Below are 57,671 nucleotides of genomic sequence, written 5' to 3' on the forward strand. Positions count from 1 at the left end.
GTATTATTTGAATTGTATCCTGACATTCAAAAAGCCTATGATTTAGCGCAGGATTTGAGAAACATCTTTGAAAAAACAACCGATAAAATTATAGCGGGTCAATCCTAAAACGTGTGGAGCGACTATAATTAAGTATAGATGTTTGTAATCTTGATGTCAATAATTATACCTTGCTAAGGCTTTTAAATTAGGTTTAAATGGCATTCTGGCGGTAAGTTGGAGCTAGGGTTAACTTTAAGTGGTTCTGGATCAGCTTGAGGTCTTTGCTACTTTAATAGTTCAATATTTCTAGATAATTGTTATTGATTTGTTTTTAATGTCAATTATCGAATTTTGAAAATGCAGTTACGTGAAGAAGTTATAAATTAAGTAAAGGAAAGTCTTGTTTTTATTTAATTGTCGAATACAAAATTTTGTTTTTTTTTGTGATTAGTTGATTTAAATTGAAAGAAAATACATATATCTGTTTTGTATTCAATTCGTTGGGTTTCATTAAGTTTTAAAACTAAAGTATTTCATCGATTTTTGAGGTTAGTTGTCGGATATATTATTTTTAGGTGAAAAGGCTTCTTATATTTGGAGAACCATAAAATTAGTAGGTTAAGTTTATGGTAGATTTGGGGCAAAAAAGATGGAAGAGATTCCATCTTTTTTATTGGAATAAAGTCAAATAAAAAAAGAATAGTGAAAAGACGAATAGCCTAAGGGTTTATGCGTTTTTTTGATTTAGGGGAGTTATTTAAAATTCTGAAGTGATTACGCGTAAAAAAAATAGACAAACCAACTTTTCAGTCAATTTGTCTATTCTCTATGTTTTTTAATCTATGTTTTTATGAAAAAACTATTTCTCAGAAGCATATCTTCTTGAAACTTCAGTCCAATTAATTACGTTGAAAAAAGCTTCAATATAATCAGGTCTTCTATTTTGATAATGCAAATAATATGCATGTTCCCAAACATCCATACCTAAAATTGGAGTTCCTCCACAACCGATTCCCGGCATTAATGGATTGTCCTGATTTGCTGTTCCACAAACATCTAGTTTTCCTCCTGGATGAACACAAAGCCAAGCCCATCCTGAACCAAATTGCGTAGCACCTGCTTTACTGAATTTAGCTTTAAACTCTTCAAAAGATCCAAAAGCAGTTTCAATGGCTGTTAGTAAATCTCCAGTAGGAAGTCCACCACCATCAGGAGTCATAACAGTCCAGAAAAGATTATGATTATAAAATCCACCACCGTTGTTTCTAACAGCAGTATTTTTCATATCTAGGTTAAGTAGAATATTATCTATCGTTTTACCTTCCATGTCAGTACCAGCGATAGCAGCATTAAGGTTAGTAGTATATGCATTATGATGCTTTGTGTGATGAATTTCCATCGTACGTGCATCAATATGAGGTTCTAATGCGTCATACGCATAAGGTAATTGAGGTAATTCAAAAGCCATGATATATTTGTTTAATGATTTATAAAAATTTATTCAAATTTAAACATTTAACTTTGTAATTGGAAATTGTATTTAGTTATAATTTCATTAATTAAATTTATAATGTGATTATTTTTGACGTTGATTTCTTTTTTATGCTGATAAAATTAGTTTAATTTTTGTAAAAAAGACAATATAACTGAACGATCCGGTACTTTGAGTCGGTTGATTAATTATATTATTATGTTAAAGGCAGGAGGAATACGAAGTGAATTTTCATAGAAATTGCCTAGAGTGCTCAATGTATAGATTGAGGTTAGGATTGCGCCATTGCCATGCATACAATGCTAATCGTTGCGCCAGGAATTTTCAGCAAAGCTCGTGAGCAAGCTTCAAGTGTTGCGCCAGTAGTAATTACGTCATCGATAAGTAGAAAATGTTTGCCGTAATCTTTTTCGGCAAAGGAAACATCAAAAACAGATTCAATACCTTCAGTTCTGCCTAAAAGGTTTTTTTTAGATTGTGTTTTTGAATATACTTTTCTTTGCAATATTGAGTCATTATATTTGATGTTCAAATCAATGGATAGTGCTTTTCCAAAAGTAGTTACTTGATTGTAGCCTCTTTCTCTATATTTTCTGTCGTGCAAAGGAACTGGGACGATAAAGTCTACTGTTTTTAGGGTGGCTATTTCTTTTAAATCTTGAGCGTACCAATGTCCTAGAACCATACCTATTTCTTCGTGTCCTTTGTATTTTAATTTGTGAATTAGTTCTTGTGCAATTCCCTTTTTATGGAAATATAGGAGTGCCGATGCATATTCTACAGGAATTCTGCCGTAGAACTTTTTGAAAGCTTCGTTATCTGGATTGATATGTTGATTTGTCAGCGGAATATTGTGTCTACAATGTGTACAAATCACCTTTTCATTCGATGATAATAAGGAGTTACATCCGGCGCAAACTGGAGGGAAAAATAGATTTATTATGTATTTAAACATATAATTGATAATTTATTTATAAAAATATGAAATTCAATGCTTCAAACTTCGGTGATTCTTCTTTTTTTAAGTTCACTTTTTATATTTTTGCAGTATGGCAAAACAAGAAGATATATTTAAGAATGTAATTTCGCATGCAAAAGAGTACGGATTTATTTTTCCGTCAAGCGAAATATACGATGGTTTGAGTGCAGTTTATGATTATGCACAAAACGGTGTGGAGTTAAAAAAGAACATACGTGAATATTGGTGGAAATCAATGGTTCAGTTAAATGATAATATTGTGGGTCTGGACGCATCGATATTGATGCACCCAACGACTTGGAAAGCATCAGGACACGTAGATGCTTTTAATGATCCTTTAATTGATAATAAAGATTCAAAAAGAAGATACAGAGCTGACGTTTTGATTGAAGATTATGCTGAAAAGTTAAATGTTAAAGCAATCAAAGAAGTCGAGAAAGCGAGAATTCGTTTCGGAGACGCTTTTAACGAAGCTGAGTTTGTAAGTACAAATACAAGAGTTGTAGAATATAAAGCGAAAGAAAGAGAAATTCTTGAGCGATTAGGTCGTTCTCTTGGTAATGAAGATTTAGAAGATGTAAAAGCACTGATTGAAGAGTTGGAAATAGCTTGTCCTGAGTCAGGTTCTAGAAACTGGACTGAAGTGCGACAGTTTAACCTAATGTTCGGAACTAAATTAGGAGCCTCTGCAGATACTGCAATGGATCTATATTTACGTCCGGAAACTGCACAAGGTATTTTTGTGAATTTCACGAATGTTCAAAAATCTGGGAGAATGAAAGTTCCTTTTGGAATAGCACAAACAGGAAAAGCATTTAGAAATGAGATTGTCGCTAGACAATTTATTTTCCGTATGCGTGAGTTTGAACAAATGGAAATGCAATTTTTTGTACGTCCAGGTGATGAAATGAAGCATTATGAATTCTGGAAAGAAACAAGACTTAAATGGCATTTGTCATTAGGATTGGGTAAAGAAAATTATCGTTTTCATGATCATGAAAAATTAGCCCATTATGCAAATGCAGCGGCTGATATTGAGTTTGATTTTCCTTTTGGATTCAAAGAATTGGAAGGGATTCACTCTCGTACTGATTTTGATTTAAAAGCACACGAGAAATTCTCAGGAAGAAAATTACAGTATTTTGATGCTGAATTGAATCAAAACTATGTTCCTTATGTAGTGGAGACATCTGTAGGTTTAGATAGAATGTTCTTGGCAGTTTTTGCAACTTCTTTGAAAGAAGAAACGTTAGAAGATGGTTCAACTAGAACGGTTCTTAAGCTGCCTTCGGTCCTTGCTCCTACAAAGGCGGCAGTTTTACCATTGGTTAAGAAGGACGGTCTGCCTGATATTGCACATAAAATCATTGAAGATTTAAAATGGGATTTCAATGTCGCTTATGATGAAAAAGATGCAGTTGGTCGTCGTTATAGAAGACAGGATGCGTTAGGGACTCCATTTTGTATTACTGTAGATCATCAAACAATAGAAGATCAAACGGTAACAATTCGTCATAGAGATACAATGAAGCAAGACCGTGTTAAAATATCGGAATTGAAAGCTATTATTGACAATGAAGTTTCGATGAAAAACTGGTTAATGAAAATGTAATCACACTATTATATTATAAATAAAAAATGCTTCTCGACGAGAAGCATTTTTTATTTAAAATCGATATCCAAGTGTTATTCCACCTCGACCTACAACTTCAGGGCTATTGCTGTTGAATAAATTCCTTCCAATACCAGCGTTTATTTCAAAAACGAATCCTCTTTTTTGTGTCCATTTTGCACCTAAGCCAAAACCTAGAGCAATATCTGTGAAGTTTTTTCCTTCTACAGTATAATAGCCTTGATTTACTGAATCGTATTCTGAATAGCTTCCTGTGTTTCCCGAATTGATCATTCCGAAGCCTTCAACAAAAAAACCAGCTGCTGTTTTTTTGCCAAAATAAGATCGGTAGTATGGCGTTAAACTAAATTCAGTGTCAAAATCGTCCTCCTTAACAAAAAACAATGAAACTCCTAATCCAGAATCTTCGTTTATCAATCGTTCGTATGTAATTTCTCCAGCACCTAATACTAAGAAAAGTACATTCCCTTTTAATTCATTTCTTTTGAAATCGATTGTTTCTTTTTCTTGGCTAAATCCAGATATAAAAGAAGATAAGCAAATTAGAATAAATAATTTTTTCATAGAATTAGTTTTTTGTATAAAAGTAAGATAAATTTGTAAAAATAGTACTTTTCAAATTTAATTTAATATTGGCCAATTTGGAAGACTATTAGTTAGTGTGTCCTGCCTTCTCCTTAAGTAATCCCTGTGCGAAAAGGATTGTTGGTACGACACGAAAAGTTTTTAATGAATGATTTACGAAATGAATTTAATTTGGGCTTTCTTTTGTGACAGCTGCGCATGCATTTTATCGGATTTATTTGCATTTCATCTTAATGTATCAACATTTGTTAAAAACATATTAACATCTTCTGTAAAGAATACTCTAATCGTGTACTTTTAATTTGTTAAGTAAGGATAAACGATTGGTTTTTAAAACAATAATCGGGTGTTTTTATGCGATTAGTTTCCCAAAACTACCTTGAACTTTTAATTTTTTGATGTAAACCTGCTTCAAGAATATGATAATATGCCTAACAATTAGGAGAGCCATTGATGAACTATTCGTACATTATTATTGACGACGATCAAGAAAGTGTTTTGAAAACAAAGGCCATGGCTGATAGTTTTTCGGAGCTGGAGTTCGTAGCTTCGGCTACCAATTATCAAGATGGTTTGAATCTTATATTAGAGCACACTCCTCAATTAGTTTTTCTCGAAATTGATCCCGCCGATAAAAAAAGCAAATTATCATTAGCACTTATTAATGAGCTGTATCGCTATCTGAAAGTTGTGCCAAAGATTATTGTTACTACTAATAAAAAAGATCTGGCTTTTGAAGCAATACAATATGAGGTTACGGATTATATACTGAAGCCGTTAGCTAGAATTGATTTTGTGAAATTGGTTTTAAAATTGAACAAATCAAATAGTGAGCATGAAATTAATTCAGCGAAGCAATCATTTGTTTCTAACGAAATTTCAAAAAAGGCAGAGCCTCAGGAAATAGTCAATAAGGATAAACCGTTAATATTATGTATAAAATCCTATGGTGACTATAGGTATATTGATGCAAAAGACATTTCCTACTTACAAGCGGATAATAACTCCACCGACATTCATTTAAGCAACGGAGAGATGATCACTGCGTTTAAGACATTGAAACACTTTGAAAGCGTATTGACCTATCCTTTTATTAGAATTCACAATAGCTATATTGTGAATCGTACATACATTTCTAGAATTCACAACGGTAACTCTGTGTGTTATATTAAAAATACCACAACAAAACTTCCCTTTTCCAAAACATATAAGGTAAATATAGACCTTATTATTAGTGAGTTTTCAAACGAAAATTACCTGGAAATCTAAAATCCATCCATTCACATTGATTTGGTAGTCATTCACTATCAGACGATTACATTCTACCATTTAAGCTTTATTTTGTAAGAAAAATAGAAGGATGCTATGTAGTTTTACATCGTGGTACTGCAATAACAGCAAGATCATTAATTAATGTAAAACAAAAAAATTAACATAAAAATCCCCTATTATGAAAAAAGCAATCTACACAATCAGTTTATTCTCTTTAATGATGATCTTAACTTCATTTACTACTACTACAGAAACAAATAACGATACTAATTTAAACATTGTAGGGCAAAATGCTGCAGGTGGAAATGTAAAAGTAGATATCGTTGGGCAAAATGCTGCAGGAGGTAATGTGAAAGTAGATATTGTGGGACAAAATGCTGCAGGAGGAAATGTCAAAGTGGATATCGTAGGACAAAATGCCGCAGGAGGAAATGTCAAAGTGGACTAAAAAGAAACTCTTATAATAAAATATATTTAGGCTGTCAATTTATTTGATAGCCTTTTTTTATGTCAATAGTTTTATTTTACTATTTTTGGTAAAACATATTAATGGCTATTGAAAAATAAATACCACATACTTCTATTGTTTTTTATGCTATTTGTTTTTTTTGGTTGTTCCAAAAAGAAAATAGACGGCGTGTTTGTTACTTCTTCAGAAGACAGTCTTTCTATTTACTTTACATTAGCTAACGATTTTAGTTTGGCTAAAGAGAAAAGACTCTCGTTTACTCAAAAAGCATTTAATGTAGTTATCAATAAGGACAATGATTCTGTCAATAGAGTAAACCTGTTTAAAGTTGCCAATCGTTATTATAACATCAACGATTGGAATGCATTTAATAAAACGGTGCACATTGTATTAGAGAAATCAGAAAGTGCTAAGGATACTCTAAATGTGATAAAGGCCTATACCTATTTAGGAGACTATTATGAGTCACAAGCAATTCTGGACAGCTCTTTTCAGTTTTATTATAAGGCAGAAAAAATGTATGCAAACCTAGGGGATAATTTAAATTTAGGAAAAACACTCATTAATAAAGCAACTTTGCAGTTTAAAGCGGGTGATTTTTTTGGTTCCGAAAAATCTGTTTTTAATGTATTACGAATTATCAAAGATGAGAAAAAGGCAAATAATATTATATACGATGCTTATAACCTTTTAGGTATTACCTACGGTGAATTGGGACAATTTGAGAACGCAATTGCTTACCATAATAAAGCATTGCTAATTAGTGATGATGAAACAATACCCAAAGTATTTCAGTCAAAAGCTACGACCTATAATAATATTGGGGTTCTATATCTTACTTCGAAAAAATATCTGTTAGCAAAAAAGTATTTTTTGAAAGGGTTGGAGCAAATTAACCTCAAGGTTCAAAAACCTTACGTTTATGCTATGCTAGTGGATAATTTGGCCTATTCTAAATTTAAATTGAATGACGCAAATGAGTTGCCTCAACTGTTTTATGATTCATTAAAATTGAGTGACAGTCTTCAGTTAACAACGGGTATGTTTGTAACTAAACTTCATCTATCAGAATATTTTCATTCTAATAATAATACAATCAAAGCTATACAATATTCTAAAGAGGCTCTTTTGTTGTCAAGAACAACAAATAATCCTAGGGATGCTTTAAGTGCTTTGAAGCAACTTTCAATTATTGAGCCTAAAAAGGCTTCTATTTATACGAAGGAGTATATTCAAATAAATGAAAACTTGCAAAAAGCAGAACGTGCAATGGGTGATAAATTTTCCCGTATTGAATATGAAACTGATCGAATAAAAACGGAGAATTCTAGTTTAGAGGTTCAAAATAGGAATTTGGTTTATGTTTTTAGTGCATTAACTATCTTAGGTTTGTTTTTGTATATCATAAAAGCTCAGAAAACTAAAAATAGGGAACTATTATATAAGCAGCAACAGCAGAAGGCTAATGAGGATATTTATAATTTAATGATTTCTCAACAAAATACGATTGAAACCAATAGGGTAAAGGAGAAAAAAAGAGTGGCACAAGAACTACATGATGGTGTTTTGGGTAGGCTGTTTGGAGTGCGGATGAACTTGGATGGTTTAAATAATTTTCAAGATGAGATGGCTATTAATCAAAGGATTAATTATTTGTCTGAATTAAAAAACATTGAACAGGATATTCGTGAAATTTCTCATGACCTAAATAGAGAAAAATCCGAATTAATTAATAACTTCGTAGCTATAGTAGATAATCTATTTGAAGAACAAAGAAATACATTTCCATCGAAATTAGTCTCAGTAATAGATCGTAGGATAAAATGGGAAAGAATGGTCAACTCTGTGAAGATTAATTTATTCCGAATTATGCAGGAATCGCTTCAAAATATTAATAAATATGCAAAAGCAGATTTAATTACTATTGAAGTAAAAAGACAAGAGGATGATTTGCTTTTGGTGATTACTGATAATGGTATTGGATTTAATTCTAAGACGAAAAAGAAAGGAATAGGAATACAGAATATGCTTTCGCGAACTAAGGAATGCCATGGTTTATTTAATATCAAGTCTAAAAAAGGAGAAGGCACGGTTATTACTGTTACCTTACCAATAGAACAAAAACAAAAACAAATACCTTCATAAAATGACAACGGATTCGGCTGCCCCAACGACCATAAAGAATAACATACTAATTGTAGACGATCACCCTTTTATTATACAAGGATATAAAAATGCAATTACAAGATACAATCCTAATAAGTATGAGTTTATAATATCTGAAGCAAAGGATTGCGAGTCAGCATATAATGTGATTACAGATGCTGATACTGTACCTTTTGATATAGCTTTTTTGGATATTAGTATGCCCCCTTATGAAGAAAAAGGACTTTATTCAGGTGAAGATTTGGCAAAATTGATTTTAGATACGATGCCTAATTGCAAGGTTATTTTGCTTACTATGTTCACCGAATTTTTAAAGATAAAAACAATCATAAAAAACATTAATCCTCATGGATTAGTGATCAAAAATGATTTGACATTTGATGAGTTATTGTTCGCCTTCGATAAGGTGATCAAAAACGAGCAATATTATAGCCAATCTGTTGTAAAAATGCTGGAATCTCAAGAAGAGACTATAGAGATTGATTTATTTGACAAACAAATTTTGTTTCATTTATCAAAAGGGACAAAGACAAAAGATATTCCACAATACATTCCTATATCATTAAACGCGATTGAAGTTCGTAAGTTAAACCTTAAGGTATTATTAAAATTAACTGATGGGAGCGATATAGATTTAGTGCGTGAAGCCAGAAATATTGGATTATTATTTTAACAAAAAGAAAAAAACGGCATTTTATTAAAATGCCGTTTTTTGTTTTATTCAGTTATGGAATCCCAGCCACGTGCTTTTAAAGGAATTTTAGTGTTTGCTCTAGTCACTAAATGGATACCTTCACTTTCTTGAGTCATATGCCCAATAATGGAAAAATTAGGGTTTGCTTTTATCTTATCAAAATCTTCCATGGCAATGGTGAAAAGTAATTCGTAATCTTCTCCTCCATTTATGGCTACTGTAGTAGAATCAATATCAAATTCCTCACATACACTTATTAATTGAGGATCTAATGGTAATTTGTCTTCGTATAAATTACATCCTACATTCGATTGCTTACACAAATGCATAATTTCAGAAGATAATCCATCTGAAATGTCAATCATTGAAGTTGGTTTTATTTCCAAAGCATGAAATAAAGTACGGACATCTTTTCTCGCTTCAGGTTTTAGTTGACGCTCGATTAAGTAAGTGTAAGCATCTAAATCCGGTTGCGAATTTGGATTTACCTGAAACACTTGTTTTTCGCGTTCTAAAACTTGTAGTCCCATGTATGCAGCGCCTATGTCACCAGTTACTACTAATAAATCAGTTTGTTTAGCGCCATTTCTATATACAATTTCATCTTCGTCAGCCTCACCAATAGCAGTAATGCTAATGATTAGACCTTTTTGAGAAGATGTGGTGTCACCACCAATAACATCAACGTTATATTCTTTAGCGGCATGGTTAATTCCAGCAAAAAGTTCATCTAAAGCTTCTAATGGGAAGCGATTTGAAACTGCAATTGAAACTGTGATTTGAGTTGCCTTAGCGTTCATTGCACAAATATCAGAGATATTAGTGGTTACCGCTTTGTATCCTAGGTGCTTCAAAGGCATGTAAGCCAAATCAAAATGCACTCCTTCAATCAATAAATCAGTAGAAATGACTGCTTTTTTATCCTTAAAATCAAGAACGGCAGCATCATCACCAATTCCTTTCAAGGTAGAAGCCTGATTGATTTTGAAATTTTTTGTCAAATGGTCTATCAATCCAAATTCTCCTAATTGAGCTATACTTGTACGTTGTGGGTTTTTATCTTCAATCATATTTTTAAGTTTGTTTTTCTGTACAGGATTTTAAAATAGTTCAGAGTTGCAAAGGTACAAAGGTTTTGTCTAATTAAATCTGGATTCGCGATCTGAAAGGAAGTAGTTGGGCAGTGTTAGACGAGATTTAAATATTTTTTCGCATCTTTAGAGTAGTAAAATCAAACAAAATGAAATCATTTGATATAGTTACCCTAACTGTAAATCCAGCCCTAGATAAAAGTGCTCATTTTTCTGGACTAGTGCCAGAGCAGAAGATTAGATGTGAAGCTCCCTTATATGATGCAGGAGGAGGAGGTATAAATGTTTCTAAAGCAATATCTCGTTTAGAAGGCAGTTCTTTGGCAGTAATGGCTTCTGGTGGACCTTCAGGCGAAATGATAAAAGAAATTTTAAATAAGGAATCAATTTCATTTCAAAGTATTGAAACTAAAAATTGGACTAGAGAAAGTTTTGTAGCCGTTGATGATAATACCAATTCCCAATACCGTTTTAATTTCCCAGGAACTTCAGTTACTGACGCTGAAAAGAATGAAATTATTAAAACTATTGAAGGTCTTGATTCGGAATTTATTGTTTTAAGTGGAAGTTTAAGAGAAGGTTTACCTGTTGATTTTTATCAAGAGATTGCTAAAATTGCAAAAAAATATAATTCAAAGCTGATAGTTGATACTTCAGGTGAGGGATTGAAAAAAGTATTGGAAACTGGGGTCTATCTCATTAAACCCAATGTGGGTGAATTAGCCAAGTTAATTGGTGTCGAACGTCTCGAGATGGAGGAAGTCAATGATGCTGCTAAGCAAATTATTACAAATGGCGGAGCCGTAATTGTAGTCGTTTCCCTAGGTCCTCAAGGTGCAGTTTTAGTCACTAAAGATTCGTATGATTATGTACCTGCACCAAATGTTGCTAAAAAAAGTACTGTAGGTGCCGGAGATAGTATGGTAGGAGGAATGGTTTGGGCTCTTTCGCAAAATAAAAGCCTGAAAGAAGTAATCCGTTGGGGAGTTGCTTGTGGTTCAGCGGCAACAATGAATGAAGGAACGCAATTATTTAAGTTGGAAGATGCGAAACGTTTGTATGAATGGTTGAAGGATAAATAGGTTTTTTTGAAGGTTCAGAGGTGCAAAGATTCAGAGACGCATAATGTTGAAACACGCAATGTAGAGACGTACAATGTAGAGACGCACTGCAGTGCCTCTCTACCAATAAACACCATAAAAAAACCTGACAATTTTTACATCATCAGGGTTCATTTATAATTTAAAATTCAGAATTTAAAATAATTTTAACCGTTCAATTACATTATCAGGGTTAAGTCTATATTCTATTCTCTTTATTCTTTTTTTCTAAAAAATATTTAATCATTCAATTTCAAAACAGCCATAAACGCTTCTTGTGGAATTTCAACATTTCCAACCAATCTCATACGTTTTTTACCTTTTTTCTGTTTCTCCAATAATTTACGTTTTCTAGAAATATCTCCACCATAACATTTGGCAGTAACATCTTTACGTAAGGCTTTAATGGTTTCACGTGAAATTACTTTCACACCAATTGCGGCTTGAACAGGAATATCAAATTGTTGACGCGGAATCAATTCCTTTAACTTCTCACACATTTTTTTACCAATAGAATAGGCATTGTCAACGTGCATCAATGAAGATAAAGCATCTACAATAGTTGCATTCAATAAAATATCTACTTTAACCAAATTAGAAGTTCTCATTCCAATAGGTGTGTAATCAAAAGAAGCATATCCTTTAGAAACCGTTTTCAAACGATCATAAAAGTCAAATACAATCTCTGCTAGTGGCATGTCAAAAGTCAACTCTACTCTTTCTGTAGTCAAATACGTTTGATTGGTAATTAAGCCACGTTTTTCAATACACAATGACATTACATTTCCAACATAATCAGCTTTAGTAATGATTGTAGCTTTGATAAAAGGCTCTTCAACGTGGTCTAAGCGAGATGGCTCAGGCAAGTCAGAAGGGTTATTTACAATAAGTGCTGTTGTTGGATCTTTTTTGGTAAATGCATGGTAAGAAACGTTAGGTACCGTAGTGATTACCGTCATGTTAAACTCACGCTCTAGACGTTCTTGGATAATCTCCATGTGCAACATTCCTAAGAATCCACAACGGAAACCAAATCCTAATGCAGCAGAGCTTTCCGGTAAAAATACAAGTGAAGCATCGTTCAATTGTAGTTTTTCCATCGAGTTTCTCAACTCCTCATAATCTTCGGTATCTACAGGATAAATACCAGCAAAAACCATCGGTTTTACATCCTCAAAACCTGTAATTATATTTGTTGTTGGATTTTTTGCATCCGTCAACGTATCTCCTACTTTTACTTCTTTAGCTTCTTTGATTCCTGAAATTAAGTATCCAACATCACCTGCTGAAATCACTTGTTTCGGAACTTGGTTTAATTTTAATGTACCAATTTCATCTGCAAAATATTCATTGCCTGTAGCCATGAATTTAATCTTTTGACCTTTTTTTATTTGCCCGTTTTTTACACGGAAAATAACTTCAATTCCACGAAAAGGATTGTAGTGAGAGTCAAAAATCAATGCTTGCAATGGCTCATCAACATTCCCTGATGGCGGTGGAATTTTTTCGATAATGGCAGCCAAAATATTTTCGACACCAAAACCAGTTTTTCCAGAAGCATGAATAATATCTTCCAGTTTACATCCCAGTAAATCAATAATGTCGTCACTTACCTCTTCTGGGTTCGCACTTGGTAAATCTACTTTATTCAGAACCGGAATAATTTCCAAGTCATTTTCTAAAGCCAAATATAAATTTGAGATCGTTTGTGCTTGTATACTTTGTGCAGCATCAACAATCAAAAGTGCTCCTTCACAGGCCGCAATCGATCGAGAAACTTCATAAGAAAAATCAACATGACCAGGAGTATCAATCAAGTTCAAGATGTATTCTTGGCCTTTATACGTATATTCCATTTGGATGGCGTGACTTTTAATGGTAATTCCACGTTCGCGTTCCAAGTCCATGTTGTCAAGCAATTGCGCTTTTTCTTGACGAGCGGTTACCGTTTGTGTAGCACCAAGTAAACGGTCAGCAAGTGTGCTTTTTCCGTGATCAATATGTGCAATAATGCAAAAATTCCTTATCTGTTTCATCTTCTATTTATGTCAAATTTTTTTAGGGCGTGACCACAAGGGTCGGGTTATTCGTTACAATCTTTTCCTTTTTAAAAGAAAAAAGGAAAAGGATTTTCACTGCTACCCCTCACGCGAAAACGTCGAACAACGACAATTAATCTGCAAATATAATTCAAAGTTAATCAGCATCAAAGGAGGTATATGATATAATGAATAATGTGTTTTTTTATTTTTAATTTAGTTAAAATTATATGTTTTTACTTTTATGTTTTTTACATGTAATAATAAATAAAAGCATGAGAAAAATAAAATTCCAAAAGAAAGAAATTTGTGTTTAGTGGAAAACGTGGAGATCGTAATTAAAAAGTTATGCATTCTTTATGTTTTTATTTGCACCAAAAAAAGTCATCAAGACATAACCCAAAAGGCCGAAGGTGACTGCCATGATTGTAGCCATTAAAAAACTGCCCAGAATATATTGGCCAATATTGTTGTTGATAAGTAAAAGTAATCGATTTATCCAAAAAGGACGGGCTGTCAGAATGAATAAATTCACCTCCTAATCTCAATGATCCATATATTATGAAAGGAATCATCGGCGGAAAGCTAATGTTTGAAAAGGTAAACGAGATGGCCTTATTTAGTTTCAACACAACTGCTAAAAACAAGACCGTAATTGTCTGAAATCCTCAAAATGGAGAAATTCCTATAAAAATTCCTAAAGCAATAGAGAGTGATTTTTTAGATTGCTGTCATTCCCCTGCAAAATATTCTCGGTCAGGAATTTTTTAATTCCTTTTTTTGTAGACCACGGAAAAAGTTCCGTGGTTTTATATAAGCTAATGCAATAACAACGAAAACGGTATTCAAAATACCTATCCGTGTAAAATCTTTAAAAGGTCTAAAATGGGAAACCCTTTCCTTTGGATCATATAAAACCCCGATAGGCATGTTTACCACCTTAATGCCTTTCCAAGCGGAACGCACAATAACCTCAATTTCAAATTCAAATTTGTTGGTAAAATATTTTTTCGGTATTTGTCGTAACGGATATAGTCTGTAGCCTGACTGGGTGTCTTCCATTCGGGTTCCAGTTTCAAACCGAAACCAAAAATTAGAAAATTTATTGCCAAGACTACTTTTTTTAGGAACGCTTTTCTGCATCATGTCCCTGCTTCCTATAATCAACACATCTTCTTCCTTTTCCAGGAAATCGCTGAATTTCGGGATATCCGATGCAAAATGCTGTCCATCAGAATCTATCGTAATGGCGTAATTACAATTCAGTTCTAGTGCTTTTTTAAAGCCTGCTCGCAACGCCAACCCTTTTCCTCTGTTTTTGGAAAAATGGATCTGAACGTGCTGAGTATAATTTTCCAGAATCTGTGCTGTTTCATCAGTGGAACCATCATTAACAATAATGATATTTGAAGTATAAAGTAAAACCGAATCTAAAACGCGCTTTAAAGTTTTGCCGTTATTATACGTGGGTATAATAACACAAACCTTCATTTGATTGATTCTATCAATTTCAGACAAAACAACTTCCATTTTACTGTTTTTTTTACTTTTTATACTAGATTAATACCCTTTCAACAAAAATATTGTTTTCTGAATCAAAACTAATGCTTATTTTTTCCTTTGCTCTCGAAGAAGGCACAATTTTGTGCTATTTCCCATTTATTTTTGATGCAAAAAGGACGTTATACTTAATTTCTCGTCTATTGAAAGCCATATTATTGAAATTTCCACTAACATTTTAAGAACAGAAGAGATTCTGATAAAAATTGCCGTTAAGGAACAATCAGATGCTTTTTTGCAACAGCTAAAAGACCATTTCAGAGCTAAGCTAAGAGTGAGTCCAAAAATTGAATTTACCACCAAAGAAATCCTGAATCCATTGATTTATAATCCGATGAGTAGAAAGCCAATTCACTTTTTTGATACTAGAAAAAGCACTTTTTAAAGTATAAAATCACGTTCAATTCCATACTTAGAGTATCTATTCGCTTAAATGTTGTAATTTTGCACAAAATTTAAGCAGATGATTAAGATTGGCAACATTGAATTACCGGATTTCCCTTTACTTCTCGCTCCTATGGAGGACGTGAGCGACCCACCTTACCGTAGGTTGTGTAAAATGCATGGTGCTGATATGATGTACTCTGAGTTTATTTCTTCTGAAGGATTGATTCGTGACGCTATTAAAAGCCGAATGAAATTAGATATATTCGATTACGAACGCCCAGTTGGAATTCAGATTTTTGGAGGAGATGAGGAAGCAATGGCTTTGTCTTCTAAAATTGTTTCTACTGTAAACCCAGATATAATTGATATCAATTATGGTTGTCCGGTTAAGAAAGTCGTTTGTAAAGGCGCAGGTGCAGGAGTCTTAAAAGATGTGGACTTGATGATACGCTTGACGAAAGCCGTTATTGATAGTACGCATTTACCAGTAACGGTAAAAACGCGTTTGGGATGGGATGATAATTCGATCAATATTGATGAGGTTGCGGAACGGTTGCAAGATATTGGTGTTGCTGCTTTGAGCATACACGCTAGAACTCGTGCTCAAATGTACAAAGGTCATTCTGACTGGTCACATATCGCCCGAGTAAAAAACAACCCTAGAATTACGATGCCTATTTTTGGTAACGGAGACATTGATAGTCCTGAAAAAGCATTACAATATAAAAACGAATATGGTATTGACGGAATCATGATTGGTCGTGCCGCTATTGGATATCCTTGGATTTTTAACGAAATCAAACATTACTTCAAGACTGGAGAACATTTGGCTAAACCTACAGTTGTTGATCGAGTAGAAGCAGTGCGCAACCACTTGACTTGGGCAATGGAATGGAAAGGTGAAAGATTAGGAATTGTGGAAACGCGTCCGCACTATACTAATTATTTCAAAGGAATTCATTCTTTCAAACCTTTTAAACAAAAGTTGGTAACCTTAGATCGTCCAGAGGAATTGTTTGCGGCTTTAAATGAAATCGAACAGGCGTACGCTGGTTACGAGGTTGTATAAAAACAATAATTTATTATATATGTGATTTTTAATCATGTAATTTTCAAACCCGACAGGTTTTAAAAACCTGTCGGGTTTTTTATAATAAAACGATAGTGTTTTCAACGTAGAAACGCGCAGTAGAAACGCACTGCAGTGCGTCTCTATCATAGATACATTGCACAAATTAATTCGTGCAAATTAGTTGAATTCGTGTTTTGTTTTTTTAAATCTGAAATCGTTAATCCTCAATAGGGAATTTTATTCCAGCAATTTCTTACTCACTCTACTGCTTGCTATCAATGAAGCAATAAAGCCAAGGATGACAATCGTTCCCATAACAATCAATACGTTTTCTAAGCTGAAAACAACAGGATAAGCTAGTGTTGGTGTGATCATAACTAGTTGAAAATGCTGCTGTAAGAGCACAATAGCAATTCCTAATGTCAGTCCGATAATCCCACCAAAAACACTCAATAGCGTTCCTTGAAGCATAAATATCTTTCTTAAATCCTTGATTTCAGTTCCTAGGTTAAAAAGCGTTTTAAGATTGCCTTTTTTGTCTAAAATCATCATAATCAACGCTCCAATTAAGTTGAAAAGGGCTACAACTATCACCAAAGTAAATATTAAATACACCGCAATATTTTCGGTATTCAACATTTTGTATAAGGATTCGTTGAGCTGTGCTCTGTTTTTTACTGTAATTTTATTTTTGAAAATGGTTTGCAGTTGGTCAATAATTGCATCTTCATCGGCTCCCGTTTTTTCTTTAAGTTCAATTCCTGAAATCTGATTGGTTTTGTATTCTAGTAATTCTTGGGCTAAACCTAAATCGGCGAAAACATATTTGGAGTCCAGATCTTCACTGATGGCGTAAATTCCTACTGGAAAAACATCACTTTTGTTAAATGCCTGTTCCGCATTTTCTACAGTGCCTTTTCCTGGTTTTGGAACCAGTACTTCTAGATTTTTATTAAAATCAAGCAAGCCCATCGAGAATTTTTGAGCAATTCCGTAACCTACAACTACCTGGTAGCTGTCCGGCTCAAGCCATTGGCCGTTATAAAGTGTTTTTTTAATGGCATTGACGGTACTGAAAGTGGTGTCAACACCTTTCAAATACGTAACTTCCTGCTTGTCGTCAAAAACAAACAAAACGCGTTCCTCTATTATTTTAGAATATGATGCAACACCTTCAATTTTATTTATTTCTGCTTCCTGTTCTGGAGAAACAAAAAATGATTTCCCTAAAGTGCTGCTTATTTTTAAGTCTGGATCAATATCATTCGAGAAGGAAAGACTAAAAACTTTCAGACCGCTAAAAACCGAAAGCACCACAAACAAAGCCATTGCACCCACAATGATTCCCATACTCGCAATGCGATTAATGATATTTATGGCATTGTTTTTACTGTTACTTAGTATGTAACGTTTGGCTATGTAAAGGGAAAAATTCAAATTATATCAGCTTGCGTTTATCTAAAAGATCCCTGTTTTCAATTGGGTTGTCTCTGTTTGATAAGGCATTGTCAATTTTTTCAATGTAATCCAAAGAGTCATCAATAAAGAAAACCAAATTAGGTACTTTTCTCAATTGTAAACGTACTCTTTGTGATAAATCGTGTTTTATTGTTTTAGCATTTGACTTAACAGCCTCTAAAATCTCTTTTGCTTTGTCTTGGGGAAAAACGCTTAAATAAACTGTAGCCACTGATAAATCTGTTGTTACAGTAACCTTGGATACCGAAATAATTAAATTACTTACTCCGTTTTTTCTCACTTCACCTTGTAGAATGTCTACCAAATCTTTTTGGATAACCCCACCTATTTTTTTCTGTCTATTTGTTTCCATAGTGCAAAAATACTACTTTTAAACATTAAACAAACAAATTTTAAAAACTAGCTAGTAATAGTTGTGTTTTTAGGAGCTTTTTCCTGCTGTACACTATATCTTTCCTGCCGAACCCCGTCAGTAAAGGATGCCGTTTCCATCAGGGCTAGGGCTTTTGGGAAATTAGGAAGTTGAGTTTAAATCAGAAATCTAAAATCGTTAATCAGAAATCTAAAATCCAGATGCAAAGACCTTCTTTCTCCATATATGACGCTTCCGCAGGTTCCGGCAAAACGTATGCACTTGTCAAAGAATACCTAAAGATTATTTTGGTAGCTCACAAAAATGATGCGTATAGAAATATTCTTGCCATTACGTTTACCAATAAAGCGGTACACGAAATGAAAAGTCGTATTGTAGGAAGTCTGTCTGAATTTGCCAAAGACGAACCTTCACAAAAAGCACAGGATTTAATGCAGGATTTGGTTAACGGCAAACGAAAAGAAAATAATATTGAAGAATGGAGCGAAGAACCAATTGGCCTTTCCATTATCCAAATCAAAACTAAATCCCAGCAAATCATCAAGCATATTATTCATAATTATGCCGCTTTTGATATTTCAACTATTGATAAATTTACGCACAAAGTAATTCGTGCTTTTGCGCATGATCTTAATTTACCCATGACTTTTGAGGTAACTTTAGATACAGAAAATTTATTGATAGAAGCTGTAGATGCGATCATTGCACAAGCTGGAGAAGACGAAACGCTAACCAAGTTGCTCATTGATTTTACAATGGAAAAAACCGATGACGACAAGTCTTGGGATATTTCACGTGAAATTCTCGATACGGGCCGCTTGGTGCTTAATGAAAATCATCGTTCTGAAATCACTCATTTTCATGATAAAACCATTGCCGACTTTGTCGAGATAAAAAAGAAATTAATAGAAAGCTGCAAAGTTTTAGAGAAAGATAATGCCGAATTCGGGCAAGCAGCTTTAGCACTAATTGAAAATAATGGCATTGATTTAAAATCGTTTTCGAGAGGCACGTTCCCAAATCATTTAATGAGTATTCGCGACGGAAAATTCAATCCGAAAAATAAAACCTTTCGCGAGTTTGATGATATTGCAATTAACAAAACAGCTAAATACCGTGCTTTAATAGAAAATCTAATCCCTGAATTAATCCAAATTCTAGCAACGATTTATAAAAATTTCGAAAAAAGAGATTTCTATAAAGCCTTTCTCAAAAATATAACCCCGCTTTCATTACTGAATACGGTGAGCAATGAATTGGCCAAAATTCAAGAAGAGCAAAACGTACTTTCCATAACCGAATTTAACGCGATCATTCACCGCGAAATTCAAAACCAGCCTGCGCCTTTTATCTATGAAAGACTAGGCGAGCGCTATCGTCATTTTTTTATTGACGAATTTCAGGATACGTCTGAGATGCAATGGCAAAACTTGATTCCGCTAATTGATAATGCGCTTTCAGGACAAGACGATTTTGGAGAAAAAGGGACTTTGATGATTGTGGGAGATCCTAAGCAGTCTATTTACCGCTGGCGTGGTGGAAAAGCAGAGCAGTTTATAGAGTTGAGTAAAGATAACAATCCGTTCAATAATCCAGATAAAAGACTAGAGCATTTAGATAAAAATTACCGTAGCTATTCGCAAGTAATTGATTTTAATAATGAGTTTTTTAAACTGGTTTCAGGAGAATTTGAGCATCCAGATTATAAAGATTTATATGAAAATCACAGTCATCAAAAAACGAATAATAAAACGGGAGGTTATGTAAATATCTCTTTTATTCCAAAAGTAGAAACGACCGAAGAGGATGAAGAAGCGCTGGATAAAACAGAACTATTCGTTTTAGCCACTTTAAATACAATTCAAAAAGTGCTTAAAGAAGGTTTTGAATACAAAGATATTGTGATTCTGACTCGTAAGCGCGGTCAAGGTGTCGCTATCGCCAATTATCTAACGGAGCAAAACATTCCGCTTTTATCATCAGAAACATTGATGATTCAAAATGCAACTGAAGTCCGCTTGATTATTCATTTATTAAAGTACTTAAAAAACAATGCCGACTTAGAAGCGAAAGCCTATTTCTTGCATTACATAGCGGAGCATGTTCAAGACAAATTAGCTGTTCATGATTTTATTGCTCAAGGAATGGAGCATAAAAACGAACTAGATCTTGAGAATTGGCTCACGAGTTTTGATATTTCACTTTCGTTTCAAAATATTCGAAAAAAATCATTGTATGAAGCGGTTGAAGTCGTAATCACTAAATTTTTATCGCCAAATCTCGCCAAAGGCGGCGGAGCATATGTGCAGTATTTTCTTGATATTGTATTGGAGCGAGATGTTAGGAACCAAGCCGGAATAGCTGATTTTTTGAATTTCTGGGATAAGAATGCCGAGAAGTTTAGTATTCCATCACCAGAAGGGAATAATGCAGTACGTATTATGACCATTCATAAATCAAAAGGATTGGAGTTTCCTGTGGTGATTATGCCATTTGCCGAGGAAGATTATAGCCGAAAACCAAAAGATAAATTATGGTTAGAAGCAACTGAAATGGATTTTGGGTTGCCTAAGGTTTTAATTGACAATAGTAGTGCTGTAGAAGGTTTTGGGGAGCAAGCAAAATCAGTTTATGATTTAAAAAAACAAGAAGAATTACTGGATAATGTTAATGTTCTGTATGTGGCTTTAACACGTGCAGAAGAACAATTGTATATTATTTCGAATGTGAATTTGACAAGTAAAGGCGAAGTAAAGACTAATAATATGTCGACTTTCTTTATTAATTATTTGAATAGTAAGGATGGTTTTGAGGATGATAAATTTGAATATGAATTTGGAAATCCAACAAAATTATCTTCTGCTTCTAAGCATGTGGATACTTCAAAAAAGATTGAAGTCGTAACAGAAACATTGAATCCTAAAAACATAAAAATTGCACAAAGAGAAGCGTTAATGTGGGGAACGTATCAACAAGAGTCAATCGAGTACGGAAATGTAGTTCACGAAATTCTATCATTTGTAAAAATAAAAGAAGATGTAGCATTGGCTGTTGAAAAAGCGCTTGAAAATGGATTGATTAATTATGGACAGAAAGAGTTGGTTTGCCAAACAATTCAGGACATTGTTAATCATAAGGAATTGGAATTGTTCTTTGCAGAAGGGAATACTGTTTTAAATGAACAAACTATTATTCAAAAAGAAGGAAGTACTATAAAACCTGACAGAATGGTTGTTAATAGCGAAGATGAAGTCTATTTGCTAGATTATAAAACAGGTGTTCATAATGCAAAATATCAAAAGCAACTAGAGAATTACCAAAATGCAATTGAGTTAATGGGTTATAAAGTCGTAAAAAAAGCATTGATATATATAGGAAAACAAATCGATGTAGTAAATTTGTAGGGTAAAAATGAATTATTCGCAAAAAAGTAAATACTAAAAGCTATGCAACTGATGAAAAAACAATAGTTATTTACTTTTAGATTTTTCACAAAGTCTATAGCTTTAGAGCAACCTTAAACAAATTAAACTTTAAACAAAATACACCAATTTATTATGTACGGAAAAATTAAAGAACATCTTCAAAACGAAATTAAAACGATAGAAGATAACGGGATTTTTAAAAAAGAAAGAATTATCACTTCTCCTCAAGGTGCAGAAATCACCATTTCTACAGGTGAAACTGTTTTAAATTTTTGTGCCAATAACTATTTAGGGTTGTCATCACATCCAGAAGTTATTCAAGCAGCTAAAGATGCTATGGATACTCATGGTTTCGGAATGTCATCTGTGCGTTTTATTTGTGGGACGCAAGATATTCATAAAACATTGGAGAGAAAAATTTCAGAATTTTATGGAACAGAAGACACGATTCTATACGCTGCAGCATTTGATGCCAACGGTGGAGTTTTTGAGCCATTGTTTGGAGCAGAGGACGCAATAATTTCTGATAGTTTAAACCATGCTTCGATTATTGATGGAGTGCGTTTGTGTAAAGCAGCACGCTATCGTTATGAAAATAGCAATATGGAGGATTTGGAACAACAACTAATCAAGGCGAATGAAGCTGGGAGTAGATTCAAAATCATTGTTACAGATGGAGTTTTCTCTATGGATGGTGTTGTGGCGCCTTTGGATAAAATTTGTGACTTAGCTGATAAATATGATGCCATGGTTATGGTTGATGAATGTCATGCGGCTGGTTTTATTGGAGCAACTGGAAAAGGAACTCTTGAAGCAAAAGGAGTAATGGGAAGAGTAGATATTGTTACTGGAACTCTAGGAAAAGCTTTGGGTGGAGCAATGGGAGGTTATACTACGGCTAAAAAGGAAATAATCGAATTGTTACGTCAGCGTTCAAGACCTTATTTGTTTTCAAATTCATTGGCGCCTGCTATTGTTGGTGCGTCGATTAAAGTTTTTGAGCTTTTAGAGAAAGACACTACTTTAAGAGATAAATTAGAATGGAATACCGATTATTTCAAAGCAGGGATGAAAAAGGCAGGTTTTGATATTGTTGAAGGTGATTCGGCAATTGTACCTGTAATGTTGTATGATGCTAAATTATCGCAAACTATGGCTGATGAATTGCTGAAAAAAGGGATTTATGTAATTGGTTTCTTTTTCCCAGTTGTGCCTAAAGATAAAGCAAGAATTCGTGTGCAATTGTCTGCAGCACATACAAAAGAGCATTTGGATAAGGCTATAAATGCCTTTATTGAAGTTGGACGCTCTTTAAATGTTGTGTAATTAGATTCCAAAGTTATATAATTTCCACTTTTCGTGGTTTTTATAAGTTTTTTTTAACATTTCCTTTTGTAGTTAATAATTTACGCGTTACTTTTGTGTGTAATTAACTAAATTGTAATTAAAAATATTAAGTATGAAACATCTTAACAAAATTTTAGTTGCTGCAATGATGGTGATGGGGTTAAGCTCTCACGCACAAGACAGTAACAACCCATGGGCAGTCTCTTTTGGAGTTAATGCCGTAGACACTAGAACTAGTGCTGGTAATGACACTGGTTTTTTCGAACAGCATTTTTCTCAACCATTCGCGGTGAAAGATAATTGGAATGTTCTTCCTTCTGTTTCTTATATCAGTGTATCTAAATACTTAGGAGATAATTTCTCTTTCGGAGTTCAAGGTTCTGTAAACAAAATTGACAAATACGTGAAATTTGATCCTACTGCAGTAGGTAGTGATTCTAGAGGAATGGTAGTTTCTAACCCAGGTGACTTAATGTATTATGGTATTGATGCTACAGTTAAATATAGCTTCATGAACCTTATCAACTCTAAAGTTATTGATCCTTCTGTACACGTAGGTGGAGGTTATACTTTCTTTGGAGATAGTAGCTATGGTACAGTAAATCCAGGTGCTGGATTGACTTTCTGGTTCTCAGATAACATTGGTTTCTCACTTGAGTCTTCTTACAAAAAATCTTTTGGAGATAGAGAAGATGCTTCAGGAACACCTGATGCACCTTCACATTTTCAACATACTGCAGGTCTTACTTTCAAATTTGGAGGAAAAGATACTGACGGAGATGGAGTTTATGACAAAGATGATGCTTGTCCAGAAGTTGCTGGTTTAAAAGAATTCAACGGTTGTCCTGATTCTGATGGAGATGGAATTATCGACGGTAATGACGCTTGTCCAGATGTATTTGGTTTAGCTGCATTGAACGGTTGTCCTGACACTGACGGAGATGGTATTGCTGATAAAGATGATGCTTGTCCAGATGTATTTGGTTTAGCTGCATTAAAAGGTTGTCCAGATGCTGACGGAGACGGAATTGCTGATAAAGATGACAAATGTCCTACTGTTGCAGGTCCTAAAGAGAACGCAGGTTGTCCTTGGCCAGATACTGATGGAGATGGAGTTTTAGACAAAGATGACAAATGTCCAGAAGTAAAAGGTACTGTTGCTAACAAAGGTTGTCCTGAAGTATCAGAAGCTGTTATGATGAAATTGAATGAGTATAGTAGAACTATCTTGTTTGATTCTGGAAAAGCGTCGTTCAAAAAACAAACTTACCCAACTTTAGTATCAATCACTGAAATCTTAAAAGAATATCCTTATTCAAGATTCTTAGTTGAAGGTCATACTGATAGCGATGGAAGTAACGAAATGAACCAAACTTTATCTGAAAACAGAGCTGCAGCGGTTAAAAATTACTTAATCGAAAATGGTATCAAAGCAGACAGATTGAATTCTACTGGTTTCGGTGAAACTAAACCAATGGATACTAACAAAACTGCTGCAGGAAAAGCACACAACAGAAGAGTTGAAATTTCTTTAATCAAAGAATAAATTTTTCTAAAATATTTATAAGAAACGCCCCGATTTATCGGGGCGTTTTTTTATTTTTATGAAATGATAAACATTTCTTTTTTAGACAAAATTGCACAAGTTTTAATTCAAGATTACTCTGATTCATTATCAAATACAATAGTAGTCTTACCCAATAAAAGAGCTAAGATATTCTTAATCGAAGCCTTAAAAAAACAAGTGAGTTCTAATATTCTTTCTCCAGAGATTATTAGTATTGAAGATTTTATTCAAGATATTTCAGCAATTCGCACTGTAGATCCTATTGAATTGTTGTTTGAATTTTATGAAGTCTATTTATCCGTCACAGAAAAGTCAAGTCAACAATCTTTTGAATTATTTGCCAACTGGGCAAAAATGCTGTTGCAAGACTTTAATGAAATTGACCGCTATTTATTAGATCCTACACATGTGTTATCTTACCTAAAAGACATTGAGGATATCAAAAAATGGGGAATAGAAGTCGAAAATAAAACCCAACTACTGGAGAACTACATTGATTTTTGGAAATTACTTCCTAATTATTACCAATCTTTATATGCTCATTTACTTAAAAAAGGAATCGGATACCAAGGATTAATTTACCGACAAGCAGTAGAGAATCTAATACCTTTTTCCAATTCGGTTACTGATAAGCAGTATGTATTTGCAGGCTTTAATGCCTTGAATGCTTCTGAAGAAAAAATAATACAACATCTTATTGCTGCTGATAAAGCCAAAATATATTGGGATGCCGATCAAACTTTTTTAAATGATCCATATCACGATGCAGGTTTGTTTTTAAGGCGATTTAAAGCCAACTGGAAACACTACAAGTCAAACCCTTTTGAATGGATTGTAGATGATTTTTCACAGACAAAGAACATCCAGGTCATTGGTACTCCAAAAACTATTGGGCAGGCTAAGATCACCGGTAGTATTATTGAAAATTTAATCAAGGAGAACCCCAACACAACCTTAGACAAGGTTGCGGTTGTACTTGGAGAAGAAAATCTTTTGGTTCCTCTTTTGTATTCGTTGCCTTCTACTGTTGGTGCTTTGAATATTACGATGGGATATTCTAGTAAAAATAATCCAGCTCAAATTCTAATTGCTAAACTATTCAAGATGCATACAAATGCCTTGTCTCGAAATGCAAAGAGTTATGTGCTGTATTACAAAGATGTATTGGATATTTTAACGCATCCATTAGTGGAGCCATACGCGAAAACATCTGGCTTGGTGAATATTATTAATCAAAATAATTATACTTTTATAACTCATCAAAAGGTAATGGAGCTAAATCCTGAACCTACGGATTTGTTTCTTTTACTATTCGAAAAATGGGAAAAAGGTTCAATTCCTGTTTTGCAAACTGTTTCCAATTTATTGCTAACAATTAAAGATAATTTGAGCAATGACAATGAAGAGGAGAAAATTACAAAAGCTTTTGTGTTTGCTATTTTTAAAGTGATCAACAAACTGATTAATTATTATTCTCAACACGAACATATTGATAAAATAGATACACTACACGCTATTTATAAACAAGTAATTGACCTTGCTGAGGTTTCTTTTGAAGGAGAGCCGCTAAATGGTCTCCAAATTATGGGAGTTTTAGAAAGTCGGGTGCTGGATTTTGATACGGTTATTGTCACTTCAATGAATGAAGGGAAGTTTCCGGCTGGAAAATCACAGAACTCCTTCATTCCATATGATGTAAAAAGGGAATTAGGTTTGCCCACTTTTAAAGAGAAAGATGCGATTTATACCTACCACTTTTACCATTTGTTGCAACGTGCCAAAAATATTTATTTGCTTTATAACACCGAAAGTGAAGGACTGGATGCAGGAGAAAAAAGTCGGTTTATAACACAGTTAGAAGTAGAGAAGCAAAGCAATCACAATTTAACACACGAAATTTATAACGCTGTACTGCCAGAAACGGCCTATAAACCCATGGTTATTGAAAAATCAGAGGCAGTGATGACACGGTTGAAAGAAATTGCGACTGTTGGTTTTTCTCCTTCGGCATTGACAAGTTATATTCGGAATCCGATTCAGTTTTATTTCCAAAAGATTTTACGCATTCGCGAAGTCGAAGAAGTGGAGGAGAATATCGCCTTGAATACTTTAGGGACGATTATTCACGAAACTTTGAAAGTTTTGTACGAACCTTTTATAGGGAAGTTTATAACTGAGCACGATATTCAAAATTGCTTTAAGCAAATAGATGATGAGGTACTCAAGCAGTTCAAGGCAGTTTACAAAGAAGGAGAGATTAAAAAAGGGCGTAACCTATTAGCATTTGAAGTTGCTAAACGTAATGTTTCTAATTTCTTAAAAGTAGAATTAGAAAGTATAAAAGCAGGCGATGCGATTAAAATACTCGCTTTAGAGGAAACGTTTCAAAGAACCTTAACACATCCAAGTTTACCGTTTCCGGTATTGATAAAAGGGAATGTCGATAGAATTGAAGAACGCAATGGAACCATCCGTATTATTGATTATAAAACGGGTAAGGTAGAGAAAGCGAGTGTGACTTTGAAAACCTGGAAAGGACTGACAGAAGAGATCAAGAATGATAAAATTATTCAGGTTTTGGCTTATGCTTACATGTACGAAGAAAATGCAAAATCCAAACCCATAGAAGCTGGTATTATTTCGTTCAAGAATTTGAAATCAGGATTTTTGCCTTTTAATTTTAAAGAAGAAAAAGACGTAAATATGATTATTAATGAGGAAGTAATGGCTAATTATTTAGAGCAAATTGTTTTGCTTTTAAATGAAATTTTGGATGTTAGTGTTCCGTTTGAGGAGAAAGTATAGATTTTGTAACCGCAAAGAACGCAAGGGTATTTCGCAAAGGAAATTATTTAGACCTTCTTAAAAAACTGTAATAATACTTTAGTCAGTTCATCTTGATTTTCAATATGACTCATATGACCATCAGGGAAAGTGACTAATTCTACTTCAGTATTTTGAATTTGTTCTTTGGTTTCTTTAAATCCTAAAATAGGATCTTTTTCGCCTAGGATAAGCATTTTTGGGTAAGGAGTAAGATGCAGTAAAACTTCTCGGTCAGCTCTTATTTTCATACCTTCGAGTGAAGCTACAATTGCTTGAAGCGGTGTTTTTAAAGCCTCTTTTTTTGTGTTTTCAATTTCTTCACCAAGTCTTTCTCGGTTGTTTTCGCTGAATAAATTGGCTACGGCCAAACTAACAAAACCGATATAACTTTGTTTTACTGCTTTTATGGCGCGATCTCGGTTTAGTTTTCTTTCGTCACTATCGGCTTTGGAGGTAGAATTCAGTAGAACTAATCCTTTTACATTTTCAGGGTATAATTCGGCGAAAGCTAGTGCTACATAACCGCCCATAGAATGGCCAACGAGAATCGCTTTACGGATGCGCAATTCAGCCAAGATGGCGTGAACAGCATCGGCATTTTCCTCCATAGTGTGCACATAACCCAAGCATTCTGTTTCGCCATGACCTAGTAAGTCCATGGTGATTACTCGATTTTTCTTAGTAAAAGGGACAATGTAATTGTCCCACATTTTTTGGTTTTCTAGAAAACCGTGGAGTAAAACTATTGCAGTTCCTTTACCTGTGTCCGTGTAGGCAATGCTTGTATTTTTAAATTGTATGTGATTCACTTTTTTGTTTCAGTTTTGAGCGAATGCAAAATTAGGGATTTAATTTTTTTAAAACATGTAAGTTTTGAGGATAGTAGGGGAGATGATTTTTAAAACATATAAGTCATATAAGTTTTTAGAATAGCATGGAGGATTTTTTTCAAACCATATAAGTCATATAAGTTCATAGAAGAGAAATGACTATATTTGAGAAAAGCAACTTTTTGGATATGGCCAAGATTTTAATTACAGGAAACGGATTTGATTTGTTTCATCATTTACCCACAAAATATCAGCATTTTATGTCTGTGATGAAAACAATTGAAAACAATCAATTTGATAATGATGTTTCTTTTGATGAATTATTTGGGCACGAATTTAAGATGGATTCTAGTAATGATTATAGTGCAATCGTAGATAATTATAAAGTGGAGAATGTTTTATTTAATCATGAAAAATTAAATAAAATTAAGGAAATGTTGAAAGATAATTTATGGTATAAATATTTCTCAACAGTTTTAGAGATTGATACTTGGATTGATTTTGAGGTTGAAGTCGAAAATGTTTTGAAACAACTATCAGTTTTAATAAAATCAGAAAACCCTCAATCGAAAAAAGTTAACAATTTTAGAGATGTAGCTATTAATTATCCTGATTTTAATTTATTTGGAATTATTGAGCATAAATTTGATGATAAAGAAGTTTTTAGTGTTACAGAGAAATATTTAGATAAAAGAAAACGTGAAATTAAAAGCAAGGATATATTACATGATTTGTCTCGTTCATTCGAAGAATTTATTATTATTTTCAATAGATATTTAGTAGATGTTGTTTATAATTTTTATGGGGAGTTAGCAAATATAGATAATGTCCCCTTTCATTTAATGACCGAGATTTATACATTCAATTATACAGCTACATTAGAAAACATTTATAATATTGATAAGTCCAAAATAATTTATTTACATGGAGAAGTAAATGAGGATTGTCAAAAACAAAATTTAGTGCTGGGAGTTAGTGAAATTTCAGAAGATATTAAGATTGAGAAAGCTTATGACTTTACCAAATATTTCCAAAAGATTAAAAAAAATTCTAACAAAAAATTCATTGAAATTCCTTCAAAAAATAAAGGATATGATGAAGAGACTGTTTTTTATATTATTGGACATTCACTTGATAAGTCCGATAGTAACTACATCGTAAATATGTTTAATTTTTTAAAAGAGGATAGATTTGATAAATGTAGAATATGTGTTTTTTATTACGATTCTAAAGATCGAGATAGTAAAATTAGAAATGTACTGAATGTGGTAGGAGAAGAAACTATTTCAAAAATGCATCGAGACGATCGGCTTTCTTTTGTTGAATTAAATAATAAAAATCTTATCATCGAATTCAACAAGAAACTTTATAAACATGAAATTTATATCTAACGAAAAGTGATCTTTTGTAGACCTGCAAGGTTTTCAAAACCTTGCAAGTTATTATTTCTTAAAAACGATTATCGCCATCCAATAAATTCCCTAATCCACCAAGTAAACTACCTTCGTCACGGCTTTTCCCACCTGCTCTAGGTGCTGACGCGATGATTCTATCGGCTAGTCTGCTGAAGGGTAATGATTGTACATAAACAGTTCCAGGACCACGTAGTGTAGCATAAAATAATCCTTCTCCCCCAAAAATAGAGTTCTTGATTCCGCCAATGAACTCGATGTCGTAATCAACGTCTTTGGTAAATCCTACAATACAGCCCGTGTCTACTTTTAGGACTTCGCCTGTTCTTAGTTCTTTTTTGGCTAATGTTCCTCCTGAATGTACAAAGGCCATTCCGTCTCCTTCAATTTTTTGCATGATGAAACCTTCACCGCCAAAGAATCCACGGCCTAATTTTTTAGAGAATTCAATTCCTACAGAAACACCTTTGGCGGCACAGAGGAATGAGCTTTTCTGGCAGATGAATTTTCCTTGAAATTCGGTTAAATCGATAGGGAGGATTTTTCCAGGATATGGAGAAGCAAATGATACTTTTCCTTTACTGTGATGTTGATTAATAAAAGCGGTCATAAATAAGCTTTCGCCTGTTAGGACTCTTTTACCGGCATTTAAAAGTTGGCCAAAGATTCCTGATTTTTGTTCTGAGCCGTCTCCAAAAATGGTTTCCATCTGGATGTTATTGTCCATCATCATGAAGCTGCCTGCCTCAGCAATGACGATTTCTTGCGGATCTAGCTCAATTTCTACGTACTGCATTTCTTCGCCGAAAATCTGGTAATCTATTTCGTGTGCTGTCATAATTTTGATTTTATTGATTTTTAAAAGATGATTTTTTTAATTGTTTGTTTTTTTTACCGTATGGAATCATAGTTTTTAAAACACATTGTTTTGTGAATCTTTGGTATATCAATGAAACTATGTTATAAGACGTAAACGGGGTTATAAAGTTACAGTTTTATGATTGTTTTGGGAATGTTGTTTTGGAAGAATTAACGTTGTTCTATGCGCGCAAGGGATAGTAGCGGAAAGCCCACAGTCCCGATTTTTAGGGACGAGGACTTGCAGTGAATAGCCCGACCCTGCCGGAGTTTACGGAGGCGGGTTGCGCCCAAATTCTTGTTAAATCGTTTAACTGTTTATTTGTTTAACTGTTGACTAAGTTTAGCGGGTTTTAGCATAAAAAAACGGCTCACATTGCTGCGAACCGTCTTTATTCTATTCTCTTTATTCTTTTTTCTAAATTAAGAATTCATCAAACTCTCAATTTCATCCACTTCAATTGGGATGTTGCGCATCAAGTTAAACGGTTCTCCTGTTTCTTGAATTACGACATCATCCTCAAGACGGATTCCAAAACCTTCGGCTGGAATGTAAATTCCGGGCTCAACCGTGAAAACCATATTGGCTTGCATTGGTTCGGTTAGGATTCCGTAGTCATGTGTGTCCAATCCCATGTGATGAGAAGTTCCGTGCATGAAGTATTTTTTGTAAGCTGGCCATTCTGGGTTTTCATTCTGAACATCAGCTTTGTCTAGCAATCCTAAACCTAGCAATTCAGAAGTCATCAATTTACCCACTTCAATATGATATTGTTTCCAGAGTGTTCCTGGAAGAAGCATTTTAGTTGCTTCATTCTTAACGCGTAAAACGGCGTTGTAAACTGCTTTTTGTCGGTCGTTGTATTTTCCTGAAACTGGAATGGTACGGGTCATGTCACTGGAGTAATTTGCATATTCTGCGCCAGCATCAATTAGGATTAAATCACCGGCTTTACATTGCTGGTTGTTTTCGATATAATGCAATACATTAGCATTGTTTCCTGAACCGATAATCGGCGTATAAGCAAAACCTTTAGAACGGTTGCGAGTGAATTCGTGGATGAATTCAGCTTCAATTTCATATTCCATCACATTCGGTTTCACGAAAGATAAAATACGTCTGAATCCTTTTTCGGTAATGTTACAGGCTTGTTGAATCAAATCTATCTCTTCGCTTTCTTTTACAGAACGAATGCGTTGCAGAATTGGGTTGCTTTTTGCAACTGTATGAGCAGGATATTTTTCTTTCCATTTTTTTACAAAACGAGCTTCACGAGTTTCAGTTTCTACTGCAGCACGATAATGTTCGTTAGTATTGATGTACATGGTATCAGCATACGTCATCATCTCGTTTAAAACCTTATCGAAATCTTGTAACCAGTGCACATTCTTGATTCCAGAAACGGCTAAAGCGCGTTCTTTAGTTAGTTTCTCTCCTTCCCAAACCGCAATATGATCGTTTGTTTCTTTTAAAAACAACATTTCTCTTTGGTTCTCATAAGGAGCGTCAGGGAAAAGCAGTAAAATACTTTCCTCTTGGTCTACACCGCTTAAATAAAAAATGTCTCGGTGTTGTGCAAATGGCATTGTGCTATCAGCACTAATTGGGTAGATATCGTTGGAGTTAAAAACGGCAACGCTTTTAGGCTTCATTTGAGCCATAAATTTGGAGCGGTTTTTTATAAATAGGTCACGGTCAATTTGATGGTATTTCATAACAATGTAAGATTTACGTTTAATACCTCAAAAATACTAAGATTAAATCGTTTCAGCTTATGAATTCAACAATTTTATGTAAAAAACAACAAAAACGCATTAGCTTAAAAAAAAGTCTTTTTTAAACCAATGCGTTATGCAATTGAATTAGTAATGATGATTTTGTTTAAACTATTCCGTTTTAGAAGAGTATTGAATAGCAGTTGTAATAGATCGTATGGTGTTTACTGTATTTTCAATGGCGTCAAAATAAGTAGAGGCTAGAATGTCCTATAAGTACTCTTATGTTTTTGGTTTTTAAATGTATTTGTAGCCTGGAATGGTTAAAAAGTCAATAAAGTTTGGATTTACGACTAATACATCTAATAGTTGTTCAGCTAAATTGTATTTTCCTTTTTCGTGCTTGTCATCGCCAACTAGTTTTTTTATTTTTTCGAACTCTTCCATCGCTAATTTATGGTAGTAATTATGGGTCAATTTTTTGTTATTGTCCAAAGTCACTTCGTTTTGCAGCCACTGCCACAATTGAGATCTCGAAATCTCTGCCGTTGCTGCGTCTTCCATTAAGTGATGTATTGCCGCCGCGCCTTGTCCGTTAAGCCATGAAGCGAGATATAGAATAGAAATGCTGATGTTTTTTCGGATGCCTTCCTCGGTAATAGTTCCTTTTGGCACTTCTAATAAATCGCTTTCGGTGATTTGTAAGTCAGCTCTTTTTATGTGAATTTGATTTTTTGTTGGCATCTCAGTATCGAATACTTTCATTGCTATAGGAACCAAATCTGGATGTGCTACCCAAGTACCATCATGTCCGTTTCTAACCTCTAGTTGTTTGTCGGCAATTACTTTATTAAATGCAAGCGTATTGGCTTGCTCGTCATTTTTTATTGGGATCTGTGCTGCCATTCCACCTATCGCGTGAATGTTTCTTTTGTGGCAACGTTGAATTACCAGTTGAGAATACGCACTCATGAAAGGAGAAGTCATTGAAACTTGATCTCTATTTGGTACTATAAAAGCTGGGTTGTTTCTTAGTTTTTTAATGTAAGAAAAAATATAATCCCATCTTCCACAGTTAAGACCAACGATATGATCTCTCAATTCAAAAATTATTTCGTCGAGTTGGAAACTGGCAGTTATTGTTTCTACTAAAACAGTGGCTTTGAAAGTTCCGTTTTGCTCTCCCAAGTATTCTTGTGCAAATTCGAAAACGTCATTCCACCATCTCGCTTCTAAATAGTGTTCTAATTTTGGTAAATAAAAATAGGGTGCAGTTCCTTTTTTAATTAGTTCTTCATGATTATGAAAAGCATATAATCCAAAATCGACTAGAGAGCCAGAAGCCTGCTCGCCATCTATCAAAATATTTTTTTCTTGTAAATGTAGTCCTCTTGGTCGAACAATTAAGACGGCGGTATTTTCATTTAAAGAGTATTTCTTGTTTTTAACTGTGTCTTCTAAAGATATGGTTTTGTTTACCGCATCTTTTAAGTTTTGTTGACCAGTCATTAAGTTGCTCCATGTTGGAGAAGTACTGTCTTCAAAATCAGCCATAAAAGTTTTGGCTCCTGAATTTAATGCGTTAATCACCATTTTTCTGTCAACAGGTCCAGTTATTTCTACTCTTCTGTCAAGTAAGTCTTTTGGAATTACTGCAGCACGCCAATTGCTTTCTCTAATGTTTTCTGTTTCAACTGGAAAAGTAGGTAAGGAGCCTGCATCAAATAAAAGCTGTTGTTGTTTTCGGTCTTCCAATAATGATAGTCTTGTGCTGTTGAATTTTTGGTGCAATTCAGTTAGAAAATCAATTGCCTTATCTGTTAATATTTCAGCATAATTTTGTTTTGTATCTGCTGATAGCTGGAAGTTTTTTTCGGTTATTTCGGTTTGTTGTATCATGGTTAGTTGGTTTTACAATACAATGTTACGAAAAGTTTTTTACTAAACAAGCGAACGTACGCTAAAAATGTATAAAACTTTTTTTGCGAATTTTATTTTTTAGGCTATCTTTGATTTATGAACGTAGAAAAAGAGTATATCAAATTAATTTTTGGGCTAAAGCTCAAACAGGCGCGTACCAATAAGAATTTATCTTTGTTTGGCTTAGCCAAATTAACGGAGCTTTCTAAATCCTACTTGAATGAAATCGAAAAAGGAAAAAAATATCCTAAAACCGACAAGATCATTCTTTTGGCAGAAAAGCTAGAGGTTTCGTACGACCATATGGTTTCTTTGAAGTTGGATAATAACTTGGCGCCGATTGGGGAGATTTTAAAATCGGGGATTCTTAAGGAGATACCGCTCGATATTTTTGGGATTCAGGAAAATGACCTTATTGATATCATTGCGAATGCTCCTGCTAAAGTAAATGCGTTTATAAGTACAATTATTGAAATTGCGCAGCATTATAATTTAACTAGGGAAAGTTTTTTCCTGGCTGCTTTACGTTCGTATCAAGAAGCGCATAATAATTATTTTGAGGATTTAGAACAAAAGGTATTGGACTTCTCTAAAGCCTTTCAGATAAATATCAATACTAAAATTTCTATAGAAGATTTAACAGCGGTACTTACGGAGGAATATGGTTACACAATTCAGGAGATTGTTTTTTCAGAACAAGAGGAGTTGGGAGATTTGCGGTCTATATATGTTCCAAAGAGCAAAACTTTATTGCTTTCATTGGATATCGATGAACAGCAAAAAGCATTTATCCTAGCGAAAGAAATTGCTTATAATTATCTTGAAATAACAGAAAGGTTGTATACTTTCAGCTGGATTAAATTCAAGAATTTTGACGAGGTACTTAATAATTTTTATGCTTCCTATTTTGCAGGAGCTTTGTTGATTCCGAGAAAGCAGTTGGTGAGTGAGCTCAATCTATTTTTGGCGAAGTCAGATCCTAAGCCGCAAGAAATGATCCAGCTAATGAGTCAGTTTAATGTTTCGCCAGAATCTTTTTACCAGCGATTAACGAATATTTTGCCAAAAGACTTTCTGTTAAAAAATATATTCTTTCTGCGGTTGTCTCATAAAATTGGAGCAGATACTTATCAGATAAAAAAGGAACTGCATATTACGAATCAACAGGAGCCGCATGCTAATGAAATGAATGAGCATTACTGTCGAAGATGGATTTCAGTAAAAACAATAGTCGAATCGATTAAGCAAAACAAGAGCCATTTTTTTGATGCGCAAATTTCGCGTTATGAAAACAGTGGTAATGAGTTTTTGGTATTCTCCTCAGCAACTGAAGATCCTTTTAAAAAAGATTGTTTGAGAAGTATATCTGTTGGGATATTAATCACACCGGGGATGAAGAAGAAATTCAAATTTATCGATAATAAATCAATAAAAAAGCAAATTGTAGGGGTGACTTGTGAAACTTGTGCCGTTAAAAACTGTGAAGAAAGGGCTTCGCCTCCAGTACAATTAGACCTTAAAATTCGAAATGAAAATACGGAAATAATTGTACAAAAATACATGGCTAAATTTAGTTGATCTAAAATTATTTGCTAGATTCATTTGTTTTTTCTCGAGATAAAAAATAAAATTAGAATGCTAAATGCAGCGAATCAGGCATGGAAATTAACGTTGAAAAAGGCAGCGAAAGCGTTTTTTTAAAAATTAGGGCAAGTCTTGTTAAATAAAAATGTAGGCGGGAGTAAAAATTAATTGGCAATCAATCAGTAAAATATGGGGTTGACATGGTTTTTTGGCCAAATCGAAAGCACTTTAAAATCATTATAAATAACAGCGATAAGGTTGTAGTTCAGCTCGAATTACTCTATTTTTGTGACATTCTTAAAAATAAATTATTCAAATCTTATGGCAAAATCTGCATTATTGAAGTCGTCAATAGCTAAAAAAGTTGCTATGGCGCTTTCAGGACTTTTTCTGATGTTGTTTCTAGCACAGCACTTTTTCATTAATATGACGTCGGTGTTTAGTCCGGACACGTTCAATTCAATTTCTCATTTTATGGGAAATAATCCTTTGGTTCAATTTGTAATTCAACCCATTTTAATCGTAGGGGTGATTTTTCACTTCATTATGGGCTTTGTTTTAGATTTTAAAAATAGAAGTGCAAGACCTATTGCTTATGCAAAAAACAATGGTGCTGCAAATTCTTCTTGGGCATCTAGAAATATGATTATTTCTGGTTCGGTAATTTTAGCGTTTTTAGGATTACATTTTTATGATTTCTGGGTTCCGGAAATGGTTTATAAATATGTAGCGTTTAACCCACTGGATGAAACTAGATATTTTCATGAATTAGCTGAAAAGTTTGAAAGTCCTTTGCGTACGGCATTGTACTGTATTTCATTTGTATTGTTATCATTACACTTAAAACACGGATTTAGTTCTTCTTTTCAATCGGTAGGTTTCAATAATAAATATTCTAAAGGATTGAAAAATTTCGGATTAGCATTTGCTTTCGTTATTCCTTTTGGATTTATTTTTATTGCATTATTTCATCATTTCAATCATTAATATTAAATTATAATGGCATTAGACTCAAAAATTCCAAATGGTCCAATTTCGGATAAATGGACAGATTATAAAGATCATATTAATTTAGTAAATCCGGCTAACAAACGTAACTTAGATGTTATCGTTGTTGGAACAGGATTAGCTGGAGGTTCTGCTGCTGCAACATTAGCAGAATTAGGATATAACGTAAAAGCTTTTTGTTTTCAAGATTCACCTCGTCGTGCGCACTCTATTGCAGCACAAGGTGGTATCAATGCTGCAAAAAACTATCAAGGAGATGGGGATTCTGTTTTCAGGTTGTTTTACGACACTGTAAAAGGAGGGGATTACCGCGCTCGTGAAGCAAACGTACACCGTCTTGCAGAAGTTTCTACAAGTATTATTGACCAGTGTGTAGCTCAAGGGGTACCATTGGCACGTGAATACGGAGGTTTATTAGACAACCGTTCTTTTGGAGGAGCGTTAGTTTCAAGAACATTTTATGCTAGAGGACAAACAGGGCAACAATTATTATTAGGTGCTTACTCTGCAATGAACCGTCAAATAGGTCGTGGAAAAATAAAAATGCACAACCGTCACGAGATGCTAGATATAGTAATCGTAAACGGAAAAGCAAGAGGAATTATCGCTCGTAACTTGATTACTGGTGAAATTGAAAGACATTCAGCTCACGCAGTAGTTATTGCCTCTGGTGGATACGGAAACGTTTTCTTCTTGTCAACAAATGCAATGGGTTCTAATGCTACTGCAGCTTGGAAAATCCATAAAAAAGGAGCGTATTTCGCAAACCCTTGTTATACACAAATTCACCCAACATGTATTCCAGTTTCTGGAGATCACCAATCAAAATTAACTTTGATGTCGGAATCTTTACGTAATGACGGACGTATTTGGGTTCCTGCAAAAATCGAAGATGCTGTAGCGATTCGTGAAGGAAAGAAAAAAGCAATAGATTTATCTGAAGCTGAAAGAGATTATTATTTAGAGAGAAGATACCCTGCTTTTGGTAACTTAGTACCTAGAGATGTAGCTTCTCGTGCTGCTAAAGAAAGATGTGATGCTGGTTATGGAGTAAACAAAACAGGTGAAGCTGTTTATTTAGATTTTGCTGCAGCAATACAACGTTACGGAAAAGAGCAAGCATTCCTTAAAGGAATTGATGCTAATGATAAAGAAGCGGTAACGAAATTAGGTACTGAAGTTGTAAAAAACAAATACGGGAATTTATTCCAAATGTATTATAAAATTGTAGATGAAGATCCTTATACTTCACCTATGATGATTTATCCAGCGGTTCACTATACAATGGGTGGAACATGGGTTGATTATAATTTAATGACTACAATTCCAGGTTGTTTCTCAATTGGAGAATCAAACTTCTCTGATCACGGAGCAAATAGATTAGGAGCTTCTGCTTTAATGCAAGGTTTAGCTGATGGATACTTTGTATTGCCATACACAATTGGTGATTACTTGTCTCCAGATATTAAAATGGGACCTATCTCTACTGATTCTCCAGAATTTGCAGCTGCAGAAAAAGGAGTGAAAGACCAAATTGAGAAATTCATGAACAATAACGGAACACATTCTGTTGACTATTTCCACAGGAAATTAGGAAAAATTATGTGGGACAAAGTAGGTATGGCTCGTAATGCTCAAGGACTTAATGAAGCAATTACTGAAATTTCTGCTTTACGTGAAGAGTTTTACAAGGATGTAAAAGTACCAGGAACTGATAAAGGATTCAACCAAGAATTAGAAAAAGCGACTCGTGTTGCTGATTTCCTTGAACTAGGAGAATTGTTCGCTAAAGACGCTTTACACCGTAATGAATCTTGTGGAGGTCACTTTAGAGAGGAATACCAAACTGAAGATGGTGAAGCAAAACGTGATGATGTAAACTTCGCTTATGTTGCTGCTTGGGAATACAAAGGGAAACCAAGTGACGCTGTTTTACATAAAGAAGACTTGGTATTTGATACCGTTAAACTAGTTCAAAGAAATTACAAATAGCAATTAGTCACTAGATAAAAGTGATAAAGTCAATAGACTTACAGCTTTTAACTAATGACCTTCAAACTAAAACAGTATGAAACTTACATTAAAAATATGGCGTCAGAAAAACGCCCAAGATAAGGGAGCAATGGTTGATTATCAAATCGACGGAATTGAGCCGGATATGTCTTTCCTTGAAATGCTTGACGTTTTCAATGAAGATTTAATGAGCAAAGGTGGAGAACCAGTTGCATTTGATCACGATTGTCGCGAAGGAATTTGCGGAATGTGTTCTTTGTACATCAATGGTGAAGCACACGGGCCAGATAGAGGAGTAACCACTTGTCAATTGCACATGCGTATGTTCAAGGACGGTGATACTATTACTATTGAGCCGTTCCGTGCAGCTGCTTTCCCAGTAGTAAAAGATTTAGTTGTTAACCGTAGTGCTTTTGATAGAATCCAACATGCAGGAGGATTTATATCAGTAAACACTTCAGGAAACACGATCGATGCAAATACAATTCCAATTAACAAGCAAGATGCTGATGATGCTTTTGATGCAGCTACTTGTATTGGTTGTGGTGCTTGTGTTGCTACTTGTAAAAACTCATCAGCAATGTTATTCGTAGCTGCTAAAGTTTCTCAATATGCATTATTGCCACAAGGAAAAATTGAAGCTACTGATCGTGTATTAAACATGGTACACCAGATGGATGCTGAAGGTTTCGGTAACTGTACTAACACTGGAGCTTGTGAAGTAGAATGTCCTAAAGGGATTTCTCTTGAGAACATCGCTCGTATGAACAGAGAGTATATGTCAGCAAGCATGAAAGGATAATTCTAGAAATAGATTTTATTATATATCAAAAACGCATTCATTTATTTGGATGCGTTTTTTGTTTTTGGGGTGCCCTCCGCAAATGCTTCGGTCGGGCTATACGTTGCAATCTTTTATTCCATTGCATTTCATAAAAGGATTTCCACTGCTATCCCTCACCCGAAGAAAGAGTTGAGAGTAAAGAGAATAGAACAAAGAGTATAGAGAGAAAGTACAGTGCTGATTTGTAGTAATTTATTTGTTATATTTGGATAAAATAACGGAATCGATAGATAATGCAATAATTGAATGGACTTAATTCTGTTATTATTGTTTTTTATTTTCGTGGTCTGTAATTACATCCATTGGGGTAATATTTGCTATTTAAAATATTTCTGTCATTAAAAGAATAACTTAAAAATCAATATTTAAATGAAAACGTCAATTAGAAATTATACAGAAATTGTAAGGGAATTAAAAGTAAATTATCCAAAATTAACAGAGTTTGAAATTTTAACTTTAGCTATTCAGATTGAAAGAAATGAGATTTTAGAAAACGGCTTAGTTGTAAGTTCAAAGGATAATGAACCAACTGGTATAGAAGCTATCGCAATAGCCCTAGGTTATAAGAGTAGTTAGACAGTGCAGGTCAGTAATTCGTGCCCCGAACAATAGTCAATAGTCAAAAAAACAATAAGCTAGATTATGCTTTTTTGTTAAATCCGCTTAATCCGCGTTATCTGCCTCCCGTTTTTACACACAGTCATTCACAACAAAACAGTATCCTTTGTGTTCCATTTTTTTCTAATTTTTATAAAATGAAAGTAGCCTTAATTCAATCCTCATTAGTTTGGGAAAATCCAGAAGTAAACAGAGCATATTTTGAAGAAAAAATCAATACAATAAATAAAGTTGATCTAATTGTACTTCCTGAAATGTATACTACGGGATTCACGATGCAGCCAGCTAAAGTTGCTGAGCCCATGAGTGGCAAAACTGTTTTGTGGATGCAAGCTTTGGCGAAAGCCAAAAACACTGCAATAACTGGAAGTGTTGTAATTGAAGAAAACTCCAATTTTTATAACCGTATGTTATTTGTTTTTCCATCAGGAGAAGTTCAATATTATGACAAAAGGCATTTGTTTACACTTGCAGGTGAAGATAAAGTGTATTCCAGAGGCACTCAAAAATTGATTGTAGAGTACTTAGGTTGGAAGATTTGTCCGTTTGTGTGTTATGACTTGCGATTTCCAGTTTTCTCCCGTAATGTTGAGAATTACGACTTGTTGATTTATGTGGCGAGTTGGCCTAAAACAAGAATTAAAGCTTGGGATACTTTACTTGCAGCACGTGCCATTGAGAATATGAGTTATACTATTGGCGTCAATAGAATAGGTGAAGACACGAACGGTTATGAATACAGAGGTCATTCACAAGTGTTAGATTGTCTAGGGGAATATTTGATAGAACCAGTGGAACAAGAAGGTGTTTTCGTCGCGAACTTGGATAAATCTTACTTATTAGAAGTTCGTAAAAAGCTAAACTTTTTAAACGATAGGGATTCTTATGAAATAAAAGGGTAAAACAATTATAATTGTTGATTTCAGTTTTATGAAAATCTGAAATCAACAATCTTTAACCATTTTTCTAAAAGCCCTGTTTTTTTTGTGGTTTCTCTTTTTTCTTGTTCTCTTTTGGTTCTGGAGTATAAGGAATGCTAACATCAAAAACTTGATCGACATCCCAGTTAGCACGAACATCTATTTCTTTTGAAAAATACACCACCTCTTCAGAATATCTTTTCTCTAAAAAGCTTCCGGGGTCATATTGTTTATTTTTGTTTTCATCATAAGTAATACGAAGACTATAAACTGCGGGATTAAGTAAATTGAAGTCAACTATAGTTTTAAAATCTGTGTATTCTGATGCTAATACATCACCTTTTGCATCTGTGAGCTCAACAATTACGGGAAAATATTTTACATTTTGCAATTGAATGCGAAGATTGCCAAATTCATCTTCATTTTTTGTTGATAGCTTATAGCTTAAGGTGTCGTTAGACTTTTCGTAAAAATCGGTTAGTGCTCCAGGCAGCAAGCTGAAGTTGTATTTCTGATTGGGTTCTTTGTCAAAATCCAAATAAATTTTTTGGTTAAAAACATCGTATTCTCTTTTAAAAGGAACCTCGGTACTGTCGTTTACTATTAACTTGATTTTTGAGTCATCAAACTTTACTAGCGGAGTTGCGGTTTCAAGAGTAAAACGCTCTCTGAAGTTTATGTTCCCGTTTTGCAAAGCGGTGATGTTTAAAGTGTCCTTTTTTTGATCTTTAATTTTTACAATATAGTCTTGTATGTAGCTTTCTCTGGATACACTAACAGCTAATGAATCTGCTTTTAACGGCTTGAACCAAATTTGCAAAGAGTCTTTTTTGGGCATCTGAGTAATAATCGATTCTAGGTTCTGTGTGTTGTTTTTAACGACTATCTTGGGTTGGTTTTCTTTTAAGTTTTGTTTGCCATTATAGCCTAATAGCAATCTGTTTCCAGAGGCTTGACTTGGCTTGTACGACTTAAAGTCTAGTGTCTCCTTGAATAATTCTAATTCATAAACAGTATCGTTTGGAATGTTAATAAACTTCTTTCTGAATCCTATTTTGTCTTCTTTGGGATTGAATTTATTATTGCTATTGTTATCCTTCATAGCTACTAATAGATATTTTCCCGCTTTTAGATTTTCTAATTTAAATGTTTTTAAACTATCTAAAGTATTGGTTATGTAACGTGGAGAATCGTTATAAACAACGGAGTCATTGTATTTTTCATTTACCTCATAAAGCATTACCGATACAAAGGCATCTGCTTCTTTTTCGTATGCGTCCTTTATTTTTCCGCCTATAGCGAGAGAGTCAATATAGTCTCCCGTCGAAAAAACATATTTAAATTGATTGTAAGGGTTTCCCTCGTTATTATCAGCAATACTTTGACCAAAATTAAAACTATAGGTTGTGTTGGGTTGTAGCGTGTCTTTTATCTTTATGTTGAGAAATTTACTAGCTGTAGTAGGTGATATTATTGGCTCCTGTTTCATGGGAGGCGAAATAATTAATTGTTTATTTAGGTTTTTCAGCTTGATGTTTTCGTCAAAAACTAATTTAATTTCATCACCTTTAAAATTAGTGCTATAGTTTTTAGGGAAACTCATTTTTAAAGTAGGTGCAAGCGTATCTTTTAGGCCGCCAGTAATTGTTCCTCTTTTAGCGCAACTAATCATTACAAAAAGTGCTAGCAAGAGAAAGTATTTTAAATTGTTTTTCAACATATCAAATTAGTATTAGAGTATACAAAATAACAATTATAATTAATGGAATCGAAATTATTTATAGATTTATTATGAGCATTAAATTAGTCTAGGTTTTACGCTATTCTAATTTTTTACTTTTTTATATGTAAATTTACACTAACATATAGTATGAGGTAAAGAGACACTGGATTCGACTGATGTTTCAAACTAAATTTTAATTAAACATTTAGTAATGGAAAAAATAGAACATATAGGAATTGCCGTTAAAGACTTAGCCGTTTCAAATTTAATTTTCGAAAAATTGTTTGGTGCGCCGGCCTACAAATCTGAAGAAGTAGAAAGTGAAGGGGTAGCAACTTCGTTTTTTAAAAGCGGACCTAATAAAATAGAACTTTTAGCAGCCACAAGCCTTGATAGTCCTATTGCTAAGTTTATAGATAAAAAGGGGGAGGGAATTCACCATATCGCATTTGCTGTAGAAGATATTGTGTCAGAAATTGCGCGTTTGCAGAAAGAAGGCTTCGTCGTTTTGAATGAAATTCCTAAAAAAGGCGCGGATAATAAACTGGTTGCTTTTCTACATCCCAAAAGCACAAATGGAGTTTTGATTGAATTATGCCAAGAAATAAAATAATTTTGATTGTTAATTAAAATTTAGAAATCTAATAATCAGTTGTTTTGGATTTCGTGAATTTTAATATTGAATTTAACTGAAAATATAAATAAAAAACATTTGGAGTAAACGAAAAATAGTAGTAATATTGCACACTCTTAACCGGTCCTATAGCTCAGCTGGTTAGAGCACCTGACTCATAATCAGGTGGTCCCTGGTTCGAGCCCAGGTGGGACCACGGTAAATCCTTCAAATTTTTTTAATTTGGAGGATTTTTTAATTTTAACTAAAACCAAGTTTCGTTAAAATTCGTAGCTTTATGTAAATAACCGTGGTTAAATGGCTAATTAGCTGTAATGATTTTTTTTTCTCGGTTAATTTGCTATTTTTGATTCCAAATGAAAGATTTACAAAATAAATATTATTTCTTCGTATTCTTCCTATTTGGGATGTTGCGTTCATTCGCTGATGGAGTAAGCCCGCCGCCTCCGGCACCGCCACCGCCACCACCAGGTTTGGCTATCGATGAGAATATTTTCGTCTTACTTAGTATTGCAATACTGTTTGGAATTTATATCATTTATAAGAATAACATAAAATCAAAAAGCCCAATCTAGATTGGGCTTTTTGATTTTATAAGGATTGACCGTTTTATTTGTTTGAGTATAATTTAGAAACATACTTGCCAATAACGTCGAATTCCAAATTAATTTGTGTGCCTACTTTAAAGGTGCTGAAGTTAGTGTGTTCGTGTGTGTATGGGATGATCGCTACGCTAAATTGATTTTTTTTGGAATCTACCACTGTAAGACTTACCCCGTTTACGGTAATCGAACCTTTCTCAATGGTGATGTTGTTTAGGGCTTCGTCATATTCAAAGGTGTAAAGCCAGCTTCCGCCAGTTTCTTTTGCGGCAATGCAGATTCCAGTTTGGTCAACATGTCCTTGTACGATATGGCCGTCTAGTCGATCACCAAGTTTCATGGCTCTTTCAAGATTGACACTGTCGCCAATCTTCCAGCTTCCTAGATTTGTTTTTTTGATTGTTTCGTCAATAGCGGTTACTGTGTACGAAGTGTCTTTTAGTGCAACCACGGTTAAACAAATTCCATTGTGCGCGACACTTTGGTCAATTTGCAGTTCTGCAGTTATTGATGAGTCCACTGTGATGTGAATGTTGTCTTTCTCTTTTTTTAAATCTTGGATAGTGCCAAGGGTTTCTATGATTCCTGTAAACATTTCTTGTTTTATTTTACTAAATTTGCACTTCAAAATTAGCAATAAATAACTTGTGGTCATGATGAAAAAAGCAGAAAATATTATCGTCGGAATTTCAATAGGAGATTTAAACGGTATTGGCAGCGAAGTGGTGCTGAAAACTTTCGAGGATTCACGGATGTTAGAGCTATGTACGCCTGTTATTTTTGCCAATGTGAAAATAATGTCATTTATTAAAAAGAATATAGATTCCACAGTTGCCTTGCACGGGATTGATAAGCTAGATCAAATTCTGCCAGGGAAGATTAATGTATTGAATCTTTGGAGGGAAGGCGTGGATTTAAATCTTGGGGTTAACGATGATAAAGTTGGCGAGTATGCCGTAAAATCATTTGTCGCGGCTAGTAAAGCGCTGAAAGAAGGCTTGGTGGATGTGTTAGTGACTGCGCCAATAAATAAATACAATATCCAATCGGATTCTTTTAAGTTTCCTGGGCATACGGATTATTTAAACCAAGAACTAGAAGGTAATGCTTTAATGTTGATGGTTCAGGATAATTTGAGGGTAGGGTTGCTGACGGATCATATTCCGGTGAGTGAAGTGGCTTCACATCTCACTGAGGAGTTGATCAAGCAAAAAATAGAAACAGTAAGACAATCACTAATTCAGGACTTTAGTATTAATAAGCCTAAAATTGCTGTCTTGGGATTGAATCCTCATTGCGGTGATGGTGGTGTTATAGGTAAAGAAGATGATGAGATATTGAAACCTGTTCTTAAAAAAATGTTTGATAAGGGAACGTTGGTTTTTGGACCGTTTGCCGCCGATGGTTTTTTTGGAAGTGGTCAATATGAAAAGTACGATGCCGTTATTGCTACGTATCACGATCAAGGTTTGATTCCTTTTAAAACATTGTCATTTGGTAAAGGTGTAAATTTCACCGCAGGTTTGAATAAAATCAGGACTTCGCCGGATCATGGTACTGCATATGATATTGCGGGAAAAGGAATTGCAGATTATAATTCGTTTAAAGAAGCAGTGTATCTTGCTTTGGATGTGTATCGATCAAGAATTCAGTATGCGGAAATCAGTGAAAAGCCGCTTAAAACCAAAGAAAAACAGTAGTAAATAAAAAAAGATAAATAAGCTTATTAGTTTTATAATAATTTTATATCTTTGCACTCCCGAAGTTTGGGGCAAAATTGTGTTGAAATGAATAAGACTAAACAATATTTAATTCCTTTTGTAGGGTTAAAGCTAGGAAAACATCATTTTGAATATCAAATAAGTAACTCGTTCTTTGAAATCTTTGATTATGATGAATTTGAAAGTTCAGACATCAAAGTAAATGTAGTTTTAGAGAAAAAAAGTACCATGCTGGAATTGATTTTCAAGCAACAAGGAACGGTTAACGTACCTTGTGATCTTACTAGTGAGGATTTTGACTTACCTATAGAAGGTGAGATGAAATTAATAGTACGTTTTGGAGATGTATATAATAGCGACAACGAAGAATTGCTGATTCTACCTTTTGGAGAATTTGAAATAGATGTTGCGCAGTATATATATGAAATGATTGTTCTTTCGGTTCCTCTAAGACGGGTTCATCCAGGGGTGAAAGACGGAAGTTTGAAAACGGAAGCTCTTACAAAACTGAACGAACTGATATTGAAAGAAGAAGCAGAAGTAGAAGAAACAGAAGTAGAAGAAAATAAAGAAGAAAATATTGACCCACGTTGGGACAAATTAAAGCAACTATTAACGGATAAATAATATAGTAAAATGGCGCATCCTAAGAGAAAAATCTCCAAAACAAGAAGAGATAAAAGAAGAACACATTACAAAGCTACAGTAGCACAAATCGCTACTTGCCCAATTACGGGTGAAGCACATTTATACCACAGAGCCTACTGGCATGAAGGGAAAATGTATTACAGAGGGCAAGTTGTTATAGATAAGTCTGTAGCTGTTGCTTAATGCATTTTTTTGTAAATGATATTAGAACTCTCACATCGTGAGAGTTTTTTTGTTGTTTGTAATTTTGTTAAATAAGAAGTTCCAAAACAATTGGTTTGGATTTTTTTTTGTAATTTTCACCTCTTTTAAACGTTTTTTCAAATGGTAACATTTGAAAAAAAATATTCGAATACAATGAATACAATTACAGCCGCAATAACCGCTGTTGGAGCTTATGTTCCTGACTTTGTTCTTTCAAACAAAGTGCTTGAAACAATGGTTGATACAAATGATGAGTGGATAACTTCGAGAACAGGAATTAAGGAAAGAAGAATTCTTAAAGATGATGATAAGGGAACTTCTTTTTTAGCTATAAAAGCGGCGCAAGACCTATTGTCTAAAACAAATGTTGATCCCTTAGATATCGATTTGATTATTATGGCAACGGCAACACCTGATATGCCAGTTGCTTCTACAGGGGTATATGTTGCAACTTCAATTGGTGCAACTAATGCTTTTGCTTATGATTTACAAGCAGCATGTTCCAGTTTCTTATATGGAATGTCTACAGCAGCTGCTTATATTCAATCAGGAAGATATAAAAAAGTACTTGTTATAGGTGCAGATAAAATGTCTTCAATTGTAGATTATACAGACAGATCTACTTGTATAATTTTTGGTGATGGAGCAGGAGCTGTATTGTTTGAGCCCAATTATGAAGGATTAGGACTACAGGATGAATATTTAAGAAGTGATGGTATAGGCCGTGATTTTCTGAAAATTGATGCTGGAGGATCTCTTAATCCAACCTCATTAGAAACAGTAAAAGAAAATAGACATAATATTGTTCAAGATGGTAAAACTGTATTTAAATATGCAGTAACTAATATGGCTGATGCTAGTGAGTTAATTTTAAAAAGAAACAATCTAACTAATGAAGATGTTGATTGGTTAGTTCCACATCAGGCAAATAAGCGTATTATAGATGCTACAGCCAATAGAATGAATTTAGAAGAATCGAAGGTATTGATGAATATAGAAAAGTATGGAAATACTACATCAGCAACCTTACCTTTAGTGCTTAATGACTTTGAGCACCTATTCAAAAAAGGAGATACTATTATTTTGGCTGCATTTGGTGGAGGATTCACTTGGGGATCTATTTACTTAAAATGGGCATACGACAAACAATAAATTTAAACTAAAAACAAATAATTATGGATTTAAAAGAAATTCAGAACCTAATCAAATTTGTAGCAAATTCGGGAGTTGCAGAAGTTAAATTAGAAATGGATGATGTAAAAATCACCATCAGAACAACTTTAGAAGGAAATTCGACAGAGACTACGTATGTGCAGCAAATGCCTTCTCAAACTCCATTTCAACAAGCTTTAGCGCCTCAACCAGTAGCACCAGTTGCTTCTGCGCCAGTTGCAGTTGCTGAGGATTCAAAATTCATTACTATTAAATCTCCAATTATTGGTACTTTCTATAGAAAACCATCTCCTGATAAGGCGATGTTTGTAGAAGTAGGAACTACTATTGGTAAAGGTGATGTTCTTTGTGTTATTGAGGCAATGAAATTATTTAACGAAATCGAGTCTGAAGTTTCTGGAAAAATCGTAAAAATCTTGGTTGACGATATGTCTCCTGTAGAATTTGACCAACCTTTATTCTTAGTTGACCCATCTTAATTAATTTTAAATTATACATTTCAGATGTTGATTTATTTTTGATCTGAAATAATTTAAAATTTAAAAGTCTTAATTTAAAATTTAAAAAAAGATGTTTAAAAAAATATTAATTGCAAATAGAGGAGAAATTGCACTTCGTATAATACGAACTTGTAAAGAAATGGGCATTAAAACTGTGGCTGTTTACTCTACTGCTGATGCAGAAAGTTTGCATGTTAGGTTTGCTGATGAAGCTGTTTGCATAGGACCGCCTCCAAGCAACTTGTCCTATTTGAAAATGTCAAATATTATTGCCGCTGCAGAAATTACAAATGCTGATGCAATACATCCGGGATACGGATTTCTTTCTGAAAATTCAAAATTTTCAAAAATATGTCAAGAACACGGAATTAAATTTATTGGAGCTTCTCCAGAAATGATTGACCGAATGGGTGATAAAGCATCTGCTAAATCGACCATGATTGAAGCTGGTGTTCCATGTGTTCCTGGTTCAGAGGGAATTTTGGAGTCATTTGAGCAAACTCAGGAAATCGCAAAAACTTTTGGTTACCCTGTAATGCTTAAAGCAACTGCTGGTGGTGGTGGAAAAGGAATGCGTGCCGTTTGGAAAGAAGAAGACTTACTTAAAGCATGGGAAGGTGCTCGTCAAGAGTCAGCTGCTGCTTTTGGTAATGACGGAATGTACCTTGAAAAACTAATTGAAGAACCACGTCATATCGAAATCCAAGTTATTGGAGATTCTTATGGAAAAGCTTGTCACCTTTCTGAGAGAGACTGTTCTGTTCAACGTCGTCATCAAAAACTAACTGAAGAAACACCATCGCCGTTTATGACAGATGAGTTACGTCAGAAGATGGGTGATGCTGCAGTTAAAGCCGCTGAATACATTAAGTATGAAGGTGCTGGAACAGTAGAATTCTTGGTAGATAAACACCGTAATTTCTATTTCATGGAAATGAATACTCGTATTCAGGTGGAGCATCCTATTACGGAGCAAGTAATTGATTATGATTTAATACGTGAGCAAATTTTAGTTGCTGCAGGTGTGCCTATTTCAGGTAAGAACTACATGCCAGAATTGCACGCTATTGAATGTCGTATCAATGCTGAAGATCCTTATAATGATTTTAGACCTTCACCAGGGAAAATTACAACATTGCATATGCCAGGAGGACATGGAGTTCGTTTAGATACTCATGTTTATTCAGGATATACTATTCCACCTAATTATGATTCAATGATCGCGAAACTAATTACTACTGCTCAATCTCGCGAGGAAGCAATTAGTAAAATGAGAAGAGCATTAGATGAATTTGTGATTGAAGGAATAAAAACAACAATACCTTTTCACAGACAACTGATGGATGATCCAAGATATATTGCAGGAGATTATACTACTGCATTCATGGATACTTTTAAAATGATTCCACTGGAATAAGAGAACATATTCAAATACAAAAAAAACCTCACTTTTCAGTGAGGTTTTTTTATAAGTTATAAAGTCAGTGAAGTCTATTTAGACTCCAATTTTGCTTGATATATCTGCAGGAATTCCATCTTTGTTTACCATAAAAGAAGTCGTTTTATATTTTACAAAATTCTTACTCACGTATAGATAACCTTTGTAGTCATTTGTAGTACCCCAAGAATTCTTAACTATATAGTATTCTTTGCCCAGCTGATCTTTAGCTATACCAACAATATGCATAGCATGATCATCTGTCGTTTGATAGTTGTCGAAAGCTTTTTGACGAATTTCTTCAGTAATTTGTAATTCTTCTTTAGGGCCGTTGAACATATTTTCTTTTTCAACAGTAGTCATGTCGTCATATTTTTTTGTAGGAACATAAGCGACACCATTTTTCCAGCTAAAACTTTTTTCACTCACATCAGATGCCCAAGCCACTGTAAATCCATTTTTTAATGCGTTATCAATGATCGTTGTCATATCATTCATTTTTACATTATAAACCAAATCAAAAGACCAGTTGTCTGGAACCATCATCATTGTCTTTTTGTAATAAGGCTCAGTAGAATAAGAAGCAAATTCAATATATTCTTCAGGATTAATTCCTACTATTTCTTTTGCAAAAGATTGGGGAGTGTAATTTTTTCCTTTATAATTAAAGTTTTTTGGAACTTCACCTAGATAAGAATCAATAACTGCTGCATAGGCTTTTTCCCAATTTGGTGTCAATTCTCCGTTTGGATTTTTTACCACTGCAGCTAATAATGCCTCGGTAATTCCTGACATTTCTGCAAATTTGTTTTTAGAAGTACCGTAATTTAATCCGCTATATACTTCCTGAGGCACTGCTCCGTATTTTCTGTACATATTGATTACATCATGTAATTCTCCGCCATCTCCAAGGGTAACTGCACCGTGCATACGAACATAGTTCTTTCCTTTTTCTACATAAGCATTACGAGCAGAAAAAACCTGAGATATTTCTACAGGTTGTTTACCCATTCGTATCATTTCTGATTCTAAGTAAGAATTAGCAGAATAACTCCAACAAGTTCCTGATGAACCTTGGTTTTTTATGGAAGTATTTGCAAGATTAATTACATCCGTAAATTTAAAACTTTCAACACTTTTTTCACTGGCATTGATTTTTAATGAATTTACTAAACCGTCTTGTGCCGAAACTGAACCCATAGCCAGTACAATTGTAGAGGCAAGGAAAAGGTTTCTAATTTTTAATGGATACATATTGTTTATTTAAGTTTTATTATAGGTTTACTTTATGACTAAAATGTTACAATTAGAGCAAATTTTAACTTTTGATTACAGGGTTTCTTTCAACCATTTGAAAAATTCATTTTGCCAAACTTGTGCATTTTGAGGTTTAAGAACCCAGTGGTTTTCTTCTGGAAAGTATACGAATCTACTTTTTATTCCACGTAATTGTGCCGCTTGAAATGCTTCTTGCCCTTGTCCAATTGGTACACGGAAATCTTTTCCTCCTTGATAAATTAATATAGGAGTATCCCATTTTTCAACTAAAGTCGCAGGATTAAATGTGGTGTAGGTTTTTTGAGCAACTGCATTGTCTTTTTCCCAATATGCACCTCCAAAATCCCAATTACTGAAGAAAACTTCTTCAGTAGTTCCAAACATACTTTGAGTATTGAATACTCCATCATGCGCAATAAAAGTTCTGAATCGGTTGTTGTGTATTCCAGCTAGATAAAATGCAGAATAGCCACCATAACTTGCTCCAACACAGCCTAAACGTTCTTTGTCCACATAGCTTTCTTTGGCTACATCATCAATCGCTGATAAATAGTCTTCCATTACTTGTCCACCCCAATCTTTACTAATTTGCTCATTCCATTCCACTCCGTGTCCTGGCATTCCACGACGATTTGGCGCTACGACAATGTATCCGTTTGCAGCCATTAATTGAAAATTCCAACGGAAAGAGTAGAATTGTGTCAATGCACTTTGTGGTCCACCTTGGCAATATAAAAGAGTTGGATATTTTTTTGTAGCATCGAAATTCGGTGGAAGAATAACCCAAACTAACATTTTCTTTCCGTCAGTTGTGGTAACATATCTTCTTTCAGTTTTGCTTAACGCCAAAGAATCATAAGTTGCGGTGTTCACATTTGATAATTGTTTCCAACTTTTTTTCTTGATGTCAAATGAAAATATTTCCGAAGCATGATTCATATCAGCTCTTGTAACAATTATGTTGTTTCCGGAAAAGCCAACAATCTCGTTTACGTCAAAATCACCATTGGTAACTTGCTGAACTTGTATTGCAATTTTGGTAAAACCTGGGAAATTAACTTCAAAGATTTGTTTAGTTCCATCTACAGCAGCGATAAAGTAGACTTTTTTGCCGTCTTTACTCCAAGTAAAGCTGTCGACAGTTCCATCCCAATTAGCGGTCAAGTTCATTTTGATTCCTTTAAAATCGACGATGATGTCGTTTTTATCAGCTTCATAACCGTCACGTTTCATTTGTAACCAAGTTAAATCGCCTGAAGGAGAAAATTTAGGAGCAACATCATAACCAAGATTATCTTCGGTTCTATTAGTTGTTTTTCCTGTTTCCAGATTATATTCGTAAATATTTGTATTGGTTGAAATAGCATATTGAGTGCCTTCTTTTTTCTTGCTAACGTATAAAATATGTTTGCTGTCTGGAGACCAAATGTAATCTTCGTCACCACCGAAAGGTTTTTGCGGACTGTCAAAAGCCGCTCCCCCAAGGATATCAACTCCAACAGCTCCTTCTGTATTTTCTTTATAAAAAACGTGATTGAATTTACCTTCATTCCATGTATCCCAATGACGATAGTCTAAACCGTTATAAATTTGCACTTCTGATTTATCTAATTTAGGATAGAAATCCTTTCCAAGGACATTATTGACTTTTGCCTCTTCGTTGTAGACAATATACTTACCGTCTGGAGAAATATTTTTGTCTTTTACCAAATCTTTGTAATCGACTACCTCAATTGGATTGCCTCCATCAACAGGAATTACATAAAATTTTGAGTTCGATTTATTCTCTTCAACTGAAGGGGTAGTTACTTTGTAGACTACATTTTTTGCATCTTTAGAAATTCCTAAAGGGGTTACTCTTCCTAATTTCCAAAGAGTTTCTGCTGACATTACATTTTGACCAATTGCACTTAAACTCATCATAGTTAGGGTTGTAAGAAGTATTTTTTTCATATATAAATAAATTGTTTTGGAATTCTAAAAGTACACTTTTATTCTAAAACGAGAATCAGGAATATGTTAACTCTTTCTGAATGTTATTTTGTTTAAAACTGGAAGAAGCGTCCTTTAAGTTCGCTAAAAATATTATTTTTATAAAAAATTTGAATATGCAGCTAAGTTATTGGGAATTAAAAAATTGGTTTACAAACGTAGATTATACTGTTGTAGGGAGTGGAATTGTAGGTTTACACGCCGCATTACGCTTGCGCGAAAGGTTTCCAGATAGTAAAATTTTAGTTCTTGAAAAAGGAATGTTGCCTCATGGAGCTAGTACTAAGAATGCGGGTTTTGCCTGTTTCGGCAGTATTTCAGAAATAATTGATGATTTAAAATCACATTCTGAGGAAGAGGTTTTTAACCTTGTTCAGAAACGCTGGAAGGGTTTGCAATTATTAAGAAAACGACTGGGTGATGAAAGAATTGATTTTAAGCCTTTTGGTGGTTATGAGTTATTTTTAAAAGAAGATGAGAGTTGTTATGAAGAGTGCATAAACAAATTACCATTGATAAATGAAATACTGAAACCTCTTTTTAGAGCTGACGTATTTGCCAAAGAAATTGATCGTTTTGGGTTTAATGGAATCCGGGAGCATTTGGTTTTTAATCCATTCGAAGCGCAAATAGATACTGGAAATATGATGCAGACTTTGCTGAAAGAGGCTATTTCTGAAAATATATTGATTCTTAATCAGCAAACGGTGACCTCTTTTTTGGATAAAGAAAATGAAGTAGAAGTTGTGCTGGATGATTTTAGTTTCATGACAAATAAAATATTATTTGCCACCAATGGTTTTGCAAATAAGTTGACTAACGGAGAAGTAAAGCCTGCAAGAGCACAAGTTTTAATAACGGAACCCATTAAAAACCTGGATATCAAAGGAACTTTTCATTTAGACAGAGGTTATTATTACTTTAGAAATATTGGAGATCGAATTCTGTTAGGAGGAGGAAGGAATTTGGATTTTGATGCAGAAACCACTACCGAGTTTGCGCAGACAGAAATCGTGCAGAATAAATTGGAACAGTTATTAAAAGAAGTAATTTTGCCAAATCAAGATTTCAAAATCGAGCACCGTTGGAGCGGTATAATGGGAATAGGGAATAGCAAGAACCCAATCGTTTCCCAATTATCGCAAAATGTGTACTGCGGAGTGAGATTAGGAGGAATGGGAGTAGCAATAGGGAGTTTAATAGGAACAGAATTAGCAGATTTAATATAATGGCGACAAAAATTACACAAAAAAAATCAACAAGAAAACCAGTAAAAAAAGAATCAAGAAGTTTTATGAGTAAATTAAGCCGCCTTCTGTTTAAAGCATTTTTATGGTTTTTAGGTGTATCCGTTTTTTTTGTACTGCTTTTTAAATTCGTACCAGTACCGTTTACACCATTAATGGCTATTCGAGCAATCGAAAGTAAAAAAGCCGGCAAAGAAATGGTATGTAGTCATGATTGGGAACCACTGGAAAACATATCCGTTAATTTGCAAAAAGCAGTTATCGCAAGTGAAGACGGGACTTTTCTCAAGCACAATGGTTTTGATTTTACGGCAATGCAAAAAGCGTACAAAAATAACGAGCGCGGCCGAAGAATTAAGGGAGGAAGTACTATCTCGCAACAAACGGCGAAAAATGTATTTCTTTGGCAAGGACGTAGCTATCTGAGAAAAGGACTTGAAGCTTATTTTACAGTGCTAATAGAATTTATTTGGGGGAAAGAACGCATAATGGAAGTGTATTTAAACAGTATTGAGATGGGCGATGGTGTATATGGAGCACAAGCTGCTGCGGAACATTGGTATCGTAAAGATGCCGCAAATCTCACGCCACTTCAAGCTGCTGGAATAGCGGCAATTTTGCCTAATCCAAGGAAATTTACAGCGACTAGTTCTTCTTCGTATATCAATAACCGCAAAACAAAAATAATGCGTGTAATGCGTACTGTTGGAAAAATAGAATATTAGATGTTGTTTAAAAAGGCTCTTTTTGTTTTTGCAGTTATGTCGTCAGTTTTTGCTTTCGGTCAGGCGAATACTGTAGAACTGGGTGTCATTACAGATAATGATTCGTATACTTCATCTAAGAATGATAAGTATTATACTAATGGTCTGGAGATTTTTTATAGGTTTTTGAATAAAGCCAAAAAGGCCGAAGTAAATAAAAAAAGTACTGAATTTAGAATAGGGCAATACATTTATAATCCTAGAAGTATAAGTTCAGAAGATATCGCCACAAATGACCGGCCATTCGCGGGATATCTATTTGTAGAAGCAGGACGCTCTTTTTTTTACCAAAATGAATCTGTAGTTAAATATCATATGCAAATTGGTAATGTTGGTCCAAATTCATTTGGAAAGGAAACCCAAAATTTTATCCATAGGCTTCTTAATCATAAGGAAGCGACAGGTTGGGAACATCAAATTAGGAATACAGTAGCTCTGCAATCTCATGTTTTTTACTCAAAAAAATTATTTCCAAAATTAGAAAGCAAAGCCATTGACTTTCATTTTCAATCCGAAGCTGATCTGGGAACAATATTTACTGGTGCATCAACAGGTTTTTTAACAAGAATAGCATTTAAAAAATTAGCGCCAGTCTATAACTCTAACCTTTACGGTGGCGCAGTAGGAAGCAACGAAAGTGAGTTTTATTTCTATTTAGCTCCAAGTGTGAATTACCAACTGTATGACGCTACAATTCAAGGAAGCCTTTTTAATGATGATAGTCCAGTCACTTATGATTTAGTTCCGCTTCGATTTAATGGGGAAGCAGGCTTCAAATACCGAAAAAACAATCTTAATTTAGGTTATAGTTTTGTTTATCGAGGGAAAGAGGTGAATAATGATGAAAATACAGGATATTTTTATGGATCAATATCCATTTCTTTTTTATTTAAATAGAAGAAAATTCGGATTAGATATATCATCCATTAATTTTTATCAAGCAAGTGTAATTAATTGTAGGATGGATAAAAGGTGTGGTATGAAGTAATTCTCGCTATTACGTAAAATTCAATAGAGTTAATCCTCCTAAATAATAACGATAAAGAACAAAATAAAAAACCGTAAACACTTAATTAAAAGGTTTTACGGTTTTATTCTGTGGAGAATACCGGATTCGAACCGGTCACCTTCCCGAAAGCCTTCGGGACACTCTAGTCATATGAGTTTTGAGATATTAAATATTCGATATATTTTCTGCTTTTCTTTTTTTTGATTTCCATTTCTCTTTTTACAGCTAATGCCCTAGAGTCAAAAGTTTCAAAATGTACGATTATCCAATCTTTTGCAGCTTTGGTATAGGTACTTCTACTATTTAAATGGTCGTTAAGTCTGTTCTCAATGTTTTCACAAGAACCGGTGTAGTATTTATTTAAAGTCTTCGAGAAAATAATGTAAGTATAAAACATAGGCTTTAAAATAAAAAAATACTCAAGTCGTCTGACTTGAGTATTAAAATGTGGAGAATATCGGATTCGAACCGATCACCTCTTGCCTGCCAGGCGGGGCCGTATTAATCAAAACCCTATTTTTACTGGGATTGTGTTTTTTTAAGTGTTGCAAAAACATACATTTTAGAGCATTTTGCCACTCAATAAGTACACTTAGATAATGAGAATATTTCATTGTTTTTTTGGTTAAATTATATTCATACTGAAGTAACAGATTCTATGGACTATCGCAAACCTCAGCAGTAATCATTAAAATTATTTAGAGAAAAAGGCTGTGGTGAAAATGTATTTAGTTATTTTGGAAACTATAACCAAAATGATGTTAAAATCATAAGAAATGAAAATAATTGATAAGCTAGCTTGGATTGAAATTGTAGACAAGAAGATTCTATCTACAAAATCTTTTGGAAAAGATAAATACTATATTCCTGGTGGTAAAAGAGATAATTTTGAAACCGACAAGGAAGCTTTATCTCGAGAAATAAAAGAAGAACTAAGTGTAGAGTTAAATACAGATACTTTAAAATTTATTGGAGTATTTCAAGCTCACGCTCATGGGCATTCTGCAGATACGTTTGTTAAAATGACTTGCTATTCGGCAAGTTTTACTGGTTTGCTAGAAGCGAATTCAGAAATTGAGGAAATTATTTGGCTGTCTTATTCCGATAAAGATAAAATATCAGAGGTTGATAAGTTAATTTTTAATTTTTTGAAAGAAAGTAATATGTTAGATTAAACAATATTTAGGAACTCATGACGAAACTGCATCTGCAAACTGGTTTGACGGAATTTGTAGAGTAGTAATTTAGGTTTGTATAAAATATAAATTACGTGAAATTATTATATTTCTAATATTGAATTGTCTATTATCTTCCAATCACCTTTATATGAAACAATATTAATAGCTTTTCCAACAATTTTATTTTTTAAATTTTCAATCAATTTGTCAGTAATTTTATTTCTATCATTAACCCTTAATGCTAATTCTCTAATTTCGATAGTTCCCCAACCTATATCGTCTATTCTACGAAAATATAT

48 protein-coding genes and 1 tRNA gene (1 of these 49 running past the window's edge) are annotated in these 57,671 nt (G+C 34.1%); 30 read left to right on the plus strand and 19 right to left on the minus strand.

All coding sequences use genetic code 11. The annotated features are described in order from the left end of the window. Window positions 1-841: 841 nt before the first annotated feature. Both BLV91_RS12315 and BLV91_RS12320 read right to left on the minus strand, forming a co-directional pair. The gene (locus BLV91_RS12315; protein ID WP_091433758.1) at window positions 842-1,450 is read right to left on the minus strand and encodes a superoxide dismutase; all 609 of its coding nucleotides are present in this window, start codon (window positions 1,448-1,450) and stop codon (window positions 842-844) included. A 295-nt stretch (window positions 1,451-1,745) separates the two neighbouring features. Then, window positions 1,746-2,429, minus strand: a complete 684-nt coding sequence (locus BLV91_RS12320; RefSeq protein WP_091433761.1) for a ComF family protein — start codon at window positions 2,427-2,429, stop codon at window positions 1,746-1,748. A gap of 94 nt (window positions 2,430-2,523) precedes the next feature. Between BLV91_RS12320 and BLV91_RS12325 the strand changes: the two genes are divergently transcribed. Continuing rightward, window positions 2,524-4,065, plus strand: coding sequence for a glycine--tRNA ligase (locus BLV91_RS12325; RefSeq protein ID WP_091433764.1), 1,542 nt, complete (start codon window positions 2,524-2,526; stop codon window positions 4,063-4,065). 54 nt (window positions 4,066-4,119) lie between these two features. Here BLV91_RS12325 and BLV91_RS12330 read toward each other — a convergent pair whose 3' ends face one another. Beyond that, a complete protein-coding gene (locus BLV91_RS12330; RefSeq protein WP_091433767.1) occupies window positions 4,120-4,650 on the minus strand; it encodes a hypothetical protein in 531 nt (176 codons plus the stop codon). 474 nt (window positions 4,651-5,124) lie between these two features. Here BLV91_RS12330 and BLV91_RS12335 point away from each other — a divergent pair, with 474 nt between their 5' ends. From BLV91_RS12335 to BLV91_RS12350, 4 genes are all read left to right on the plus strand, one after another. Beyond that, a complete protein-coding gene (locus BLV91_RS12335; protein WP_091433770.1) occupies window positions 5,125-5,940 on the plus strand; it encodes a LytR/AlgR family response regulator transcription factor in 816 nt (271 codons plus the stop codon). Window positions 5,941-6,121: 181 nt separating this feature from the next. Then, entirely contained in the window at window positions 6,122-6,391 is a 270-nt protein-coding gene (locus BLV91_RS12340; protein ID WP_091433772.1) for a 3-oxoacyl-ACP reductase, read from the plus strand. 144 nt (window positions 6,392-6,535) lie between these two features. After that, window positions 6,536-8,557 carry an ATP-binding protein gene (locus tag BLV91_RS12345; RefSeq protein ID WP_175514005.1) on the plus strand — a complete coding sequence of 674 codons (2,022 nt, stop codon included), beginning with the start codon at window positions 6,536-6,538 and terminating at the stop codon, window positions 8,555-8,557. A gap of 1 nt (window position 8,558) precedes the next feature. Next, window positions 8,559-9,251: a response regulator gene (locus tag BLV91_RS12350; RefSeq protein ID WP_091433775.1), complete on the plus strand. Its 693-nt coding sequence runs from the start codon at window positions 8,559-8,561 to the stop codon at window positions 9,249-9,251. A gap of 44 nt (window positions 9,252-9,295) precedes the next feature. On the opposite strand, the gene thiL is transcribed toward BLV91_RS12350, so the two are convergent. After that, the gene (gene thiL, locus BLV91_RS12355; RefSeq protein WP_091433777.1) at window positions 9,296-10,342 is read right to left on the minus strand and encodes a thiamine-phosphate kinase; all 1,047 of its coding nucleotides are present in this window, start codon (window positions 10,340-10,342) and stop codon (window positions 9,296-9,298) included. Window positions 10,343-10,512: 170 nt separating this feature from the next. Between thiL and BLV91_RS12360 the strand changes: the two genes are divergently transcribed. Beyond that, window positions 10,513-11,445: a 1-phosphofructokinase family hexose kinase gene (locus tag BLV91_RS12360; RefSeq protein WP_091433780.1), complete on the plus strand. Its 933-nt coding sequence runs from the start codon at window positions 10,513-10,515 to the stop codon at window positions 11,443-11,445. A 257-nt stretch (window positions 11,446-11,702) separates the two neighbouring features. On the opposite strand, the gene lepA is transcribed toward BLV91_RS12360, so the two are convergent. From lepA to BLV91_RS12370, 3 genes are all read right to left on the minus strand, one after another. After that, entirely contained in the window at window positions 11,703-13,499 is a 1,797-nt protein-coding gene (gene lepA, locus BLV91_RS12365; RefSeq protein WP_091433781.1) for a translation elongation factor 4, read from the minus strand. Between the two features lie 368 nt (window positions 13,500-13,867). Next, window positions 13,868-14,134 carry a hypothetical protein gene (locus tag BLV91_RS17300; RefSeq protein WP_317039699.1) on the minus strand — a complete coding sequence of 89 codons (267 nt, stop codon included), beginning with the start codon at window positions 14,132-14,134 and terminating at the stop codon, window positions 13,868-13,870. Window positions 14,135-14,258: 124 nt separating this feature from the next. Further along, the gene (locus BLV91_RS12370) at window positions 14,259-15,032 is read right to left on the minus strand and encodes a glycosyltransferase family 2 protein (protein WP_317039698.1); all 774 of its coding nucleotides are present in this window, start codon (window positions 15,030-15,032) and stop codon (window positions 14,259-14,261) included. 493 nt (window positions 15,033-15,525) lie between these two features. Between BLV91_RS12370 and dusB the strand changes: the two genes are divergently transcribed. Continuing rightward, window positions 15,526-16,518: a tRNA dihydrouridine synthase DusB gene (gene dusB / locus BLV91_RS12380; protein WP_091433786.1), complete on the plus strand. Its 993-nt coding sequence runs from the start codon at window positions 15,526-15,528 to the stop codon at window positions 16,516-16,518. Window positions 16,519-16,758: 240 nt separating this feature from the next. On the opposite strand, the gene BLV91_RS12385 is transcribed toward dusB, so the two are convergent. Beyond that, window positions 16,759-17,958, minus strand: a complete 1,200-nt coding sequence (locus BLV91_RS12385) for an ABC transporter permease (protein WP_091433787.1) — start codon at window positions 17,956-17,958, stop codon at window positions 16,759-16,761. A 1-nt stretch (window position 17,959) separates the two neighbouring features. Then, window positions 17,960-18,352 (minus strand): 30S ribosome-binding factor RbfA, encoded by a 393-nt coding sequence (gene rbfA, locus BLV91_RS12390; RefSeq protein ID WP_091433790.1) that lies wholly within the window; start codon window positions 18,350-18,352, stop codon window positions 17,960-17,962. Between the two features lie 221 nt (window positions 18,353-18,573). Here rbfA and BLV91_RS12395 point away from each other — a divergent pair, with 221 nt between their 5' ends. The 4 genes from BLV91_RS12395 to BLV91_RS12410 all read left to right on the plus strand — a co-directional run bounded on the left by BLV91_RS12395 (window position 18,574) and on the right by BLV91_RS12410 (window position 27,517). Continuing rightward, window positions 18,574-21,777 carry a UvrD-helicase domain-containing protein gene (locus BLV91_RS12395; protein ID WP_091434012.1) on the plus strand — a complete coding sequence of 1,068 codons (3,204 nt, stop codon included), beginning with the start codon at window positions 18,574-18,576 and terminating at the stop codon, window positions 21,775-21,777. A gap of 153 nt (window positions 21,778-21,930) precedes the next feature. Then, on the plus strand, window positions 21,931-23,124 hold the full coding sequence (gene kbl, locus BLV91_RS12400; protein WP_091433793.1) for a glycine C-acetyltransferase: 1,194 nt from the start codon (window positions 21,931-21,933) through the stop codon (window positions 23,122-23,124). 133 nt (window positions 23,125-23,257) lie between these two features. Beyond that, window positions 23,258-24,691: an OmpA family protein gene (locus tag BLV91_RS12405; protein WP_091433797.1), complete on the plus strand. Its 1,434-nt coding sequence runs from the start codon at window positions 23,258-23,260 to the stop codon at window positions 24,689-24,691. A gap of 63 nt (window positions 24,692-24,754) precedes the next feature. Then, window positions 24,755-27,517, plus strand: a complete 2,763-nt coding sequence (locus tag BLV91_RS12410) for a PD-(D/E)XK nuclease family protein (protein WP_091433800.1) — start codon at window positions 24,755-24,757, stop codon at window positions 27,515-27,517. 47 nt (window positions 27,518-27,564) lie between these two features. Here BLV91_RS12410 and BLV91_RS12415 read toward each other — a convergent pair whose 3' ends face one another. Continuing rightward, the gene (locus BLV91_RS12415) at window positions 27,565-28,347 is read right to left on the minus strand and encodes an alpha/beta fold hydrolase (RefSeq protein WP_091433802.1); all 783 of its coding nucleotides are present in this window, start codon (window positions 28,345-28,347) and stop codon (window positions 27,565-27,567) included. A gap of 209 nt (window positions 28,348-28,556) precedes the next feature. Between BLV91_RS12415 and BLV91_RS12420 the strand changes: the two genes are divergently transcribed. Further along, a complete protein-coding gene (locus tag BLV91_RS12420; RefSeq protein ID WP_175514006.1) occupies window positions 28,557-29,759 on the plus strand; it encodes an AbiH family protein in 1,203 nt (400 codons plus the stop codon). Between the two features lie 58 nt (window positions 29,760-29,817). Here the strand turns inward: BLV91_RS12420 and BLV91_RS12425 are convergent, their stop codons facing one another. The 3 genes from BLV91_RS12425 to aceB all read right to left on the minus strand — a co-directional run bounded on the left by BLV91_RS12425 (window position 29,818) and on the right by aceB (window position 34,253). Then, a complete protein-coding gene (locus BLV91_RS12425; RefSeq protein ID WP_091433806.1) occupies window positions 29,818-30,618 on the minus strand; it encodes a TIGR00266 family protein in 801 nt (266 codons plus the stop codon). A gap of 443 nt (window positions 30,619-31,061) precedes the next feature. Continuing rightward, window positions 31,062-32,354, minus strand: coding sequence for an aminopeptidase P family protein (locus BLV91_RS12430; RefSeq protein WP_091433808.1), 1,293 nt, complete (start codon window positions 32,352-32,354; stop codon window positions 31,062-31,064). A gap of 297 nt (window positions 32,355-32,651) precedes the next feature. Then, on the minus strand, window positions 32,652-34,253 hold the full coding sequence (gene aceB, locus BLV91_RS12435; protein WP_091433810.1) for a malate synthase A: 1,602 nt from the start codon (window positions 34,251-34,253) through the stop codon (window positions 32,652-32,654). Window positions 34,254-34,370: 117 nt separating this feature from the next. On the opposite strand from aceB, the gene BLV91_RS12440 reads away from it, so the two are divergent. The 6 genes from BLV91_RS12440 (at window position 34,371) to BLV91_RS12465 (ending at window position 41,243) form a co-directional block, all read left to right on the plus strand. Beyond that, a complete protein-coding gene (locus tag BLV91_RS12440; RefSeq protein ID WP_091433811.1) occupies window positions 34,371-35,852 on the plus strand; it encodes a helix-turn-helix domain-containing protein in 1,482 nt (493 codons plus the stop codon). A gap of 327 nt (window positions 35,853-36,179) precedes the next feature. Next, the gene (locus BLV91_RS12445) at window positions 36,180-36,845 is read left to right on the plus strand and encodes a succinate dehydrogenase cytochrome b subunit (RefSeq protein WP_091433813.1); all 666 of its coding nucleotides are present in this window, start codon (window positions 36,180-36,182) and stop codon (window positions 36,843-36,845) included. 12 nt (window positions 36,846-36,857) lie between these two features. Then, window positions 36,858-38,858 carry a fumarate reductase/succinate dehydrogenase flavoprotein subunit gene (locus BLV91_RS12450; protein WP_091433815.1) on the plus strand — a complete coding sequence of 667 codons (2,001 nt, stop codon included), beginning with the start codon at window positions 36,858-36,860 and terminating at the stop codon, window positions 38,856-38,858. Window positions 38,859-38,934: 76 nt separating this feature from the next. Then, a complete protein-coding gene (locus BLV91_RS12455) occupies window positions 38,935-39,681 on the plus strand; it encodes a succinate dehydrogenase/fumarate reductase iron-sulfur subunit (RefSeq protein ID WP_091433817.1) in 747 nt (248 codons plus the stop codon). Window positions 39,682-40,092: 411 nt separating this feature from the next. Then, entirely contained in the window at window positions 40,093-40,299 is a 207-nt protein-coding gene (locus BLV91_RS12460) for a hypothetical protein (RefSeq protein ID WP_091433820.1), read from the plus strand. Window positions 40,300-40,478: 179 nt separating this feature from the next. Beyond that, entirely contained in the window at window positions 40,479-41,243 is a 765-nt protein-coding gene (locus BLV91_RS12465; RefSeq protein WP_091433822.1) for an amidohydrolase, read from the plus strand. Window positions 41,244-41,307: 64 nt separating this feature from the next. Here BLV91_RS12465 and BLV91_RS12470 read toward each other — a convergent pair whose 3' ends face one another. Beyond that, window positions 41,308-42,981 (minus strand): Ig-like domain-containing domain, encoded by a 1,674-nt coding sequence (locus tag BLV91_RS12470; RefSeq protein ID WP_091433823.1) that lies wholly within the window; start codon window positions 42,979-42,981, stop codon window positions 41,308-41,310. Window positions 42,982-43,195: 214 nt separating this feature from the next. On the opposite strand from BLV91_RS12470, the gene mce reads away from it, so the two are divergent. Then, complete coding sequence (gene mce / locus BLV91_RS12475; RefSeq protein ID WP_091433825.1) at window positions 43,196-43,597, plus strand: methylmalonyl-CoA epimerase; 402 nt, start codon at window positions 43,196-43,198, stop codon at window positions 43,595-43,597. A gap of 143 nt (window positions 43,598-43,740) precedes the next feature. Next, window positions 43,741-43,814: transfer RNA gene (locus BLV91_RS12480), tRNA-Ile, on the plus strand. A 413-nt stretch (window positions 43,815-44,227) separates the two neighbouring features. Here BLV91_RS12480 and BLV91_RS12490 read toward each other — a convergent pair. Continuing rightward, a complete protein-coding gene (locus BLV91_RS12490; protein WP_091434013.1) occupies window positions 44,228-44,815 on the minus strand; it encodes a riboflavin synthase in 588 nt (195 codons plus the stop codon). A 58-nt stretch (window positions 44,816-44,873) separates the two neighbouring features. On the opposite strand from BLV91_RS12490, the gene pdxA reads away from it, so the two are divergent. From pdxA to accC, 6 genes are all read left to right on the plus strand, one after another. Further along, a complete protein-coding gene (gene pdxA, locus BLV91_RS12495; RefSeq protein WP_091433828.1) occupies window positions 44,874-45,920 on the plus strand; it encodes a 4-hydroxythreonine-4-phosphate dehydrogenase PdxA in 1,047 nt (348 codons plus the stop codon). 87 nt (window positions 45,921-46,007) lie between these two features. After that, the gene (locus tag BLV91_RS12500; protein WP_091433829.1) at window positions 46,008-46,568 is read left to right on the plus strand and encodes a YceD family protein; all 561 of its coding nucleotides are present in this window, start codon (window positions 46,008-46,010) and stop codon (window positions 46,566-46,568) included. Window positions 46,569-46,577: 9 nt separating this feature from the next. Continuing rightward, window positions 46,578-46,772 (plus strand): 50S ribosomal protein L32, encoded by a 195-nt coding sequence (gene rpmF / locus BLV91_RS12505; RefSeq protein WP_007137315.1) that lies wholly within the window; start codon window positions 46,578-46,580, stop codon window positions 46,770-46,772. A 174-nt stretch (window positions 46,773-46,946) separates the two neighbouring features. Further along, entirely contained in the window at window positions 46,947-47,945 is a 999-nt protein-coding gene (locus tag BLV91_RS12510) for a beta-ketoacyl-ACP synthase III (RefSeq protein ID WP_091434015.1), read from the plus strand. A 23-nt stretch (window positions 47,946-47,968) separates the two neighbouring features. After that, entirely contained in the window at window positions 47,969-48,445 is a 477-nt protein-coding gene (accB, locus tag BLV91_RS12515; protein WP_091433830.1) for an acetyl-CoA carboxylase biotin carboxyl carrier protein, read from the plus strand. A gap of 91 nt (window positions 48,446-48,536) precedes the next feature. Next, entirely contained in the window at window positions 48,537-49,883 is a 1,347-nt protein-coding gene (gene accC, locus BLV91_RS12520) for an acetyl-CoA carboxylase biotin carboxylase subunit (RefSeq protein WP_091433831.1), read from the plus strand. 78 nt (window positions 49,884-49,961) lie between these two features. On the opposite strand, the gene BLV91_RS12525 is transcribed toward accC, so the two are convergent. Continuing rightward, a complete protein-coding gene (locus BLV91_RS12525) occupies window positions 49,962-51,158 on the minus strand; it encodes a C1 family peptidase (RefSeq protein WP_091433832.1) in 1,197 nt (398 codons plus the stop codon). A gap of 75 nt (window positions 51,159-51,233) precedes the next feature. Next, window positions 51,234-53,135 carry a S9 family peptidase gene (locus BLV91_RS12530; protein WP_091433834.1) on the minus strand — a complete coding sequence of 634 codons (1,902 nt, stop codon included), beginning with the start codon at window positions 53,133-53,135 and terminating at the stop codon, window positions 51,234-51,236. Window positions 53,136-53,290: 155 nt separating this feature from the next. Between BLV91_RS12530 and BLV91_RS12535 the strand changes: the two genes are divergently transcribed. From BLV91_RS12535 to BLV91_RS12545, 3 genes are read left to right on the plus strand one after another with little or no spacing between them, the layout of a single operon-like run. Then, complete coding sequence (locus BLV91_RS12535) at window positions 53,291-54,403, plus strand: NAD(P)/FAD-dependent oxidoreductase (protein ID WP_091434017.1); 1,113 nt, start codon at window positions 53,291-53,293, stop codon at window positions 54,401-54,403. Then, the gene (gene mtgA / locus BLV91_RS12540; RefSeq protein ID WP_091433836.1) at window positions 54,403-55,146 is read left to right on the plus strand and encodes a monofunctional biosynthetic peptidoglycan transglycosylase; all 744 of its coding nucleotides are present in this window, start codon (window positions 54,403-54,405) and stop codon (window positions 55,144-55,146) included. Before BLV91_RS12535 ends, mtgA begins: the two co-directional genes overlap by 1 nt. Before the next feature lie 36 nt (window positions 55,147-55,182). Continuing rightward, the gene (locus tag BLV91_RS12545) at window positions 55,183-56,082 is read left to right on the plus strand and encodes a lipid A deacylase LpxR family protein (RefSeq protein WP_245709696.1); all 900 of its coding nucleotides are present in this window, start codon (window positions 55,183-55,185) and stop codon (window positions 56,080-56,082) included. 254 nt (window positions 56,083-56,336) lie between these two features. Here the strand turns inward: BLV91_RS12545 and BLV91_RS12550 are convergent, their stop codons facing one another. Next, window positions 56,337-56,591: a GIY-YIG nuclease family protein gene (locus tag BLV91_RS12550; RefSeq protein ID WP_091433840.1), complete on the minus strand. Its 255-nt coding sequence runs from the start codon at window positions 56,589-56,591 to the stop codon at window positions 56,337-56,339. 379 nt (window positions 56,592-56,970) lie between these two features. Between BLV91_RS12550 and BLV91_RS12555 the strand changes: the two genes are divergently transcribed. Further along, on the plus strand, window positions 56,971-57,369 hold the full coding sequence (locus BLV91_RS12555; RefSeq protein ID WP_091433842.1) for an NUDIX hydrolase: 399 nt from the start codon (window positions 56,971-56,973) through the stop codon (window positions 57,367-57,369). Window positions 57,370-57,473: 104 nt separating this feature from the next. Here BLV91_RS12555 and BLV91_RS12560 read toward each other — a convergent pair whose 3' ends face one another. Beyond that, a protein-coding gene (locus BLV91_RS12560) for a S1 domain-containing protein (protein WP_091433845.1) crosses the window boundary here: on the minus strand, window positions 57,474-57,671 show its 3' portion. 423 nt of this gene lie beyond the right edge of the window; 198 of the gene's 621 nt are visible here — the last part of the coding sequence; its start codon lies off the right edge, out of view; its stop codon occupies window positions 57,474-57,476.

Source organism: Flavobacterium degerlachei (genome assembly GCF_900106645.1).
Taxonomy (GTDB): Bacteria; Bacteroidota; Bacteroidia; order Flavobacteriales; family Flavobacteriaceae; genus Flavobacterium; species Flavobacterium degerlachei.

Bases quoted from the DNA above. Each gene is read 5' to 3' on its own strand.
- dusB (WP_091433786.1), top strand. From the start codon at position 15,526: ATGATTAAGATTGGCAACATTGAATTACCGGATTTCCCTTTACTTCTC.
- BLV91_RS12420 (WP_175514006.1), top strand. From the start codon at position 28,557: ATGGCCAAGATTTTAATTACAGGAAACGGATTTGATTTGTTTCATCAT.
- BLV91_RS12345 (WP_175514005.1), top strand. From the start codon at position 6,536: ATGCTATTTGTTTTTTTTGGTTGTTCCAAAAAGAAAATAGACGGCGTG.
- kbl (WP_091433793.1), top strand. From the start codon at position 21,931: ATGTACGGAAAAATTAAAGAACATCTTCAAAACGAAATTAAAACGATA.
- BLV91_RS12445 (WP_091433813.1), top strand. From the start codon at position 36,180: ATGGCAAAATCTGCATTATTGAAGTCGTCAATAGCTAAAAAAGTTGCT.
- rbfA (WP_091433790.1), bottom strand. From the start codon at position 18,352: ATGGAAACAAATAGACAGAAAAAAATAGGTGGGGTTATCCAAAAAGAT.
- BLV91_RS12500 (WP_091433829.1), top strand. From the start codon at position 46,008: ATGAATAAGACTAAACAATATTTAATTCCTTTTGTAGGGTTAAAGCTA.
- accC (WP_091433831.1), top strand. From the start codon at position 48,537: ATGTTTAAAAAAATATTAATTGCAAATAGAGGAGAAATTGCACTTCGT.
- BLV91_RS12330 (WP_091433767.1), bottom strand. From the start codon at position 4,650: ATGAAAAAATTATTTATTCTAATTTGCTTATCTTCTTTTATATCTGGA.
- BLV91_RS12440 (WP_091433811.1), top strand. From the start codon at position 34,371: ATGAACGTAGAAAAAGAGTATATCAAATTAATTTTTGGGCTAAAGCTC.
- BLV91_RS12340 (WP_091433772.1), top strand. From the start codon at position 6,122: ATGAAAAAAGCAATCTACACAATCAGTTTATTCTCTTTAATGATGATC.
- BLV91_RS12395 (WP_091434012.1), top strand. From the start codon at position 18,574: ATGCAAAGACCTTCTTTCTCCATATATGACGCTTCCGCAGGTTCCGGC.
- aceB (WP_091433810.1), bottom strand. From the start codon at position 34,253: ATGATACAACAAACCGAAATAACCGAAAAAAACTTCCAGCTATCAGCA.
- accB (WP_091433830.1), top strand. From the start codon at position 47,969: ATGGATTTAAAAGAAATTCAGAACCTAATCAAATTTGTAGCAAATTCG.
- BLV91_RS12320 (WP_091433761.1), bottom strand. From the start codon at position 2,429: ATGTTTAAATACATAATAAATCTATTTTTCCCTCCAGTTTGCGCCGGA.
- BLV91_RS12325 (WP_091433764.1), top strand. From the start codon at position 2,524: ATGGCAAAACAAGAAGATATATTTAAGAATGTAATTTCGCATGCAAAA.
- BLV91_RS12360 (WP_091433780.1), top strand. From the start codon at position 10,513: ATGAAATCATTTGATATAGTTACCCTAACTGTAAATCCAGCCCTAGAT.
- BLV91_RS12455 (WP_091433817.1), top strand. From the start codon at position 38,935: ATGAAACTTACATTAAAAATATGGCGTCAGAAAAACGCCCAAGATAAG.
- BLV91_RS12535 (WP_091434017.1), top strand. From the start codon at position 53,291: ATGCAGCTAAGTTATTGGGAATTAAAAAATTGGTTTACAAACGTAGAT.
- BLV91_RS12465 (WP_091433822.1), top strand. From the start codon at position 40,479: ATGAAAGTAGCCTTAATTCAATCCTCATTAGTTTGGGAAAATCCAGAA.
- pdxA (WP_091433828.1), top strand. From the start codon at position 44,874: ATGATGAAAAAAGCAGAAAATATTATCGTCGGAATTTCAATAGGAGAT.
- BLV91_RS12370 (WP_317039698.1), bottom strand. From the start codon at position 15,032: ATGGAAGTTGTTTTGTCTGAAATTGATAGAATCAATCAAATGAAGGTT.
- BLV91_RS12450 (WP_091433815.1), top strand. From the start codon at position 36,858: ATGGCATTAGACTCAAAAATTCCAAATGGTCCAATTTCGGATAAATGG.
- BLV91_RS12545 (WP_245709696.1), top strand. From the start codon at position 55,183: ATGTCGTCAGTTTTTGCTTTCGGTCAGGCGAATACTGTAGAACTGGGT.
- BLV91_RS12470 (WP_091433823.1), bottom strand. From the start codon at position 42,981: ATGTTGAAAAACAATTTAAAATACTTTCTCTTGCTAGCACTTTTTGTA.
- rpmF (WP_007137315.1), top strand. From the start codon at position 46,578: ATGGCGCATCCTAAGAGAAAAATCTCCAAAACAAGAAGAGATAAAAGA.
- BLV91_RS12510 (WP_091434015.1), top strand. From the start codon at position 46,947: ATGAATACAATTACAGCCGCAATAACCGCTGTTGGAGCTTATGTTCCT.
- BLV91_RS12555 (WP_091433842.1), top strand. From the start codon at position 56,971: ATGAAAATAATTGATAAGCTAGCTTGGATTGAAATTGTAGACAAGAAG.
- BLV91_RS12460 (WP_091433820.1), top strand. From the start codon at position 40,093: ATGAAAACGTCAATTAGAAATTATACAGAAATTGTAAGGGAATTAAAA.
- BLV91_RS12410 (WP_091433800.1), top strand. From the start codon at position 24,755: ATGATAAACATTTCTTTTTTAGACAAAATTGCACAAGTTTTAATTCAA.
- thiL (WP_091433777.1), bottom strand. From the start codon at position 10,342: ATGATTGAAGATAAAAACCCACAACGTACAAGTATAGCTCAATTAGGA.
- BLV91_RS12405 (WP_091433797.1), top strand. From the start codon at position 23,258: ATGAAACATCTTAACAAAATTTTAGTTGCTGCAATGATGGTGATGGGG.
- mce (WP_091433825.1), top strand. From the start codon at position 43,196: ATGGAAAAAATAGAACATATAGGAATTGCCGTTAAAGACTTAGCCGTT.
- BLV91_RS12425 (WP_091433806.1), bottom strand. From the start codon at position 30,618: ATGACAGCACACGAAATAGATTACCAGATTTTCGGCGAAGAAATGCAG.
- BLV91_RS12350 (WP_091433775.1), top strand. From the start codon at position 8,559: ATGACAACGGATTCGGCTGCCCCAACGACCATAAAGAATAACATACTA.
- mtgA (WP_091433836.1), top strand. From the start codon at position 54,403: ATGGCGACAAAAATTACACAAAAAAAATCAACAAGAAAACCAGTAAAA.
- BLV91_RS12550 (WP_091433840.1), bottom strand. From the start codon at position 56,591: ATGTTTTATACTTACATTATTTTCTCGAAGACTTTAAATAAATACTAC.
- BLV91_RS12315 (WP_091433758.1), bottom strand. From the start codon at position 1,450: ATGGCTTTTGAATTACCTCAATTACCTTATGCGTATGACGCATTAGAA.
- BLV91_RS12490 (WP_091434013.1), bottom strand. From the start codon at position 44,815: ATGTTTACAGGAATCATAGAAACCCTTGGCACTATCCAAGATTTAAAA.
- BLV91_RS12525 (WP_091433832.1), bottom strand. From the start codon at position 51,158: ATGTATCCATTAAAAATTAGAAACCTTTTCCTTGCCTCTACAATTGTA.
- lepA (WP_091433781.1), bottom strand. From the start codon at position 13,499: ATGAAACAGATAAGGAATTTTTGCATTATTGCACATATTGATCACGGA.
- BLV91_RS12430 (WP_091433808.1), bottom strand. From the start codon at position 32,354: ATGAAATACCATCAAATTGACCGTGACCTATTTATAAAAAACCGCTCC.
- BLV91_RS12530 (WP_091433834.1), bottom strand. From the start codon at position 53,135: ATGAAAAAAATACTTCTTACAACCCTAACTATGATGAGTTTAAGTGCA.
- BLV91_RS12335 (WP_091433770.1), top strand. From the start codon at position 5,125: ATGAACTATTCGTACATTATTATTGACGACGATCAAGAAAGTGTTTTG.